The 54,976-nt window shown below is 59.3% G+C and carries 55 protein-coding genes (2 of these 55 cut by a window edge); 33 read left to right on the forward strand and 22 right to left on the reverse strand.

The window, feature by feature from the left end; genetic code table 11:
- Window positions 1-271: the end of a SulP family inorganic anion transporter gene (locus ACR0JF_RS10355; protein WP_170659972.1), read on the forward strand. The gene continues 1,364 nt to the left of window position 1, outside the view; only the last 271 of its 1,635 coding nucleotides appear in the window; its start codon lies beyond the left edge, outside the window; the stop codon is at window positions 269-271.
- Between the two features lie 140 nt (window positions 272-411).
- On the opposite strand, the gene ACR0JF_RS10360 is transcribed toward ACR0JF_RS10355, so the two are convergent.
- Window positions 412-1,017 carry a flavin reductase family protein gene (locus tag ACR0JF_RS10360; protein ID WP_170659973.1) on the reverse strand — a complete coding sequence of 202 codons (606 nt, stop codon included), beginning with the start codon at window positions 1,015-1,017 and terminating at the stop codon, window positions 412-414.
- Window positions 1,018-1,089: 72 nt separating this feature from the next.
- Between ACR0JF_RS10360 and ACR0JF_RS10365 the strand changes: the two genes are divergently transcribed.
- The 5 genes from ACR0JF_RS10365 (at window position 1,090) to ACR0JF_RS10385 (ending at window position 4,134) form a co-directional block, all read left to right on the forward strand.
- The gene (locus ACR0JF_RS10365) at window positions 1,090-1,584 is read left to right on the forward strand and encodes a GNAT family N-acetyltransferase (RefSeq protein WP_170659974.1); all 495 of its coding nucleotides are present in this window, start codon (window positions 1,090-1,092) and stop codon (window positions 1,582-1,584) included.
- Window positions 1,585-1,637: 53 nt separating this feature from the next.
- Complete coding sequence (locus tag ACR0JF_RS10370; protein WP_170659975.1) at window positions 1,638-2,381, forward strand: EcsC family protein; 744 nt, start codon at window positions 1,638-1,640, stop codon at window positions 2,379-2,381.
- A gap of 121 nt (window positions 2,382-2,502) precedes the next feature.
- Complete coding sequence (locus ACR0JF_RS10375; RefSeq protein WP_170659976.1) at window positions 2,503-2,964, forward strand: NUDIX hydrolase; 462 nt, start codon at window positions 2,503-2,505, stop codon at window positions 2,962-2,964.
- A gap of 72 nt (window positions 2,965-3,036) precedes the next feature.
- A complete protein-coding gene (locus ACR0JF_RS10380) occupies window positions 3,037-3,492 on the forward strand; it encodes a DUF1178 family protein (RefSeq protein WP_170639339.1) in 456 nt (151 codons plus the stop codon).
- Window positions 3,493-3,495: 3 nt separating this feature from the next.
- Window positions 3,496-4,134: an SDR family oxidoreductase gene (locus ACR0JF_RS10385; protein ID WP_170659977.1), complete on the forward strand. Its 639-nt coding sequence runs from the start codon at window positions 3,496-3,498 to the stop codon at window positions 4,132-4,134.
- Here ACR0JF_RS10385 and ACR0JF_RS10390 read toward each other — a convergent pair.
- Complete coding sequence (locus tag ACR0JF_RS10390; protein ID WP_170377907.1) at window positions 4,128-4,484, reverse strand: hypothetical protein; 357 nt, start codon at window positions 4,482-4,484, stop codon at window positions 4,128-4,130. The genes ACR0JF_RS10385 and ACR0JF_RS10390 overlap by 7 nt on opposite strands.
- Before the next feature lie 165 nt (window positions 4,485-4,649).
- On the opposite strand from ACR0JF_RS10390, the gene ACR0JF_RS10395 reads away from it, so the two are divergent.
- The 6 genes from ACR0JF_RS10395 to ACR0JF_RS10420 all read left to right on the forward strand — a co-directional run bounded on the left by ACR0JF_RS10395 (window position 4,650) and on the right by ACR0JF_RS10420 (window position 13,471).
- Window positions 4,650-5,888 (forward strand): aspartate kinase, encoded by a 1,239-nt coding sequence (locus ACR0JF_RS10395; RefSeq protein WP_170639341.1) that lies wholly within the window; start codon window positions 4,650-4,652, stop codon window positions 5,886-5,888.
- Between the two features lie 46 nt (window positions 5,889-5,934).
- Window positions 5,935-8,178: a phosphoenolpyruvate--protein phosphotransferase gene (gene ptsP, locus ACR0JF_RS10400; RefSeq protein WP_170377909.1), complete on the forward strand. Its 2,244-nt coding sequence runs from the start codon at window positions 5,935-5,937 to the stop codon at window positions 8,176-8,178.
- Between the two features lie 161 nt (window positions 8,179-8,339).
- Window positions 8,340-9,785, forward strand: a complete 1,446-nt coding sequence (gene zwf / locus ACR0JF_RS10405; RefSeq protein WP_170659978.1) for a glucose-6-phosphate dehydrogenase — start codon at window positions 8,340-8,342, stop codon at window positions 9,783-9,785.
- 2 nt (window positions 9,786-9,787) lie between these two features.
- Window positions 9,788-11,593 carry a phosphogluconate dehydratase gene (gene edd / locus ACR0JF_RS10410; protein WP_170659979.1) on the forward strand — a complete coding sequence of 602 codons (1,806 nt, stop codon included), beginning with the start codon at window positions 9,788-9,790 and terminating at the stop codon, window positions 11,591-11,593.
- A gap of 3 nt (window positions 11,594-11,596) precedes the next feature.
- Complete coding sequence (locus ACR0JF_RS10415; RefSeq protein ID WP_170659980.1) at window positions 11,597-12,229, forward strand: bifunctional 4-hydroxy-2-oxoglutarate aldolase/2-dehydro-3-deoxy-phosphogluconate aldolase; 633 nt, start codon at window positions 11,597-11,599, stop codon at window positions 12,227-12,229.
- A 51-nt stretch (window positions 12,230-12,280) separates the two neighbouring features.
- Window positions 12,281-13,471, forward strand: coding sequence for an aminotransferase class V-fold PLP-dependent enzyme (locus ACR0JF_RS10420; RefSeq protein WP_170377912.1), 1,191 nt, complete (start codon window positions 12,281-12,283; stop codon window positions 13,469-13,471).
- Window positions 13,472-13,551: 80 nt separating this feature from the next.
- Here the strand turns inward: ACR0JF_RS10420 and ACR0JF_RS10425 are convergent, their stop codons facing one another.
- A complete protein-coding gene (locus ACR0JF_RS10425; RefSeq protein WP_170659981.1) occupies window positions 13,552-14,661 on the reverse strand; it encodes a pyridoxal phosphate-dependent aminotransferase in 1,110 nt (369 codons plus the stop codon).
- A gap of 125 nt (window positions 14,662-14,786) precedes the next feature.
- Here ACR0JF_RS10425 and ACR0JF_RS10430 point away from each other — a divergent pair, with 125 nt between their 5' ends.
- The gene (locus ACR0JF_RS10430; RefSeq protein WP_170659982.1) at window positions 14,787-15,569 is read left to right on the forward strand and encodes a crotonase/enoyl-CoA hydratase family protein; all 783 of its coding nucleotides are present in this window, start codon (window positions 14,787-14,789) and stop codon (window positions 15,567-15,569) included.
- On the opposite strand, the gene ACR0JF_RS10435 is transcribed toward ACR0JF_RS10430, so the two are convergent.
- From ACR0JF_RS10435 to ACR0JF_RS10445, 3 genes are all read right to left on the reverse strand, one after another.
- A complete protein-coding gene (locus ACR0JF_RS10435) occupies window positions 15,570-15,902 on the reverse strand; it encodes a DnaJ family domain-containing protein (protein WP_170659983.1) in 333 nt (110 codons plus the stop codon). It abuts the gene before it with no gap.
- Window positions 15,903-15,941: 39 nt separating this feature from the next.
- Window positions 15,942-17,105 carry a benzoate/H(+) symporter BenE family transporter gene (locus ACR0JF_RS10440; protein WP_480669250.1) on the reverse strand — a complete coding sequence of 388 codons (1,164 nt, stop codon included), beginning with the start codon at window positions 17,103-17,105 and terminating at the stop codon, window positions 15,942-15,944.
- A 143-nt stretch (window positions 17,106-17,248) separates the two neighbouring features.
- The gene (locus ACR0JF_RS10445) at window positions 17,249-20,410 is read right to left on the reverse strand and encodes a valine--tRNA ligase (RefSeq protein ID WP_170659984.1); all 3,162 of its coding nucleotides are present in this window, start codon (window positions 20,408-20,410) and stop codon (window positions 17,249-17,251) included.
- 307 nt (window positions 20,411-20,717) lie between these two features.
- Here ACR0JF_RS10445 and ACR0JF_RS10450 point away from each other — a divergent pair, with 307 nt between their 5' ends.
- The 3 genes from ACR0JF_RS10450 to gntH all read left to right on the forward strand — a co-directional run bounded on the left by ACR0JF_RS10450 (window position 20,718) and on the right by gntH (window position 23,546).
- The gene (locus ACR0JF_RS10450; RefSeq protein ID WP_170659985.1) at window positions 20,718-20,996 is read left to right on the forward strand and encodes a hypothetical protein; all 279 of its coding nucleotides are present in this window, start codon (window positions 20,718-20,720) and stop codon (window positions 20,994-20,996) included.
- 3 nt (window positions 20,997-20,999) lie between these two features.
- Window positions 21,000-22,076 carry a T6SS phospholipase effector Tle1-like catalytic domain-containing protein gene (locus tag ACR0JF_RS10455; protein ID WP_170659986.1) on the forward strand — a complete coding sequence of 359 codons (1,077 nt, stop codon included), beginning with the start codon at window positions 21,000-21,002 and terminating at the stop codon, window positions 22,074-22,076.
- A gap of 210 nt (window positions 22,077-22,286) precedes the next feature.
- Window positions 22,287-23,546: a guanitoxin biosynthesis MBL fold metallo-hydrolase GntH gene (gene gntH, locus ACR0JF_RS10460; protein ID WP_170659987.1), complete on the forward strand. Its 1,260-nt coding sequence runs from the start codon at window positions 22,287-22,289 to the stop codon at window positions 23,544-23,546.
- Between the two features lie 227 nt (window positions 23,547-23,773).
- Here the strand turns inward: gntH and ACR0JF_RS10465 are convergent, their stop codons facing one another.
- Complete coding sequence (locus tag ACR0JF_RS10465; protein WP_170659988.1) at window positions 23,774-24,349, reverse strand: GcrA family cell cycle regulator; 576 nt, start codon at window positions 24,347-24,349, stop codon at window positions 23,774-23,776.
- 125 nt (window positions 24,350-24,474) lie between these two features.
- On the opposite strand from ACR0JF_RS10465, the gene ACR0JF_RS10470 reads away from it, so the two are divergent.
- Window positions 24,475-25,278, forward strand: coding sequence for an ABC transporter permease (locus ACR0JF_RS10470; RefSeq protein WP_170554600.1), 804 nt, complete (start codon window positions 24,475-24,477; stop codon window positions 25,276-25,278).
- On the opposite strand, the gene ACR0JF_RS10475 is transcribed toward ACR0JF_RS10470, so the two are convergent.
- Window positions 25,260-26,150 carry a DMT family transporter gene (locus ACR0JF_RS10475; RefSeq protein ID WP_170659989.1) on the reverse strand — a complete coding sequence of 297 codons (891 nt, stop codon included), beginning with the start codon at window positions 26,148-26,150 and terminating at the stop codon, window positions 25,260-25,262. The two genes, ACR0JF_RS10470 and ACR0JF_RS10475, sit on opposite strands and share 19 nt — an antisense overlap.
- A 302-nt stretch (window positions 26,151-26,452) precedes the next feature.
- Between ACR0JF_RS10475 and ACR0JF_RS10480 the strand changes: the two genes are divergently transcribed.
- Both ACR0JF_RS10480 and argF read left to right on the forward strand, forming a co-directional pair.
- The gene (locus tag ACR0JF_RS10480; protein WP_170659990.1) at window positions 26,453-27,640 is read left to right on the forward strand and encodes an aspartate aminotransferase family protein; all 1,188 of its coding nucleotides are present in this window, start codon (window positions 26,453-26,455) and stop codon (window positions 27,638-27,640) included.
- A 68-nt stretch (window positions 27,641-27,708) separates the two neighbouring features.
- Window positions 27,709-28,635 carry an ornithine carbamoyltransferase gene (gene argF, locus ACR0JF_RS10485; RefSeq protein ID WP_170659991.1) on the forward strand — a complete coding sequence of 309 codons (927 nt, stop codon included), beginning with the start codon at window positions 27,709-27,711 and terminating at the stop codon, window positions 28,633-28,635.
- Here the strand turns inward: argF and ACR0JF_RS10490 are convergent.
- Together ACR0JF_RS10490 and ACR0JF_RS10495 are read right to left on the reverse strand one after the other, a co-directional pair.
- Entirely contained in the window at window positions 28,632-29,231 is a 600-nt protein-coding gene (locus ACR0JF_RS10490; RefSeq protein ID WP_480669252.1) for a ferric reductase-like transmembrane domain-containing protein, read from the reverse strand. The two genes, argF and ACR0JF_RS10490, sit on opposite strands and share 4 nt — an antisense overlap.
- A gap of 5 nt (window positions 29,232-29,236) precedes the next feature.
- Window positions 29,237-29,716: a peptidase associated/transthyretin-like domain-containing protein gene (locus ACR0JF_RS10495; RefSeq protein ID WP_170659993.1), complete on the reverse strand. Its 480-nt coding sequence runs from the start codon at window positions 29,714-29,716 to the stop codon at window positions 29,237-29,239.
- A 283-nt stretch (window positions 29,717-29,999) separates the two neighbouring features.
- Here ACR0JF_RS10495 and ACR0JF_RS10500 point away from each other — a divergent pair, with 283 nt between their 5' ends.
- Together ACR0JF_RS10500 and ACR0JF_RS10505 are read left to right on the forward strand one after the other, a co-directional pair.
- Window positions 30,000-30,962: a pirin family protein gene (locus tag ACR0JF_RS10500; RefSeq protein ID WP_170659994.1), complete on the forward strand. Its 963-nt coding sequence runs from the start codon at window positions 30,000-30,002 to the stop codon at window positions 30,960-30,962.
- Between the two features lie 74 nt (window positions 30,963-31,036).
- The gene (locus ACR0JF_RS10505; RefSeq protein ID WP_170659995.1) at window positions 31,037-32,011 is read left to right on the forward strand and encodes a 2-dehydropantoate 2-reductase; all 975 of its coding nucleotides are present in this window, start codon (window positions 31,037-31,039) and stop codon (window positions 32,009-32,011) included.
- Between the two features lie 62 nt (window positions 32,012-32,073).
- Here the strand turns inward: ACR0JF_RS10505 and ACR0JF_RS10510 are convergent, their stop codons facing one another.
- The 3 genes from ACR0JF_RS10510 to hrpB form a co-directional block, all read right to left on the reverse strand.
- Window positions 32,074-33,552 carry an inorganic phosphate transporter gene (locus ACR0JF_RS10510; protein ID WP_170659996.1) on the reverse strand — a complete coding sequence of 493 codons (1,479 nt, stop codon included), beginning with the start codon at window positions 33,550-33,552 and terminating at the stop codon, window positions 32,074-32,076.
- An 81-nt stretch (window positions 33,553-33,633) separates the two neighbouring features.
- Window positions 33,634-34,092, reverse strand: coding sequence for an NUDIX hydrolase (locus tag ACR0JF_RS10515; RefSeq protein ID WP_170471870.1), 459 nt, complete (start codon window positions 34,090-34,092; stop codon window positions 33,634-33,636).
- A gap of 162 nt (window positions 34,093-34,254) precedes the next feature.
- On the reverse strand, window positions 34,255-36,705 hold the full coding sequence (gene hrpB, locus ACR0JF_RS10520; RefSeq protein ID WP_170659997.1) for an ATP-dependent helicase HrpB: 2,451 nt from the start codon (window positions 36,703-36,705) through the stop codon (window positions 34,255-34,257).
- A gap of 120 nt (window positions 36,706-36,825) precedes the next feature.
- On the opposite strand from hrpB, the gene meaB reads away from it, so the two are divergent.
- The 4 genes from meaB (at window position 36,826) to ACR0JF_RS10540 (ending at window position 39,581) form a co-directional block, all read left to right on the forward strand.
- Complete coding sequence (gene meaB, locus ACR0JF_RS10525) at window positions 36,826-37,797, forward strand: methylmalonyl Co-A mutase-associated GTPase MeaB (protein ID WP_170659998.1); 972 nt, start codon at window positions 36,826-36,828, stop codon at window positions 37,795-37,797.
- A 221-nt stretch (window positions 37,798-38,018) separates the two neighbouring features.
- A complete protein-coding gene (rpmB, locus tag ACR0JF_RS10530) occupies window positions 38,019-38,306 on the forward strand; it encodes a 50S ribosomal protein L28 (protein ID WP_085794823.1) in 288 nt (95 codons plus the stop codon).
- A 396-nt stretch (window positions 38,307-38,702) separates the two neighbouring features.
- Entirely contained in the window at window positions 38,703-39,053 is a 351-nt protein-coding gene (locus tag ACR0JF_RS10535) for a glycosyltransferase family protein (protein ID WP_170659999.1), read from the forward strand.
- Between the two features lie 45 nt (window positions 39,054-39,098).
- Window positions 39,099-39,581 carry a copper chaperone PCu(A)C gene (locus ACR0JF_RS10540; RefSeq protein WP_170660000.1) on the forward strand — a complete coding sequence of 161 codons (483 nt, stop codon included), beginning with the start codon at window positions 39,099-39,101 and terminating at the stop codon, window positions 39,579-39,581.
- A gap of 97 nt (window positions 39,582-39,678) precedes the next feature.
- Here the strand turns inward: ACR0JF_RS10540 and ACR0JF_RS10545 are convergent, their stop codons facing one another.
- Together ACR0JF_RS10545 and ACR0JF_RS10550 are read right to left on the reverse strand one after the other, a co-directional pair.
- A complete protein-coding gene (locus ACR0JF_RS10545; RefSeq protein WP_170660001.1) occupies window positions 39,679-40,287 on the reverse strand; it encodes an HdeD family acid-resistance protein in 609 nt (202 codons plus the stop codon).
- 62 nt (window positions 40,288-40,349) lie between these two features.
- Window positions 40,350-41,042, reverse strand: coding sequence for an NAD-dependent deacylase (locus tag ACR0JF_RS10550; RefSeq protein ID WP_170660079.1), 693 nt, complete (start codon window positions 41,040-41,042; stop codon window positions 40,350-40,352).
- Window positions 41,043-41,070: 28 nt separating this feature from the next.
- On the opposite strand from ACR0JF_RS10550, the gene ACR0JF_RS10555 reads away from it, so the two are divergent.
- Window positions 41,071-41,514 (forward strand): low molecular weight protein-tyrosine-phosphatase, encoded by a 444-nt coding sequence (locus ACR0JF_RS10555; protein ID WP_170660002.1) that lies wholly within the window; start codon window positions 41,071-41,073, stop codon window positions 41,512-41,514.
- Here ACR0JF_RS10555 and ACR0JF_RS10560 read toward each other — a convergent pair.
- The 3 genes from ACR0JF_RS10560 to ACR0JF_RS10570 all read right to left on the reverse strand — a co-directional run bounded on the left by ACR0JF_RS10560 (window position 41,511) and on the right by ACR0JF_RS10570 (window position 43,942).
- Window positions 41,511-42,464, reverse strand: a complete 954-nt coding sequence (locus tag ACR0JF_RS10560; protein WP_170660003.1) for a LysR family transcriptional regulator — start codon at window positions 42,462-42,464, stop codon at window positions 41,511-41,513. The genes ACR0JF_RS10555 and ACR0JF_RS10560 overlap by 4 nt on opposite strands.
- 66 nt (window positions 42,465-42,530) lie before the next feature.
- On the reverse strand, window positions 42,531-42,839 hold the full coding sequence (locus tag ACR0JF_RS10565) for a hypothetical protein (protein ID WP_170660004.1): 309 nt from the start codon (window positions 42,837-42,839) through the stop codon (window positions 42,531-42,533).
- A 50-nt stretch (window positions 42,840-42,889) separates the two neighbouring features.
- The gene (locus ACR0JF_RS10570; protein ID WP_170660005.1) at window positions 42,890-43,942 is read right to left on the reverse strand and encodes a Hint domain-containing protein; all 1,053 of its coding nucleotides are present in this window, start codon (window positions 43,940-43,942) and stop codon (window positions 42,890-42,892) included.
- 163 nt (window positions 43,943-44,105) lie between these two features.
- On the opposite strand from ACR0JF_RS10570, the gene lepA reads away from it, so the two are divergent.
- From lepA to ACR0JF_RS10585, 3 genes are all read left to right on the forward strand, one after another.
- Window positions 44,106-45,905, forward strand: a complete 1,800-nt coding sequence (gene lepA, locus ACR0JF_RS10575; protein ID WP_170660006.1) for a translation elongation factor 4 — start codon at window positions 44,106-44,108, stop codon at window positions 45,903-45,905.
- A gap of 69 nt (window positions 45,906-45,974) precedes the next feature.
- Window positions 45,975-47,018 (forward strand): hypothetical protein, encoded by a 1,044-nt coding sequence (locus ACR0JF_RS10580; RefSeq protein WP_170660007.1) that lies wholly within the window; start codon window positions 45,975-45,977, stop codon window positions 47,016-47,018.
- A gap of 431 nt (window positions 47,019-47,449) precedes the next feature.
- A complete protein-coding gene (locus ACR0JF_RS10585; RefSeq protein ID WP_170660008.1) occupies window positions 47,450-47,629 on the forward strand; it encodes a CTP synthetase in 180 nt (59 codons plus the stop codon).
- Window positions 47,630-47,742: 113 nt separating this feature from the next.
- On the opposite strand, the gene ACR0JF_RS10590 is transcribed toward ACR0JF_RS10585, so the two are convergent.
- Both ACR0JF_RS10590 and ACR0JF_RS10595 read right to left on the reverse strand, forming a co-directional pair.
- On the reverse strand, window positions 47,743-48,519 hold the full coding sequence (locus ACR0JF_RS10590; protein WP_170377970.1) for a Bax inhibitor-1/YccA family protein: 777 nt from the start codon (window positions 48,517-48,519) through the stop codon (window positions 47,743-47,745).
- Window positions 48,520-48,698: 179 nt separating this feature from the next.
- On the reverse strand, window positions 48,699-48,914 hold the full coding sequence (locus ACR0JF_RS10595; RefSeq protein WP_170660009.1) for a YjiS-like domain-containing protein: 216 nt from the start codon (window positions 48,912-48,914) through the stop codon (window positions 48,699-48,701).
- A 123-nt stretch (window positions 48,915-49,037) separates the two neighbouring features.
- On the opposite strand from ACR0JF_RS10595, the gene ACR0JF_RS10600 reads away from it, so the two are divergent.
- Window positions 49,038-49,919 carry a LysR family transcriptional regulator gene (locus ACR0JF_RS10600; RefSeq protein WP_170660010.1) on the forward strand — a complete coding sequence of 294 codons (882 nt, stop codon included), beginning with the start codon at window positions 49,038-49,040 and terminating at the stop codon, window positions 49,917-49,919.
- Here the strand turns inward: ACR0JF_RS10600 and ACR0JF_RS10605 are convergent.
- Complete coding sequence (locus ACR0JF_RS10605; protein WP_170660011.1) at window positions 49,916-50,872, reverse strand: NADPH:quinone oxidoreductase family protein; 957 nt, start codon at window positions 50,870-50,872, stop codon at window positions 49,916-49,918. The genes ACR0JF_RS10600 and ACR0JF_RS10605 overlap by 4 nt on opposite strands.
- Window positions 50,873-51,198: 326 nt before the next feature.
- Between ACR0JF_RS10605 and ACR0JF_RS10610 the strand changes: the two genes are divergently transcribed.
- The 3 genes from ACR0JF_RS10610 to ACR0JF_RS10620 all read left to right on the forward strand — a co-directional run bounded on the left by ACR0JF_RS10610 (window position 51,199) and on the right by ACR0JF_RS10620 (window position 53,859).
- Window positions 51,199-51,570 (forward strand): helix-turn-helix domain-containing protein, encoded by a 372-nt coding sequence (locus ACR0JF_RS10610; RefSeq protein WP_170660012.1) that lies wholly within the window; start codon window positions 51,199-51,201, stop codon window positions 51,568-51,570.
- A 45-nt stretch (window positions 51,571-51,615) separates the two neighbouring features.
- Window positions 51,616-52,407: a histidinol-phosphatase gene (hisN, locus tag ACR0JF_RS10615; protein ID WP_170660013.1), complete on the forward strand. Its 792-nt coding sequence runs from the start codon at window positions 51,616-51,618 to the stop codon at window positions 52,405-52,407.
- A gap of 114 nt (window positions 52,408-52,521) precedes the next feature.
- Window positions 52,522-53,859: an 8-oxoguanine deaminase gene (locus ACR0JF_RS10620; RefSeq protein ID WP_170660014.1), complete on the forward strand. Its 1,338-nt coding sequence runs from the start codon at window positions 52,522-52,524 to the stop codon at window positions 53,857-53,859.
- Between the two features lie 61 nt (window positions 53,860-53,920).
- On the opposite strand, the gene guaD is transcribed toward ACR0JF_RS10620, so the two are convergent.
- Window positions 53,921-54,976, reverse strand: partial view of a guanine deaminase gene (guaD, locus tag ACR0JF_RS10625; RefSeq protein WP_170660015.1) — the 3' portion only. Its footprint extends 234 nt past the window's final position; 1,056 of the gene's 1,290 nt are visible here — the last part of the coding sequence; the start codon falls outside the window, past its right edge; it ends in the stop codon at window positions 53,921-53,923.

The following is a 54,976-nucleotide window of genomic DNA, read 5'->3' on the forward strand; positions in this document are numbered from 1 at the left end:
TGAGCTGTTCGACGTTCCGAACGATCCCGACGTGGTCATCGTGGATTTCGCCGAAAGCCGCGTGGTCGATCAATCCGCCCTGCAGGCCATCGAAAACGTCGCTGCAAAATACGAGGCCGCAGGCAAGCGTGTGATGCTGCGTCATCTTAGCCACGACTGCCACAAGCTGCTGACCAAAGCGGGCCACTTGATGGTCGATAGCGACGATGACCCGGACTACGGCTTGGCCGTGGACTACTCGGTCCGTACTGGCATCCTGGGCGGCCACTGAGTCATTTGCGAGGCTCTGCCTTGCGCTCCGAGATATTTGTTGGCCAGATGAATGAAGGATCCCTCTGCTTCACCTGGCTAGAAATATCCCGGGGGAGTCGCCCGCAGGGCGGCGGGGGCAGCGCCCCCTAGGGGCAGGCCTCAATCATCAGGCCTGTTCAGTGAAAACAACTCGGTGACAACGGCATAGTCTCGGTAGCCAAGCCGCGCCAAAGGCTGGAAGGTTGTCACGTCGAATTTGCCATCCTTCAGGCAATCGTCACGCAGATGGACCCCGGTCACTTCGCCAAAGACAACGCGGTTCGCCTCACCGGGTAGGGTCGTGATCTCGGTCAGCTTGCATTCCAGCGCAGCGGGTGCATCTGCAACGCGTGAGCAAGCGATGGTTTCGCACTCGATCGCCGACAGGCCTGCATGGGCAAATTCGTCGGTTTCCTTTGGCAGTCCGGCTGAACTGGCGTTCATCGCATCCCGGTGGGCAAAGGCTACGATGTTCACGCAGAATACGCCCGTTGCCTCAATATTGGCGATGCTGTCCTTGCCGCCGTCCTGATCGTGCTTGGTTCCTGTTGTGGCAAACATCACCTGTGGCGGGGTGTAGGCAACCCCGTTGAAAAAAGAGTAAGGGGCCAGATTGTTAATCCCATTTGCGTCGCGCGACGAAATCCATCCGATGGGGCGCGGGGTGATGATGGCGTTGAACGGATTGTGCGGCAGGCCGTGGCCGTCTTCGGGGCGATAGAACATATGGTCTCCAAGCGTTTGCCCAAGGCGTAACGAAGTGCTAGGGCGATTGCCAGCTAGGAAAAGAGGGCAGGCGTGCAGCACTTCGCGATCAGGCCGGAAGAGCCGCAGGATTGGTGGGAGGTCGAAGCCCTCTATGATCTGTGCTTTGCGCCGGGGCGCGAGGCGCTTTCCTCTTACCGTTTGCGCGATGATGTGCCGCCAGTGGCTGGTTTGTCTTTGGTTGCGCGCGATGGGCAGGGAATACTGGCCGGAGCGATCCGGTTCTGGCCTGTTCATGTCGGTGATCATGACGCCTTGCTGTTGGGACCTGTCGCGGTTCATCCAACGCATCAGGGCGAGGGGCTTGGCGGATACCTTATCCACTCCGGCGTTGAAACGGGGCGGGAAATGGGTTGGGATCGTGTCATGCTGGTCGGCGACGCGCCATATTACGCCCGTTTTGGTTTCACGCCATTGAATGGGGTTGAGATGCCTCCGCCAACCAACCCAGAGCGTGTTTTGGGCATGGCCCTGAACCCCGGAAAATGGGATAATATTACTGGAGCCGTAACCCGCTGGACGCGCTGAGCTATTGAAACACCGCGCTGAAATACCGATCTTTTGAGGAACGGAGGGTTCGGATGCAGGATGTTATACTGATCGACAGTGTTGACGCGGATGCGGAATTGGATCGCTTGGCGAAACACTACCGCTCGGCCGGTGGGGCGGGTGTCAAACTGCTCAATGCTTTGGGCGGGTCGGCGGAATCCCTGCTGGACCAACTGCCCGAATCCCTGCGCGACGGCTTGACCGGAGCGACCGAGCAAGCCCTTTGGATGGCGATGCAGGCGGCACAAGTATCGCGTCAGGTCGTGCCCGATCAGGCGCCTTGGGTGAACACTGCGGTGACAACGGCGATGGGCGCTGCGGGCGGATTAGGTGGCCTGTCTACCGCTTTGGTCGAGTTGCCGGCAACCACGGCGATGCTGTTGCGCTCAATTCAAGGGGCGGCAGCGCGTGAAGGCTTTGATCCGGCTGAAGAAAACGTGAAATTCGACTGTGTTCGGGTGTTGGCGGCAGCGGGTCCCTTGTCACACGATGACGGAGCGGATCTGGGGTTCTTTTCCGTGCGTTTGACGCTGACAGGTCCTGCCATGCACAAACTGATTGCGGCTGTGGCGCCAAAGCTCTCGGTTGTGTTGGGGCAGAAACTGGCCGCGCAATCCGTACCGGTTCTGGGGGCGCTTGCGGGGGGTGGGACGAACTACATCTACACCCGGTATTACCAGCAGATCGCGCATGTTCACTTTGGTTTGCGCCGGTTGGCGATGGACGCTGATATCTCGCACGATGTTCTGGTTCGCAGGCTCAGTGCGCGTATGTAGCGGTTAAATTTGGTCGCTGCCGCATCATGTGGTATACTCAGTTTAACAGGCCGCGATATAAAAGCTTAACAGAAGACGCGGTATACAGGCACTGATCTGATGCGAAAGTGAGTGCGGCGCGATGAAAGTTTCTCGGGCGTCCAGTCTAGACCTCGATGTGGGGCAGGTACCGGTCCTGCCTCAGGCAGCCGCGCTGTGCTATCGGCTGGCGCTGGGTCGTCCTGAGGTTCTGTTGATCACCTCCCGCAAGGCGCAGCGCTGGATCATCCCGAAGGGTTGGTTGATTGATGGGTTAAGCGCCTCGGAAACCGCGGCTCAGGAGGCTTGGGAAGAGGCGGGTGTGATTGGCACATGTGTTCCGTTCAAGCTTGGTCAGTTCTCGATGGCCAAAACCTGCGCCAAGCGTGGACCGGTTCTGTGCGCGGTGGATGTCTACCCGCTGCATGTGGATCAGGTTCAGAATCAGTTTCCCGAGACAGGGCAGCGGAAACGCAAATGGTGTACGCTTCAAAAGGCCGCATCGAAAGTCAACTCGCCCGATCTTGCCACTATTTTGCGCAAGTTTGCGCCCCGGATACACTAAACTTAATACTGAGAGACTTGATATTGGAGTTTCGGTCGGTATCTATTCGCCAACCGACATTTTGGACGGACCATGATTCAATACGCGTTGAAGTGCAGCAAGGGCCATAGTTTCGACAGCTGGTTCCAATCTGCCGAAGCATACGACAAGCTGGCAGCCTCGGGCATGGTGACATGCGCGGTATGTGGATGTGCGCATGTTGAAAAGGCGATCATGACTCCGCGTGTCCGGCCTGCGCGGGATGCGCAGAAGACCGCGCAAATGCCAAAACCGTCATCGGATGATATCAACGTAGCCAGTACCCCCACTGAAGTTGAACGCGTCTTGGCCGAACTACGCCGCAAGGTCGAAGAAAACTCGGACTATGTGGGCCATGACTTCGCCTCGGAGGCGCGCAAGATGCATCTGGGCGAGGCACCCGAGCGCTCGATCTACGGCGAGGTGAAACCGGATGAGGCGAAATCCCTGATCGAAGACGGGGTACCGGTTGCGCCACTTCCCTTTGTTCCCAGCAGAAAGACAAACTGACCCATGCATATCGTGATTACCGGAGCCAATCGGGGAATTGGATGGGCTCTGGCGGAGCGATATCGCGCGCAGGGTCATGGCGTCACGGGAACTGCGCGTGATGGCAGCGCCGAGGTTCAGTTGGACGTAGCCGATCCGGCGCAGCAAGCGGCGATGGCGGACCAGCTAAAAGGGAAGCCGGTCGACCTGTTGATTTGCAATGCGGGCGTTTATCTGGACAAAAGTCAAAGCATTGATGACTACCCCGCCGAGATGTGGGCGCAGAGTTTTGCGGCCAATGTCACTGGCGTTTTCTTGACTGTGCAGTCATTGCTGCCCCATCTGCGCGCGGCTGGCGGACGGATTGCGATCATGTCGTCTCAGATGGCCTCGCACACCCGCGCGCCGGGCGGCAGCTACATCTACCGCGCCTCCAAGGCGGCGGCCTTGAATCTGGGGCGTAATCTGGCGGCCGACTTAAAGGCGGATGGGATTGCAGTGGGCATTTATCACCCCGGTTGGGTGAAGACCGACATGGGTGGCGCAGCGGCGGACATCCATGTGGATCAGGCCGTCGCTGGCCTGATGGAGCGTTTCGATGCGCTGTCGCTGGACAGCACAGGTTGTTTCGAAACCTACGACGGGAAGCCTCACGCCTACTGAGTGTTCAGCGCGGCCTTGGGCAGTTCATACACTTCGCCGGGTTCGATGAAAATCACCATGATGTCGCCCCGAACTTCATGGTTGATCGGTGAGGGCGAGCTGCTGGAATCCGGAATGCCATCGGTGAAGTAAATTCTGCGAACATCACCACCGGGCAACATCACGGCCAATGTTGCGGTGCCATCATCACGGCGGCGCAGCTCGGCGTTGCAGCTTTGCAGCGGATCACCGGCTCTACCGGCGCAGGGAACCGTACCCAGCGCGTTCTGTCCATCGGTGCCAGCCACGCTGGCCTGCTGGGACAGGGCTGGGGATGCGATCACGGCAAGGACGGTTGCGAAACGAAGCATGAATAACCTCTTGGAATTGCTTTAGCGCTAGGCTGACATTGCGTTTTCGGAAAGTAAAGCGGCCCCTTGACGCAATATCTGCTATGCAGCGCCCCTTGCTCTTGGTGTCCCCCTCGCATATGAGGCTCGGGACTTTAAATCCAAGGCGCGGAGACACTTGCCCCCATGCCCGTACTCGTGATGAAATTCGGTGGCACATCGGTTGCCAATCTTGACCGCATCCGCCGCGCGGCGAAACGTATCGGCGTTGAGGTGGCAAAGGGCTATGACGTCATCGTCATCGTTTCGGCCATGTCCGGCAAAACCAACGAATTGGTGGGGTGGGTGAACGAGACCTCGCCACTGTTCGACGCCCGCGAATACGATGCTGTGGTGTCATCGGGCGAAAACGTCACCGCAGGTCTGATGGCGCTGACGTTGCAGGAGATGGAAATTCCGGCGCGCAGCTGGCAGGGCTGGCAAGTGCCTCTACTGACCAATGGTGCACATTCCTCGGCCCGGATCGAGGAAATTCCGACGGACAACCTGAACCAAAAGTTCGGCGAAGGCATGAGAGTGGCCGTGGTTGCCGGTTTCCAGGGCATCAGCCCCGAAGGCCGGATCACGACGCTGGGCCGTGGCGGTTCGGACACGACTGCTGTGGCCTTTGCTGCCGCGTTCGAGGCCGAGCGCTGTGATATCTACACGGATGTCGATGGCGTCTACACGACCGACCCGCGTATCTGCGAAAAGGCACGCAAGCTGGATCGGATTTCGTTCGAGGAAATGCTCGAACTGGCGTCGCTAGGCGCGAAAGTGTTGCAAACCCGCTCGGTCGAGCTGGCGATGCGCTATAAGGTGAAACTGCGCGTTCTTTCAAGTTTCGAAGAACAATCCGACGAGGCCGGTACACTGGTCTGCGACGAGGAGGATATCATGGAATCCAATGTTGTGGCCGGTGTGGCCTATTCCCGCGACGAAGCCAAGATGACCGTCGTTTCCGTGGCCGACCGCCCCGGCATCGCCTCGATCATCTTCACCGCGCTCAGCGATGAGGGCGTGAATGTCGATATGATCGTCCAGAACATCTCGGACGAAGGGCGCACGGATATGACCTTCTCGTGCCCGACCGATCAGGTCGCGCGCGCCGAGAAAGCGTTGCTGGCGATCAAGGATGCGGGCGAGCTGAATTATGCCGAGCTGGTCGCGGATACTGACGTTTGCAAGGTTTCGGTTGTAGGCATCGGCATGCGTTCGCAATCGGGTGTTGCGGCCAAGATGTTCAAGGTTCTCTCGGATGAGGGGATCAACATCAAGGTCATTACAACCTCCGAGATCAAAATTTCCGTCCTTGTCGACAGGAAATACATGGAACTTGCTGTTCAGGCACTGCATGATGCCTTTGAACTGGACAAGGCGGCCTAAGCTGATCAGCCAAAGGTTTCGCCTGACGCACTAATCGGGTTGGGCCATGGCGGACGGTACGGAAACAGAATCCCGCAAGCTGCTGGTTCGGCTGCGCGAGGAAATGGCGAGCGAGGCGGCCGGTCAGGAGCGTCTCGACCGCATCACGCAGCTGATTGCCGATAGCATTCGTTGCGAGGTCTGCTCGATCTACCTGTTCCGTGACGAAGAAACCCTTGAGCTTTGCGCGACCGAGGGCCTCTCGCCCGAGGCCGTCCACCAGACACGGATGCGTCTGGGCGAAGGTCTTGTTGGCCGGGTGGCCAAATCCGGTAAGGTCGTGAACACAGCCGATGCGCCCGCGGCCAAAGGCTTCCGGTTCATGCCGGAAACGGGCGAGGAGCGCTTTTCCTCATTCCTCGGGGTGCCGGTACAGCGGCTCGGTCAGAAACTGGGCGTTCTGGTGGTGCAGTCCCGTGACGCGCGTGAATTCTCCGCTGATGAGATCTATGCGCTGGAAGTCGTCGCGATGGTTCTGGCTGAGATGGCCGAACTGGGCGCGTTCGTTGGCGAAGGCGCGGCCCTTTCTCCCTTGCACCAGCAATCGGTGCAATTGACTGGCGGTCCGGCGCAGGAAGGGTCTGCCGAAGGGCATGTCTGGCTGCATGAGCCGCGCGTCGTCGTGACCAACCCGATTGCCGAAGACCCGCACCGTGAAAGCGAGCGGTTGAATGAGGCGGTCGAGGAGCTGCGCGTCGGCGTCGACAAGATGCTCGAAATCTCGCAGAACGGCGACAAAGAGCAGCTGAAAGTTCTGGAAGCCTACCGCATGTTCGCCAATTCCAAGGGCTGGATGCGGCGGATGGAGGAAGACATCGCCCTCGGCCTCAGCGCGGAGGCCGCGGTCGAGAAAGAGCAATCGCAGGCCCGTGCCCGTATGGGGCAGGTGACCGATCCCTATTTGCGGGAACGGCTGGCGGATCTGGATGACCTCAGCAATCGCTTGCTGCGCATCCTGACGGGGCAGGGCAAGACTGACAGCGCCGATCTGCCGCCCGATCCGATCCTCATCGCCCGCAACATCGGCCCCGGAGACCTGTTGGAATATGGCCGGTCCCTGAAGGGGATCGTGCTCGAGGAAGGCTCGGTCGGTAGCCACGCCACGATTGTTGCCCGCGCATTGGCGATCCCCTTGGTCGTGCATGTCGGGCGGATCACGACCGAAGCTCTGAACGGCGACCACATTCTGGTCGATGGGGACAATGGCGTTGTCCATCTGCGTCCCGAAGACTCGGTGGTCAGCGCGTTTCGCGACAAGATCGCGATGCAGGCCAAGGCGCAGGAACGCTATGCCTCGATCCGGGAGACGCCGACGGTTACGCAGGATGGCGCGCGGATCAACATGGCGATGAACGCAGGCCTGATGGCCGATCTGCCCTCGCTCGGGAACTCGGGCGCGGAAGGGGTTGGCTTGTTCCGGACCGAGCTGCAATTCCTGATCCGCAACCAGATGCCGAAACGGTCTGAGCTGGTGACCCAATACCAGCGGGTTCTGGACGCGGCCGGAGAAAAGCGCGTTGTGTTCCGGACCCTCGATATCGGGTCTGACAAGGTTCTGCCCTACATGAAGCACGTGGCGGAACCGAACCCGGCGCTGGGCTGGCGTGCGATCCGCGTTGGTCTGGATAAGCGCGGCGTGATGCGGATGCAGTTGCAGGCCCTGTTGCGCGCCGCCAATGGCCGCCCACTGACCATCATGTTCCCCTTCGTTGCGCAGGCCGAGGAGTTCCGCGAGGCCCGATGGGAGGTCAACAAAACCATCGAGCGTGAAAAACGTCTTGGCCATATCCTGCCGGAAACGCTTGAGGTTGGGGCGATGCTGGAAACGCCGTCGCTGGCGTTCTCACCGCAAAAGTTCTTTGACGAGGTGGATTTCATCTCGATCGGGGGCAACGACCTGAAACAGTTCTTCTTTGCCGCCGACCGCGAAAACGAGCTGGTGCGCCGCCGATATGACACATTGAATGTCAGCTTCCTCAGCTTCATCGAACGGATCGTGGAACGCTGCAACATCTCGGATACGCCGCTGAGTTTCTGTGGCGAGGACGCCGGTCGCCCGGTTGAGGCGCTGTGTCTGGCTGCAATGGGGATCCGCACCTTGTCTATGCGTCCGGCTTCGATCGGCCCGGTCAAGAGCCTTTTGCTGAGATCGAACCTGCAGGACGTCCGCAAGATCATCGCGGATGCACGTCATCGCGGTGAGCAATCCGTGCGCCCGGCTGTTATGGAGTGGTTGCGGTCGCAATCGTGACGCACCAGTCGACCTATTGGGGATTCCGGGCTTGATTTTTAGTTCAAGGTTCCGTAATCAACCGTGGAAATGTTAGCGATAACATTCAGGGCCGCACCTGCGACCCCCATCGCGATTGAGGTTCTGCTTCTTGGGGCAGGAAGCATAAAAGGAAGCTGATCATGGTTTCACGCGTCATCCCGGTAGACCCGTTCGACCTCGTGCTGTTTGGCGCGACGGGCGATCTGGCACAGCGCAAGATCTTGCCGGGGCTGTATCACCGGTTTGAAATGGGTCAGATGCCGGAAGGCGCGCGGATCATCGGGACCGCCCGGTCCGACATGGAAAGTGACGGGTTTCGTGACCAGTTGCGCGCGTCGATGGACAAGTTCGCGCCGAGCTACGACAAGGACACTCTGGATCGCTTTTTGACCCATGTTGACTATGTGCCAGTGGATGCGCTGGGCGATGCGGGCTGGGCCGATCTGGCCAAAGCCTTGCGCCCGGATGTGGTGCGGGCTTTCTATCTGTCTGTTGGGCCCAGCCTGTTCTCAGGCATTGCGCAGCGTCTGAACGATCACGGGCTTGCCACGCCTGATAGCCGGATCGTGGTGGAAAAGCCCTTCGGTCATGATCTGGCCTCGGCTAAGGCGCTAAACGAGGGGCTGCGCGCCTGTTTCGAAGAGCATCAAATCTACCGGATCGACCACTACCTGGGTAAGGAAACCGTGCAGAACCTGATGGCGCTGCGCTTTGCCAATTCCCTATTCGAGCCGTTGTGGAACGCGACCCATGTCGATCACGTGCAGATCACTGTGGCCGAGACTGTCGGGGTCGAAGGGCGCGGTGCTTACTACGACCAATCCGGCGCGATGCGGGATATGATCCAGAACCATCTGGTGCAGCTTCTCTGTCTGACCGCGATGGAGCCGCCTTCGAAATTCGCGCCAAACGCGGTGCGCGATGAAAAGGTCAAGGTGATCGAAGCGCTCGAACCTGTCGAGCCGAAGGATATCGCGCGTGGTCAGTATCGCACAGATAAGGGCGGCGACGGTTATCTCGATCATGTCGGCGATCCCGCCAGCCGTACCGAAAGCTTCATTGCGCTCAAGGCTCATATAGGCAACTGGCGCTGGGCGGGGGTGCCGTTCTACCTACGCACCGGCAAACGCCTGAGGGCGCGCGAGTCAGAGATCGCCGTGTTTTTCCGCGACCCGCCGCATACGATTTTCCCCAATGTGGGGCCTCTGCACGGCAATGTTCTGGTGATCCGTCTGCAGCCGGACGAGGGCATCACTCTGCGCACCACGATAAAGGAACCGGGGCAGGGCGGGTTCCGTCTGTCCGACGTGGCGCTCGACATGAGCTTTGCCGATGCGCTGGGCGATGGCGCGCAATCGCCTGACGCCTATGAACGCCTGATCATGGACGTGATCCGCGGCGATCAAACCCTGTTCATGCGCGGGGATGAGGCCGAGGCCGCCTGGGCCTGGGTTGATCCCATCATTCGCGGTTGGGAAGAGCGTGGCGACAAGCCCGCAAAATACGATCAGGGCAGTTCAGGGCCCGAAGAAGCATTGATGCTGATGCATCGCGATGGACGCCGCTGGCGTCAGATCGGAGGGTAATCATGGTCAATACAGTTATTTCGGACGTCACCAAACGGATCATGGACCGCAGCGCCGACTTGCGTGGCCCGCATCTTGAGCGGATGGAACAGGCCAAATCCAAAGGCCCCGCCCGTGCGCATCTGTCCTGCAGCGGTCAGGCGCATGCTTATGCCGGCGCGGGTGAGGACCAAAACTCGATGGCAACCGGTACGGCTGGGAACCTTGGCATCGTCACCGCCTATAACGACATGCTCTCGGCCCACCAACCGTTCGAGCGGTATCCCGAGCTGATCCGTCAGGCGATCCGCGCGGCAGGCGGTACAGCGCAGGTCGCAGGCGGGGTTCCCGCCATGTGCGACGGCGTGACCCAAGGCGAGGCGGGGATGGAGCTGTCTCTGTTTTCGCGAGATGTGATCGCGCTGGCGACGGGCGTGGCGCTCAGCCACAACACCTATGACGCGGCGGTGTTTCTTGGGGTCTGCGACAAGATCGTGCCCGGCCTGATCATCGGCGCGCAGGCCTTTGGCCATCTTCCGGCCGTCTTCCTGCCGGCTGGTCCGATGACCAGCGGTCTGCCGAATGACGAAAAAGCCAAGGTGCGCCAGCAATTCGCTGCCGGAGAGGTTGGTCGCGATGCTCTGATGAAGGCTGAAATGGCAGCTTACCATGGCCCCGGCACCTGCACCTTCTACGGTACCGCCAACACCAACCAGATGCTGATGGAGTTCATGGGCCTGCACCTGCCGGGCTCCAGCTTCGTCAACCCCAACACGCCTCTGCGCGATGCGCTGACCGAGGAAGGCGCGCGCCGCGCCCTGTCTCTCAGCGCGTTGGGCAATCACTACACACCGGTTTGTCAGATCCTCGATGAACGCGCCTTCGTCAATGGTATCGTTGGCCTGATGGCAACGGGTGGCTCCACCAACCTGCTGATCCACCTGATCGCCATGGCGCGCGCGGGTGGTATCGTGCTGGATTGGGAGGATTTTTCCGACATCTCCGCCGTGGTCCCTCTGGTCGCGCGGGTCTATCCCAACGGTCTGGCCGACGTGAACCACTTCCACGCCGCTGGGGGCTTGGGCTTTACCATAAGCACGCTGTTGGACGATGGGCTGCTGCACCCCGACACACTGACCGTCGCGGGGCAGGGGCTTCACAACTACACCAAGGAACCCAAGCTGAAAGACGGCGAGTTGGTCTGGGAAGACGGTGCGGGTCACAGCCTGAATGAAAAGATCGTGCGCCCGGCCAAGGACCCGTTTCAGCCCACCGGTGGCCTGTCGCGCCTGACCGGAAATCTGGGCACGGGCGTCATGAAGGTCTCGGCCGTGGCGCCCGAACACCAAGTGGTCGAAGCGCCCGTCCGTGTGTTCCATGACCAGAATGACGTCAAAGCCGCCTTCAAGGCCGGAGAGTTCACCGGTGACGTCATCGTCGTCGTTCGGTTCCAGGGCCCGAAGGCCAACGGTATGCCCGAGCTGCATTCGCTGACGCCAATACTATCGATCCTTCAGGGTAGGGGCCAAAAGGTCGCTCTGGTCACCGATGGCCGCATGTCTGGTGCATCGGGCAAGGTTCCCGCCGCTATCCATGTCTGCCCCGAGGCGCTGGATGGTGGCGCTATCGGCTATCTGCAAGACGGTGATCTGCTGCGCGTTGATGCGGTCAAGGGAGAGCTGGAAATCCTCACCCCTGGCGTCCTCGACCGCAGCCCAGCGACTGCTGATCTGTCTGCCAACCAGCACGGCGTCGGCCGCGACCTCTTCGGCGCGTTCCGCCAGAATGTCGGGTCCGCCGACACAGGTGCCAGTATTTTCGGAGTTTAACCCATGTCAAAAACCCAACGCACCCGCGAGATCTGCGCGCTGGCCCCAATCGTTCCTGTGCTGGTCGTGGATGACGCCGCCCACGCAAGGCCTTTGGCCGAGGCGCTGGTCGCAGGCGGTCTTCCTGCGCTCGAAGTTACCCTGCGCACCCCTGCCGCGCTGAACGTGATCCGCGCCATGGCCGCTGTGCCCGGAGGCGTCGTGGGCGCAGGCACGCTGGTAACTCCCGAAGACGTCCGCGCCGCCAAAGAGGCTGGCGCGCAGTTCGGCGTCTCGCCCGGCGCGACCGATGCCCTGATCGCCGCCTGCGAAGCCGAAGGCCTGCCCCTTCTACCCGGCGCGGCCACTGCGAGTGAAGCGATGGCCCTGCTGGAAAAGGGCTATGACATGCTGAAATTTTTCCCCGCCGAGGCCTCGGGCGGCGCACCGGCCCTGAAAGCCATAGGGGCGCCCCTGCCTCAGATCACTTTCTGTCCCACGGGAGGCGTATCGCCCTCGAATGCCCACGACTACCTTTCGTTGTCCAACGTGGTCTGCGCCGGTGGCAGCTGGGTCGCGCCAAAGCAGATGGTTCAAGAGGGCGACTGGTCCGGGATCGAAGCGCTTGCGCGTGAGGCGACCCACCTGACGGATTGACGCCGCAAGTCGAAACGCTAGGGTAAGCCACAAGTTAAGCAGGTTACCCTCATGAACAACCAAACCTCCCTCGTGCATGGGCGCGAGTATCTGGCCATTCCCGGCCCTTCGGTTATGCCCGACGCGGTGTTGCAAGCCATGCACCGCCCGTCGCCCAATATCTACGATGGCGCGTTGATCGAGATGATGCCCGCGCTGACGCAGGACCTAAAGCGCGTGGCCGGAACCCAGCACGACGTCGCCATTTATATCGCCAACGGCCACGGCACGTGGGAGGCCGCGTTATCGAATGTGATCGCCCCCGGAGAAACCGTTCTAGCCCCGGCCTCGGGTCGTTTCACCCATGGCTGGGCCGAGATGGCCGAGGGGATCGGCGCAAAGATCGACCTGATAGACTTCGGCTTGTCTTCACCCTGGGATCTCGACTACATCGCCGAGGCGCTGAACGCCGACAAGGAGCACAAAATCAAAGCTGTGCTTGCCGTCCATGTGGATACGTCCACCTCGATCCGGAATGATATCCCTGCCTTGCGCGCCCTGCTGGATGACTTGAACCACCCAGCGTTGCTAATGGCCGACTGTATCGCTTCGATGGGTTGCGACCGGTTCGAGATGGACGCTTGGGGAGTAGATGTCACCGTGACAGCCTGCCAGAAGGGCCTCATGACCCCGGCGGGCACCGGCTTTGTCTTCTTCAACGACAAAGCGAAGGCGAAACGTGCTGCAATGCCCCGCGTTTCGCAATATTGGGATTGGCAACCGCGCGCCAACCCCGAGCTGTTCTATCAGTATTTCAACGGCACCGCGCCCACTCATCACCTCTACGGCCTGCGTGCCGCGCTGGACCTGATTCACCGTGAGGGTCTCGAAAACGTCTGGTCCCGTCATGAGCGCCTTGCCAAGGCTATCTGGGCTGCCTGCGATGTCTGGGCGCAAGGCGGAGCGCTTCATTTCAACGTCACCGACCCGACCCATCGCAGCCACGCCGTCACCGCCCTACGCCTGACCGAGGGGCGCGGTACACCGCTGCGCAACTACACCGAAAATCAGCTTGGCCTGACACTGGGTATTGGCTTGGGGATGGAGGACTGGGACGGTTGCTTCCGCCTGGGCCATATGGGGCACGTCAACGCGCAGATGATCATGGCGATGCTGGGTGGCATGGAAACCGCCATGGCGGCACTTGATATCCCCCGCGGCCAAGGCGCGCTGGAAGCCGCCGCCGCGACACTGGCCACATAGCGCAGGTCTGCCTCTTCATCTGGCTCAAAATATCCTCGGTGGGAATCGCGCCTTGGCGCGATGGGGGGCAGACAGCCCCCCTAGACCGCGCGAGCTTGCGCCAAGGCCAAAGGCAAAGCCGCTTCAAAAGCCGCTATCTCTGCCTCTCCACCACAACTCACCCGGATACAGCGGTTCTGCGGGGCCGCAAATGGCATTCGCACAAACACACCCTGTTCGACGAGAGAGTCCAGAACGGCCTTCGCAAACACCGCGTCACGCCCGCAATCAATCGCAACGAAATTCGTGGCCGAAGGCAACGGGGTCAAACCATTGGCCTGCGCAATACGCTCGATACAATCCCGAGCCTCAGTGATCCGAGTCTGTACTTCTGACAGCCAGTCGCCATCGTCAAGCGCGGCTAGTGCTCCGGCTTGTGCAGCCCGGTTCATCCCGAAATGGTTGCGTACTTTGTTAAAGGCGGCAATCAATTCGGGGGCACCGATGGCATAACCAACCCGCGCCCCAGCCATCCCGTACACCTTTGAAAACGTCCGCATCCGGATCACGCGCGGATCATCGGCGGCAACAGGCGCAGCGGTGCCGTCCGGCGCGCATTCGACATAGGCCTCGTCCAGTACCAGCAGACATCCTGCGGGCAGAGTCTCCATCGCGGCCACGATATCGGCGCCCGAATGCCAGCTTCCCATCGGGTTGTCGGGGTTTGCCAGATAGACCAGCTTGGCATCAACCTCTGCGGCCTTGGCAAACAAAGCGGCAGGGTCTTCGTGATCGTCGCGATAGGGAACCCTGTGCAAAACCCCTCCAAAGCCCGCCACATGGTAGTTGAATGTGGGATAGGCCCCGTCTGAAGTCACCACCGCGTCGCCCGGCCCGATCAATAGTCGCACCAAGTAGCCCAACAGCCCGTCAATGCCTTCGCCCACCACAATATTCTCGGGGGTAACCCCGTGATGTGCCGCCAACGCATGGCGCAGATCGTGATTCTCGGGGTCACCATACATCCAGATCTCACCAGAGGCCCGTTGCATCGCTTCGATGGCGCGAGGCGAGGGGCCAAACACGCTTTCATTCGCGCCAAGCCGCGCCTTGAAGGGGGCACCGCGTTGGCGCTCCTGTGTTTCCGGCCCCACAAACGGGACGGTTGCGGGCAGGGATTGGGCGAGCGATGTGTAGCGAGGTCTGATCATAGCCGCAGATAAGCCCACTGCACGGGTTGCTGCAAGCCCGCGCCTCAACATGCCTCAACGTCGCAGTGGAACTGCACTCGCATTCGGGGCAGTCTTATCAAGACTGCAAAACAAGGAGGTCCGGAATGGCGCGCGTATCTGTCGAGTACAAGGATCACATCGCTCATGTCAAGCTGACGCGCGGCGACAAGATGAATGCTCTGGACGAGGCGATGATCAAGGCGCTGTTGGCCGCTGGGCAAGAGGTTGCGGCCTCGGACGCCCGAGCCGTGGTCCTGTCGGGTGAGGGCAAAAGCTTCTGCGCCGGTCTCGACATGGCGAGTTTCGCGAAAATGGCCCACATGGACCCGACCGAATGGCTCATGACACGCAGCCATGAAGACGCCAATGAGATGCAAGAACTGGCCCTGATCTGGCGGCGCATCCCTGTTCCTGTCATCTGCGCTATCCAAGGCGCGGCCTATGGGGGCGGCCTGCAGATCGCTCTGGGCGCGGATATCCGCATCGCCCACCCCGAGGCGAAGCTGGCGGTGATGGAGATGAAATGGGGCATCATCCCCGATATGGGCGGCATGGTTCTGCTTCCGAAGCTGGTTCGCTCGGACGTTTTGCGCCTGCTGACCTATACCGCGCGTCCCATTGGGGCTGCACAGGCGGCCGAGTGGGGCTTGGTCACCAAGCTGTCCGATGATCCACAGACCGAAGCACTTGCATTTGCTGAAAACATCGCCTCGCAAAGCCCCTCGGCCATCCGCGCTGCCAAGCGCCTCATAGACTTCGCCGAAACCAATGCGCGTGGCGATGTGTTGCTGGCCGAGTCCTCGGAGCAGGTGGATCTTATTGGAAAACCTGACCAGATGGAGGTCGTGATGGCACAGATGCAGGGCCGAAAGCCCGAATTCAAGTGATCACCGCATAAAGGCGCGCCGCGCGTCTCGGGCCATGTTGTAACGCATTTCGAGATCGGCGATCTTTGACATCGTGGCTTTGCGGGTCTCGGGATCGGTCAGCCCGGCATATTCCTTGCGGGCCTCGTCCAACTGTTTTTTGATGTCGAACTCCTCGGGCAGTACCCCGGCCTGCGCCATGATCCTATGACCGGCTGCAATGGCGGGATCGCTTTGCGCTTCGCCTGAGCGATCGGGCAGAGGCGCACCTTCGCCCTCAAGACCCTGTAATTGACCCTCTGCTTGAGCTTTCTTGATCTGGCGTTCCACCAGTTTTCCATGCGATCCGAACATGGGCTCAGGATAGCTTTTTCAGGCTCGGGGAGAAAGGGATCATCGCAGCTTGGTGGTGAAGATGTAGGCGACGCCCCCAGCCATCAAGCCCCAGACCGCAGCGCCCAGACCAAACACCGTGATCCCTGAGGCGGTGATGGCGAAGGTCAGGATCGCGGCTTCTCGCTCGGCGGGTATTTCGAGTGCTGCGAAGGTGGCGTTGGCCATAACGCCAATCAGGGCCACGCCAGTCAGCGTACCCATCAGCAGCGGGTCGGCATGGGCGGCAAATCCGGTGATTGCCACGGCGAAGATACCGAAGACGCAGTAGAACACGCCTGCCATGATCGCCGACCAGTAGCGCAAACTACGGTCTGGGTGGCTGTCTTCATTCGAGCACATCGCGGCGGTGATGGCCGCCAGACAGGTGGCGGGGGCTCCAAATGGGGCCGACAACATGCTTGCCCCGCCGACGGAGGAGAACAGCGTGTCGGGCGCGGGCGTGTAGCCAAAGCTGCGCATCACGGCGATGCCGGGGATGTTTTGGGTTGCCATTGTGACGACGAATAGCGGCAGGCCGATGCCGATCGCTGACGCAAACGAGAATGAGGGCATCGTCCAGACAGGCGCGGCCAGATAAGCCTCGGGCCGGACGGATGCACCTTCGGCGCTGAACACTACCACGAGAGCTGCGGCTACGACGGCTGCGGGAACGGCAAACAGTCGGTTGAGGCGTCCGGCGATGAACCATGTCAGGATCACGGGCAGTGCCTGCCAAGGTAGCTCAACAGCTGCTTTGAACGGGACAATGCAAAGGGGTAAAAGAACACCGCCGAGCATCGCCTGTGCCAGAGTGGTCGGGATTGCAGCGGCCAGACGCCCCAAGGGTTTCCAAAGCCCGGCCAGAATCGTCAAGGCTCCGGCGCAGAGGAACGCTCCGATTGCGCCTGAGAAGCCTGCGGCAGGGGTGGCCGAAACCGCCAGCAATGCCGCTCCGGGGGTAGACCAGGCCACGCTGATTGGTTGCTGGTAACGCAGGCTGAGAACAATCGCGGCCAGCCCCATGGCAATTGCAGCACTCATCAGGCCCGAGGCTGCTTGGGCAGCTGTTGCGCCCATTGCAGCCAGCCCTTGCAGCACGATGGGAAACGAACTGAAGAACCCGACAATGGCGACTACCAGTCCGGTTGAGACGGTCTGCATCGGAGGGAAAGGTCGTGCCATAGGGGCCTCGGAGGGTTGTTGCTCCGAAGTGCTAACAAGCGCGGGCTGGCGCGAACAAGGGGAAAGCTCTGAGGGCAAAGAAAAACCTCACCACCGGTTCGGGTGGTGAGGTCGGGATTTCCGTATTTGGAACGAGAAGAAGATCAGGCGAGTTCGGCCAGACGAGCGAGGGCTTCGTTCAGCTTGGCCTCTTCTTCTTCGCGCGCAGCGAGGTTTGCTTTGGCTTCCTCAACCACCTCCTCCGGGGCCGAGGCCACGAATTTGGGGTTGTTCAGACGCCCACGAAGACCGCCGAGTTCTTTGGCTAGTTTGCCCTTGGCTTTTTCCAACCGTTCCTTTTCGGCGCCGATGTCGATGATGTCCGCTAAAGGCACGCCGAAGCTCGCGCCCGGGGCGGCAATCGAAATCGTGCCTTTTGGCAGCTCATCAGCCTTAGTCAAGCTATCGATCCGCGCCAGGCGCTTTATCAATGCTTCATTGCGGTCCCATGCGGCTTGGCCGTGATCGTCAATCTCGGTCACTAGCATCGGCACGTAGAGGCCGGCCGGAACCCGCATCTGCGCACGGGCCGAGCGAGTATTTTCGATCACCGAGATCACCCAGTTCATCTCACGATCCGCGTCGGCGTCGATCAAGTCGGCAGCGGCGTAGGTCGGCCAGTCGGCGTGGACAACCATCTTTGGCCGCGTGCCAGTCAGCGCCCAAAGCTCTTCGGTGATGAAGGGCATGATTGGGTGCAGCAGGACCATGCACTGATCCAAAACCCAGCGCATGGTGGCGCGGGTCTCGGCCTGTGCCTCGGTGTCGTCGCCTTGCAGCAATGGTTTTGACAGCTCCACATACCAATCGCAGACTTTGCCCCAGACAAAGGCATAAAGCCCATTCGCGGCATCGTTAAAACGATAGCTTTCCAGCGCAGCATCGACTTCTTCCCGCACGCGAGCAGTTTCACCGATGATCCAGCGGTTCACGGCCGCCTTGGGCTTCAGGTCGGCCACGTCCAGTTGCGGGACGGCGTCGGTGAAGACCTCGTTCATCTCAGCAAAGCGGACGGCATTCCAAAGCTTGGTGCCGAAGTTTCGGTAACCTGTGATGCGCTCGCGGCTGAGTTTCAGCACGCCGCCAATTGCCGCCATCGATGCGTTGGTAAAGCGCAGCGCATCCGCACCGAATTCGTCCACGATCTCCAGTGGGTCGATCACGTTGCCGGTGGTCTTGGACATCTTCTTGCCCTTCTCGTCACGGACGAGCTGGTGCAGGTAGACGGTGTGGAACGGGATTTGATCGACCACGGCCAGTTGCATCATCATCATCCGGGCGACCCAGAAGAACAGGATGTCGAAACCGGTAACCAGAACGTCCGTCGGGAAGTAGCGCTCCAGTTCTTCGGTCTGTTCAGGCCAGCCCAGCGTGCCGATGGGCCAAAGGCCGGAGGAGAACCAGGTGTCGAGTACGTCCGGATCGCGCCAAACTGGGTAGACCAGCTTGGTCGGGTCTTGTTCGACCGCGTATTGTGCAAGGCTTTCAGCGAACTGATGGATCGCTTCTTGCTTGTCGGCGACTTCGACAACCGTCGCATGGCTCAGCGGGCTGGGGATGTTTGCGTTGTCGTCGAGGAATTTCTCGGTGACAGCTTCAAGGCTCGCAGCACATTCCATGACATTGCCACGGTGCAACATGCCGCCTTCGTTCAGCAAACGGCCCAATTCGACCAGATCAAGGTCGCCGTCGTTTTCGTCGTCCTTGAAGTTCTCAGCCGAGAGATCGAGGCCATACCAAACCGGAATCTGATGCCCCCACCACAGCTGGCGCGAAATACACCAGGGCTCGATGTTTTCCAGCCAGTGGTAGTAGGTTTTCTCACCCGACTCGGGGATGATCTTGACTGTACCGTCCTTGACCGCATCCAGCGCGGGGCCGACGACTTTGGCAGCGTCGACGAACCACTGATCGGTGAACATCGGCTCGATGACGACTTTGGAGCGGTCACCAAACGGCTGCATGATTGGTTTGCTCTCGACCAGCGGGACCAGATTGTCCGCGCTCTCATGATCGGATTTCAGAGCGGTTGAACCCAGACGCGGATCGTCCGCGCGGGTCATCACGGCTAGACCGTCGGCGGTGATCTCCTCAACGACCTTCGCGCGCGCCTCGAATCGATCTAGGCTGCGCAGATGGTCAGGGATCAGGTTGATCGCGTCGATCTCGTTCTCGGTGAATTCCTTGCCACGCGCGTATTCCTGCGCCTTGTCCGCTTCTTCCGCGTAGGGCGCACCATCTGCCCGCATCGCGCCCTTGGTGTCCATCAGGCGGTACATCGGGATGCCACCGCGCTTGGCGACCATGTTGTCGTTAAAGTCATGCGCGCCGGTGATTTTCACCGCGCCTGAGCCGAAATCGGGGTCCGGATACTCATCGGTGATGATCGGGATCTGACGGCGATGCTCTTTCGGACCAACAGGGATTTCGCAGAGTTTGCCAACGATTGGCGCATAGCGCTCATCCGAGGGGTGAACCGCGACCGCGCCGTCGCCCAACATGGTTTCGGGGCGGGTCGTGGCGATCGAGATATAGTCGCGCTCTTCCTCAAGCACGATATTCCCGTCCTCGTCCTTCTCGACATAGGTGTAGGTTTCGCCGCCAGCCAGCGGGTATTTGAAGTGCCACATGTGGCCCGCGACTTCGATATTCTCGACTTCGAGGTCCGAGATTGCAGTTTCGAAATGCGGGTCCCAGTTGACCAGACGCTTGCCGCGATAGATCAGGCCCTTTTCGTACATGTCGACGAAAACCTTGATCACCGCGTCGTGGAAATTGGCCGAGTTCTCATGCCCTGTGCGCGGATCGCCCGCCGCACCGGCCATGGTGAAGGCGTTGCGCGACCAGTCGCAGGAGGAGCCGAGACGTTTCAGCTGCTCGATAATCGTGCCGCCGTATTCGCCTTTCCATTCCCAGACTTTCTCAAGGAATTTCTCGCGACCCAACTCGCGCCGACCCGGCTGCTGTGTGGCGGCCAGCATCTTTTCCACCTGCATCTGTGTGGCGATGCCTGCGTGGTCCTGGCCGGGCTGCCAGAGCGTGTCGAAGCCACGCATCCGGTGCCAACGGATCAGGATGTCCTGCAGCGTGTTGTTGAACGCATGGCCCACGTGCAAAGCACCTGTCACGTTGGGCGGCGGGATCATGATGGTAAAGCTCTCGTCACGCGATTTGTTCGCGCCTGCCCTGAAGGCTCCGGCCTGTTCCCAGGCCTCGTAGATGCGGGCCTCAGCCTCGGCCGCGTTGAATGTCTTTTCCATCGCCATGGGGTGCGTCCTGCGTCATCAATCTTGGGTTAATGCGTGCAATAGCGAAAGGATGGCAAAAGGGGAAGGCTTTGCACTCAAATCCACAAGGCATTCAGTCCGCCTTAACCGTGAAGCAGGCCACAGACAGCCACTGGGTTGTTCAGCTACACTTGTAACGTGCAGTCACGAGACGGTGCGATCCGATAAGATGCGGCTTCACTGCTCATTTCGTGATCTGTCGTCAGACGGTTTCGGAAATTTTGCAATGCGTTTGAGCTTTCGTAATATATTCAGACATATGGTGGCTGCAACGATGAGGTCACGCATGCCGCACACCTTAGTCATGATGATGCCCAAATGCCCGCTTAGGCTTGCAGCTATGCTTCAACGTCTCACGGTTTCGTTGGATCTCTTGTCCGGCATGCTGATGATACCCATCCTTGAGTATACCTCGCCTCTACCGGCGCGCGGGCAAGTGATGGGCCGGCGGTCGAACGGAGGCGGGATATGGGCGCATGGGCCTCAGTTGCCGATGCACCGTGAAGGCCAGGGCGGCGCAATGCTGAGACGCGCGCGCACCCTCGAAGAGTACAGGAGTGGCTGAGATATGATTCTGTCACGGTTAAGCAGAAAGGTACTTGGATGGCTCGGGCGGCCCTTACGCTCTGAGCATTCCGCCGAAGCGCTGCACCGTGAGCCGATCAGCCATGTTGTCATTCTGGACGGAACAATGTCGACGCTGGAACCCGGCCTCGAAACCCATGCCGGGCAGACGTTTCGCCTGTGTCAGGAAATGGGGCCTCAGGTTTCAGTGTTTTATGAGGCCGGCGTCCAGTGGGAAAGCTGGAAGTCTTCACTGGACGTGATGATGGGGCGGGGGATCAATCGGCAGATCCGTCGGGCCTATGGCTATCTGGCCTCGCGTTACAAACCCGGAGACCGGATTTACTTCATAGGGTATTCGCGTGGGGCCTACGGTGTTCGCAGCCTTGCGGGCGTGATCGACATGATCGGCCTGCTGAAGGCGGAACACGCGACCGAGCGGAACATCAAGCAGGCCTACCGCCACTATGAATGCAACCCGAGTGGCACGGCGGCCCGCGATTTCCGCCGCAAATTTTGCCATGAGGATGTGGCAATTGAGATGGTCGGGGTGTGGGACACGGTCAAAGCGCTTGGTCTGCGCCTACCGCTGCTGTGGCGTTGGGCCGAGGAAAAGCACGCCTTCCACAATCATCAGCTGGGCCGCGCGATCCGCTACGGATATCACGCGATGGCCTTGAATGAGACCCGCGAGGTCTATGAACCTGTCCTGTGGAAATGCACACCAGAGTTCAAAGGCCATGTTGAACAGGTCTGGTTCCGGGGCACCCATGGCGATGTGGGTGGTCAGTTGAACGGCTATGAAGAAGCACGCGCCCTCAGCAACATCTCTCTCATCTGGATGCTGGACAAGGCCGAGCGGCATGGGCTGCCGCTGCCGGAGGGATGGCGCGCTCGTTTTCCGACCAATGCTCAGGGGGCGTCGGTTGGAACGTGGCGCGGGTGGGGCAAGATTTTTCTTCTGCGCAAAAGACGGATAGTGGGCAAGGACCAGTCCGAACACCTCCACGCCTCGGTCGCGCCGGAGGATGTGCCTGGGTGGCAACCTGAACCAGACCTACCATCCCATCCGGCGCAGTAAAATGCCGATCATGTGCCCGCGGCTCCAAGATCACCGCCACCTCAATGTCAGGTTCGAGCCCAATGCAGCAACCGAAATTTAATGAAAGCCCTACCCTAAATCCGCCGATTTCTTGAAGCCTTGCCAGACGCATTCAAAATCTGCAATCTAATTATGAGTCGGCTTCAAACTATTGAAAATTCCCGGTGGTCCTAATCGGAGGCAATTGCAATGGCTTTTTCCGCCCAAAACAGAAACTGTATTTTGGCGTTAATATCTACGTTTTTTTTGGCCGCGGCGAATACTTTAGGCGCGCAAAGTAATGATCCAACCGAGTGGTCTAGGACGGAGCCGTTTCCTAACCAAACTGTTTATTATCCAGGAACCGAGGCTCTGGGTCCTGACGAAATGCGAGTTGTCGCCTGTGGCACCGGTATGCCTCAGCCGCGTCTGAAACAAGCTGCGGCATGTTTCTTAGTTGAATTGGGAAATGGCGAAAAGTTTATCTTCGATATGGGAGAGGGATCCTATGAAAGGATCATGGCGCTTGGGATTCCACTGGATCAGCTGGATAAAGTCTTCTTGGGTCACCTGCACCTAGATCATGCTGGCGATTTTCCAGCCTTTTACTTCACCGGTCCCGTAAACAACCGTCTAACGCCTGTTCGTCTTTGGGGGCCCGAAGGCATCAAGCCTGAGTGGGGAACAAAGTCTTGGGCAGATCACATGAAGAAAATGTGGGCATGGGAAGAAGCGACTCGTGGGGCGGCGGTCGACCCCAGAGGGCTGCAACTTGAGGTTAACGAATTCGATTGGAAAATCGTAAATAACGTCATTTTTGACGAAAACGGCGTTCAGGTCAGAACCCTGCCAGCCATACATGGTGAACAATCAGTTAGTTTTCTACTTGAATGGAACGGTCTGAAGTTTGCTTTTTCATCCGACACGCTACCTACGCGATGGTGGAGAGAGCATGCGGTAGGTGCGGACCTTGCAATTCATGAATGTTTCACCCCTCCAGATTTCATGATCGAGAAATATGGGTTTGCCCCTTCCGAAGCAATTTTTGTTGGTTCTCAAGGGCACACTTCCGCGCAAGCATTCGGCAAGATTATGTCCGAAACGGAACCAAGATTGGCGGTTTGCTACCACTTCCAAAATGATCATGACATTGCGCTGGCCGTCTATTCAGCAATCCGAGAAACATATGATGGGCCATTGGACTTGGCGGCTGATTTCATGACCTGGAATGTAACCAAAGATAGTATTCGTACTCGTCAAGGAGTGCCCAATGAAGAGTCTTTCCCGGCACCCGTGCAAATGCCCAAGCAACCGCCTGACTCAGCTGCAGAGTTCCCGTTCTCCGAATTTGATCTCGAGAGCATGGATATCGGAGCAGCTGAAGCTACAAACGAAATGATCAGGGCATTCAACGAACGCACAGGAAATGACGAAGTCGGAGCTTATACAAGCATTCCCTTCCAAGAGTGAATAAGGCGTCGGAGCACCCCAAAGAATTGGAAGTTCTGAGGTCGGCTTTGTCCGCACATCCGACGCCCCAATCTAAAACACCCTTGCAGAAAGCTGCGAGGGTGTTTTTGAAAGCGCCCGTTACGCCTAGCGTTGTTCTGACTTCGCAACTCTTCTGATAAGAGGCTCGGAGAAACCTCGTACCCTTCCCACATTCCAGAATAGAAATATGGTTCTGGCGTTCCAAATCACCGCCGACGGTCGCGGCGCGAGCTCATGGGTTGGAAGGCCACGCCGACATGCGCCTCGCAATACGGTTTGCCCGCTTCAACCGGCAGGCCGCAGAACCAGAAATCCTCAGTCGCGGGGTCGCCGACGGGCCATTTGCAGGTCTTTTCGGTCAGCTCCATCAGCGTCAGCTTCTTGGCTTTCTTCTCAACCTCGTTGACCTTGGCCAGTGCCTCGGGGCTGATCTCATTCGCCGAAGGCTGCGGGGGCAGAGGTTGACCGGCCGGAATGATCTGACGGCGGGCGGGTACGGCAGGTTTCGCCTCGGCTGCCGGTGCAGGGGCGGGACGCGCGGGTTCGGTCTTGGGCGTAGGCTTTGGTTTCGCCTCGGCCTTGGGCGCGGGTGCCGGTTTTTCCTTGGGCTCAGCCTTGGCGGGCGTTGCACCGGTTGCGCGGTTGGACAGGCCCAGACGGTGGACCTTGCCGATCACCGCGTTGCGGGTCACGCCGCCCAGTTCCTTGGCGATCTGGCTGGCCGACTGGCCCTCGCCCCACATTTTCTTCAGCAGTTCTACGCGCTCGTCAGTCCAGGACATCGGTTGCCTTTCAAAAGCGGAAAGCGGCCCCGGATTCGGACCGCCTTGGGAATTCGTCTCAGCGCCCTATTCTAGTCACTGCGAGCCGAGTTACAAGCGGTCTTCGAATCAGTTAAGAGGCACTCATGCAGAATCTTATGGATCAGGACGCGCGCCGGTTTGGCGCGGTCAATTGGATGGGCCTCTACACCCTGGCCAAACGCGAAACCCTGCGCTTTATGGCGGTGTGGACCCAGACCTTACTGGCCCCGCTGGTGACGGCCGGATTGTTCCTGTTGATCTTCACCATTGCCATCGGCCCGAGCCGGCCTGACGTGATGGGTGTTCCGTTCCTGATCTTTCTCGCGCCCGGTATCATGATGATGACGGTGATCCAGAATGCTTTCGCCAATACCTCGTCCTCAATGGTGATCTCGAAAGTTCAGGGGAACATCGTGGATACCCTGATGCCGCCGCTGTCCCCGCTAGAGATCCTACTTGGCTATTTGGCAGGCGGCATTGCGCGTGGCGTTCTGATCGCTTGTGTCGTGGCCCTCGCGTTTCTGGTGTTTCTGTCGATTGCGCCGCAGAACCTGTTCATCACCCTGATCTTCGTCATTCTGGGCGGCGCTTTCATGGGCGCGCTGGGCCTGTTTGCCGGGATTTTTGCCAATAAATTCGACCAGATGGCGGCGATCACCAACTTCATCGTCACGCCTTTGGCCTTCCTGTCGGGGACATTCTATTCGGTCGAGGCGTTGCCGCCTGTGCTGAACAAACTCAGCCACTTGAACCCGGTTTTCTATCTGATCGACGGTCTGCGCTATGGGATGATCGGTGTCTCCGATAGCTCGCCTTGGTTGGGCATGGCAGTTTGCACCGGGGCGACGCTGTTCGTTGGTGCGGTGACCTGGCAGATGTTGCGGACGGGCTACCGGCTCAAGGCCTGACGGTGAAGGGTTTCGCGCCAGACCAGAATCAACGCGCCTGTCAGGATTATGGATGAGCCGATGATGCTGATCCGATCCGGGATCACGCTAAAGATCGCAAAGTCGTAGAATGCCGCGAAGATCAATGTTGCATAGCTGATGGGCGCAACGAACGAGGCATCGGCGCGGGCCATTCCGTTGACGAAACAGGCCTGTGCGCAGGCCATCAGCCCCCCGATTCCGGCCAAAGCTGCCCATTGTGCAGGGGTCGGCGCCTGCCATACTGCAATCACCGCGACCGAGGCGATGGTTAGACCCAATCCGTTATTCACCAACAAAATCTGGATCGGAATCTCGCGGCCTGAGAGTTTTTTGATGAACATCAGCTCCATCCCGATCACCGCGGCCGCCGTCAGCGCCAACAGGGCGGCCGGTTGAAAACTGGCCGGCGTCGGGCGCAAGAGAATCAGTGCCCCGGTCAAAGCCACCGCTGCGGCCAGCCAACGCCAAGGGCCGACACCTTCTTTTAGCAGCGGGATGGCCAGAACCATCGCAAAAACCGGGTTCAGGAAGGAAATTGCCGTGGCGTCCGCGATCGGGATGTAAGCAACGGATGCAAACATCAGCGTGATCCCCAGCCATCCGAAACTGGTGCGGCCGATATGCAGCCCCCAATGAGGGCGCCTCAGCGCCGGGCGTAGAACAGCCGTGGCGGTCACGATGACCACAAAAGCAAACAGAAACCGCCCGTGGCTGATCTGCATCGGATGCAACGCAGGACCAAGCGTGTCAGTCCCCAACGCTTTGGCCAGCATTGTTGTCCCTGCCAGCAGGGCGCTGGCGGCAAAAATCAACAGGGCCGCAAGCGGCGGGTTCTGAGGCGTAGGTGTCATGGCCAAGCGGTGCGCCACAGGAATTGAAATAGCAAGCGTGAAATAGCGGCTTCTCATCTCATTGTGAAATTTCAGGGCTTTCCAATTATTGGTCTTCCCAGACAGATCGAACCTCGCTATACGAGCCGCCATGATCAAAACCGCACATATCCTGCGCCTCCGACGCCGACGCCTGACCGCGTAACCGGCCCGTTTGATCTATTTGCGCTGTCCAAATCCGCGCATTCTCCACCAAATCAGTTGACGACCATGGCCCCGGTGTATCACTCACAGGGCTTAAGCTATCTTAAAAGGATGATCCGATGATCCCGTCCGTTCTGCCGACCTATAACCGTGCGCCTCTGACTTTCGTGAAGGGCGAAGGCGCCTGGCTGACCGAGGCGGATGGCCGACGTTTTCTGGACCTCGGAGCGGGCATCGCGGTGAACGCGCTGGGCCACGCGCATCCGGCGCTTGTGAACGCGCTGACCGAGCAGGCGCATGCGCTGTGGCATGTCTCGAACCTCTACCACATTCCGCAGCAGCAGGCGCTGGCCGACAAGCTGGTGGAACATACTTTTGCCGACACGGTGTTCTTTACCAACTCGGGCACCGAGTCATGCGAACTGGCCGTGAAAATGGCCCGCAAGTATTTCTATGACAAAGGCCAGCCCGAGAAGGTCGAGATCATCACCTTCGATGGCTCGTTCCACGGCCGGTCTTCGGCTGGTATCGCCGCCGCCGGGTCCGAGAAGATGACCAAAGGCTTCGGCCCCTTGCTGCCGGGCTTCGTGCATCTGACGTTCGGAGATCTCGATGGCGTCACAAACGCGATTTCCGAAAAAACAGCGGCAATCATGATCGAGCCGGTTCAAGGCGAAGGCGGCATCCGCCCCGTTCCCGACGCCGAACTCAAAGCACTGCGTCAGATCTGTGACGAAAACGGCCTTCTGCTGATCCTCGATGAAGTCCAGTGTGGCGTGGGCCGGACCGGTAAACTTTTTGCCCACGAATGGGCGGGTATCACGCCCGATATCATGATGGTCGCCAAAGGCATCGGCGGAGGCTTCCCTCTGGGCGCGGTGCTGGCCACGGAAGAGGCCGCCAGCGGCATGACCGCAGGCACCCATGGCTCGACCTACGGGGGGAACCCGCTGGGTTGCGCCGTTGGCTGCGCCGTGATCGACCAAGTTGCCACACCCGCCTTCCTCGAAGGTGTCAACCGTAAGGCTGGCTTACTGCGCCAGAAACTCGAAGGCCTAGTCGCCGATCACCCCGAGGTTTTCGAAGAGGTGCGCGGCGCCGGCCTAATGCTGGGCCTGAAGTGCAAAGCGACCAATATCGACGTCGTCAACGCGGGCTACGATAACGAGGTCATCACGGTTCCCGCTGCCGACAACGTCATTCGCCTGCTGCCGCCACTGACCCTGACCGAAGACGATATCGCCCAGGCGATGATCCGCCTCGACAAGGCCGCGACGCAAATCGAAGCCAACCTCGACACCGTCTGATCCTTCTTCTGTTCACAAATACCTCGGGGGCAGCGCCCCCGACCGTTGATAGCCAAAAGCGAAACGATATGAACCATTTCCTTGATATCCACAAAACCGGCGCAGCCGACCTGCGCAACATGATTGATCAAGCGGGCGCGATGAAACAGGCCCGCCTTGGACGGCCAAAAGCCGCGCTGGATGATGAACAGCCGCTCAAAGACCACATGGTCGCGTTGATCTTCGAAAAACCCTCAACCCGGACGCGCGTGTCCTTTGACGTCGGTGTGCGCCAGATGGGCGGTCAGACCATGGTTCTGTCCGGCAAGGACATGCAGTTGGGGCATGGCGAAACCATCGCCGACACGGCCCGTGTTCTGTCACGCTATGTGGACATGATCATGATCCGCACCTTTGACGAGACCGTTTTGACCGAGATGGCCGAATACTCGGACGTACCTGTGATCAACGGCCTGACCGACCGCACGCATCCCTGCCAGATCATGGCCGATATCCTGACCTACGAAGAACACCGCGGCCCGATTGCGGGTAAAAAGGTGGTCTGGACCGGTGACGGCAACAACGTTTGCGCCTCGTTCCTTCACGCGGCAGGGCAGTTCGGGTTTGACCTGACCTTCACCGGCCCGGCGCAGTTCGACCCTGAGGAAGAATTTATGGGCTTTGCCCGTCAGAAGGGCTCGCAAATCGTCGTTGAGCGTGATCCCTACAAGGCCGTTGAGGGCGCAGATCTGGTGGTTGCCGACACCTGGGTCTCGATGCATGACAGCCAATCCGCGAAAGAGCGTCGCCACAACATGCTGCGCCCCTATCAGGTCAATAATGAGCTGATGTCGCATGCCAAGCCGGATGCATTGTTCATGCACTGCCTGCCCGCCCACCGCGAGGAAGAGGCGACCTCCGAGGTGATGGACGGCCCGAACTCCGTGATCTTTGATGAGGCCGAGAACCGCCTTCATGCGCAAAAGGCAGTGATGCGATGGTGTCTGGGCGTTTAAGCCCGTCTCCTCACGTCCCAAACACGCAGTTTGGCGAGCGCCCGCCCGCTCGCCAATAGCACCAAAACGCAGAGGGCGGTCTTGGTCATGATCTCCATCGTGCCCTCGATCAGCATAGCGTGCACAACGCTTCCGACGATCGTCACAGAAGCCAGCGTCGTATGCGTTAGCCGCCAGACGCGAAACCGCAAGGCCAAGCGCTGTCGGTAGATACCCAGAAACGCCGCGAAAAAAGCCGCCCACATGGCGATCACTCCCCAAGCGGAAAGCGGGGTCGCTGAGACGAAGAGCAACGCATCCACCACATCCGGAGGGCTGGTAATCCAAAGGCCGCCAACATGGATAAAGATCGCCACGATCAACGCAATACCAACCCATCTATGCGCGCGACGGCTGGTCATTGGGGCAAGTCCCGGCAAGTTTCTGGCCGCCAATAAAGGTTGCAGCAATAGCAACCCAAGGCTCAAAACCCCGGCGAACCCTGCTAGGATGTAGATGGGGTCACGCCACGCCAGATAAGGGCTGGTTGCGGCCGTGATCAATGGAACAAGCAGCGCCGCCCCAATCCCCAGCCAAATCAGAGCGTTGCGGATCACCTGGCTCAGGCAGGTTGCAGCACGAAATGTGCGGCCAGCGTTTTATCTTTCGCGCTGGACATCACGGGCCGCAGGAACACCGTCTGGAACTCACCGCTGTCATATGCCAGATGCCCATGCGGTTGCCCGAAGGCAGGCACGATCTGCGGCATCTCCAGCCGAAACTCGCCATTGGCGTCGGTCAAGGTCGCTCCGTGACTGTGAGGATCGCGCTCGTGCCCTTCGGTCGTGTGCGCCCAGATCTGGATGCGTTGACCGGGCAGGGGCGCTCCGTCCCCGGCGCGCCGCACGGTGCCTGTCATCCAGAACCCTCCGCCACCGATCCGGTCGACGATCGGCGCGCCGGGGAGATAATTGTTGGACCCACCGCGCATCGAAGGGGTCGCAGCGAGCCCGCTGGCATGCGCTCCCCCCGATAAACCCGTCGCGAGGGTGCCAATGCCGGCAACTAGAAGAGACCGGCGGGTTATATGAAGGCGCGTCATGGAAACTCTCCTGTCATGTGGCCCACATTCTACCCCGACCTGACAGGCCGGGTTCGCCTATTCCAAAATATAGCACGCTTGTTTGGAAAACCGAGCGCGCGCGGTCCAAGCGTGGACGATTTAATGTTCACGGCTATGTGAGGGTGCATGGCCCACCAAGCTTCAACGAACCAGACGCCGCACCAAGTATGTGCATGGTTGCGCGATACATGTCGTGAACTCTGCGCTACAGTGCATTCAGGAACGTTAGAAAGTTAGCCCGTCCGACCAAAGGAGATCAGGCATGAGCTGGAACCCGACTCACACCCCCGACTGCGTCACGGAAAACCCGGCGCTTGAGACGTTGATCATCCCGCGTGCCCGCGATCTGGGCGGGTTCGAAGTGCGCAGGGCGCTGCCATCGGTCGAACGCCAACTGGTCGGGCCGTTCATCTTCTTCGATCAGATGGGTCCAGCCGAGTTCATCACCGAAGGCGGCATCGACGTCCGCCCACATCCTCATATCGGGCTGGGGACGGTGACCTATCTGTATCAGGGCGAATTCGAACATCGGGACAGTCTGGGCACCCACCAAATGATCTACCCCGGTGAGGTCAACTGGATGGTCGCCGGTCGCGGCGTGACCCACTCTGAACGCACAAGTGCTGAGACGCGCGCCCGCGAAAACAAGCTATTCGGGATCCAGACCTGGATCGCCTTGCCCGAAGCGCATGAGGATATGGCACCGGATTTTGAGCATCACAAACAAGGCGCGCTGCCCCATATTCAGGACAAAGGCGTCAGCGCCCGCCTGATCCTCGGCTCGGCCTATGGTGAGACAAGCCCGGTCACCATGCTGTCCGAGACCTTCTATCTGGATGTCCAACTGGACCCTGGTGCCTCGTTCCCGCTGCCGGACGATCATGAGGATCGGGGCGTCTATGTCACCGAAGGCTCGGTCGAGATTGCGGGCGACAAATTCGAGGCAGGGCGCATGATGGTTTTCCGTCCGGGCGACAAGCTCTCGGTCACGGCCGGGCCGATGGGCGCGCGGCTTATGTTGCTCGGCGGCGCGACCCTCAACGAAGAGCGCTATATCTGGTGGAATTTCGTATCCTCGTCGAAGGAAAAGATCGAACACGCAACACGCGAATGGAAGAACGCGGACTGGGCGAACGGAGCTTTCCACCTACCCCCCGGCGATGATAAGGAGTTCATTCCAATCTCGCCGGAACTGGAGCGCACCAAACCCAGACTGGCCCGCTGAACGCCACGTTACCCCGCTCTGGGCTTGCCCCAACACGCCAACCCGGTGATCCTTCCGGCAACGGAGGGATCGCCATGAAGATCGTCATTGCAGGTGCGGGCAGTATCGGTTGCTATTGTGGCGCGTTGCTGGCTGATGCCGGGCACACGGTCACTATGTTCGGCCGCTCCCGCGTCTTGGACCCGATCCGAGAGAAGGGGCTGACGGTCACCGATTTCTCGGGACTCAACCGCACGGTTCCGGCCGCATCTCTGATACTCAGCACAGATCCTGACTGTCTGGCCGAAGCCGATCTGATCATCGTCACTGTGAAATCTGGCGCGACCGAAGACATGGCGGCGCTGATCGCTTCGCACGCTTCGCAGTCGGCTCTGGTCTTTTCGTGGCAAAACGGGATGGAGAACGCCCGAACTCTGCGCTCCAACTTGCCCGACCACGATGTCCGCGCGGGGATGGTGCCTTTCAACGTGGTTCCAACCGGCCCGGCTACCTATCATCGCGCCACGTCCGGAGATATCGTGATCCAGGCGGGCGCTGGATCCTTGGCCGAACAGCTGACCAGCGCTCAGTTTCCAATCACCGAGAGCGACCAGATCGAGGCCGTTCAATGGGGCAAGCTCGTCATCAACCTCAACAACGCGCTGAATGCACTATCGGGCCTCACTCTGGTTGAACAATTGACGGATCGCAGTTGGCGTCGCCTGATGGCCGATCAGATGGCCGAGGCGCTTTCGGTTTTGAAAGCCGCCGGTCACCCGGTCGCCTCTACTACACCGCTGCCCGCTTGGATGACGCCGCATATCCTGCGCCTACCGACACCTTTGTTCAAGCGCATCGCCGCTAAAATGCTGACCATCGACCCCAGCGCGCGAACCTCGATGGCCTATGACCTCAGCGCTGGTCGCCCTACGGAAATCGACAGTCTGCAAGGCGAAATCATCCGTCTTGGCCAGTCTCTAAACAGACCAACCCCGATCAACAGTCGGGTCGCCGAATTGATCCGCGCAACCCCCACAGAACCCATGCGGCCTGCCCAGATCAGACCCTGATCCGTTCTTCATCTGGCTAAATATACCTCGGAGCGCGAGGCAGAGCCTCGCAAATCCCCAGCTTACCCAAATGCAGTCAGCATCCAGAAAATCACTGCGGACAACGCGGCCGCTGCCGGAACGGTCACCACCCAAGCGGCCACGATCGTCATGAAATGCGAGCGGCGAACCAGTTTGCGCCGCTGATGCTCTTCGCGTGCCAGTCGCTGCTCGGGCGGGCGTTGGCGGTTCGAGTGTGCCCAGCGTCGGTCAGAATGCCATTCTCTGTAGAAGCCCACGCCAAAAACGGCGCCCACCGTGATATGGGTCGAACTGACCGGCAGCCCCAACCAACTTGCCAGGATTACGGTGATGGCCGCAGACAGAGCGACGCAGAAGGCGCGCATCGGGTTCAGCTTGGTGATCTGACTGCCCACCATTCGGATCAGTTTAGGCCCGAAAAGGAACAGACCGAAAGAAATCCCAAAGGCTCCGATCACCATGACCCATGTGGGAATGGTGACTTTGGCGGCGAAATCTCCGAACTCGGCCGCGTGCACGATAGCGGCGAGCGGTCCGACCGCATTCGCCACATCATTGGCCCCATGCGCAAAGCTGAGGAAGGTCGCAGAAATCACCAAAGGCAACCCGAACAGGGTTTTCAGCGACCGCGTGCGGTTCTCTAGCCCTTGCGAGCGGCGGCGCACCCAAGGCACAGTTACGGCCCATGCCAGCAGACCAGCACCGAGACCGATCAGAACAGCTGTGTTCAGATCAATCGCAACAATTTTCTTCAGTCCCTTCACTGCCAGATAGGTGGCGAACGCGCCGGCCATCAGCCCAACAAGGATCGGGACCCAGCGCTGCGCGGCTGCAATCTTGTCGTCCTGATATTGGATTTTGGCTTTGATCAGCGCCAGAAACACAGCCGCAATCACGCCGCCCAGAACCGGAGAGATCACCCAGCTGGCCGCGATGGCTCCCATTGTGCCCCAACTGACAGCGCTCAACCCTGCCGCGGCGACGCCGGCGCCCATAACCCCGCCCACAACTGAATGAGTGGTCGAAACAGGCGCGCCCAGCCAAGTCGCAAGATTGACCCACATGGCCGAGGAGATCAGCGCCGCCATCATCGCCCAGATGAATACATTGCTGTTCTGGACTGAGGCCGGATCAATGATCCCCTTGGAGATGGTTGAGACCACATCACCGCCCGCCAGCAAAGCGCCTGCGCTTTCGGCAATAGCTGCAATGGCAATCGCGCCTCCCATGGTCAGGGCATTTGCACCGACGGCTGGACCCATGTTGTTGGCCACGTCATTGGCGCCGATATTGATTGCCATATAGGCCCCGAACGCCGCCGCTGCGACGACGATCACGCCACCATCCGCCTGCCCAAACAGAACCGCCGCCGTCAACCCGGCCAATGCCATGAAGGCCAGAGCGATGCCTGGTGCAAGCAAGGGGCGGGCGACATGCGCATTTGCCGTCTCGACCCGCGAAATCCGATGCAGGTCGCTGTCCAGCGCCTTCCAGCGCGGTTTGGAGTTCGTGTTTGACATGGGTGTGATAAGGTCCAAAAAGATTGACGCCGGTCACTACAGGTTTCACGACCTGAGGGCAACCATGACGCCACTTGACCTTTAAAGATGCCTTAGCAGCGCCTTGAGTTCAGGCTCATCCACACGTTCAGCTGCTATCTTCGGCGTCACCCAGCTCCGCTGCCGCTGATCAACTTCGGGAAAGTCATCCAGCAGTTTCGTCACGCGCAGATGATACACGCTGGTCAACACCGCCTCGACCGAGCCGTCTTTGAGGACTTTGTCATAGGTGAAATGACCCACCGGCTCTTTTTTGGCTTTGGCCTCGCGAACGCCAGCCTCTTCCCAGGCCTCTTGCAGGGCAGTTCCGGCACCGTCCAACCCGTCGATCGGCCAGCCTTTGGGAATGATCCAGCGCCCGGTGTCGCGGCTGGTCACCAAAAGAACCTCGTGGCCCGATTTGGTCTGACGCGTACAGAGGGCGGCCACCTGTACGCGCTTGGGTCGCTGTATCATGGGTCGTCCGACCTCATCCCAGATTCTCTGCAACTGCGCTTTCATTGTTCTGCCGCTCGGAAAACATCTTACCTCAATGCATGTTCAGATAGTCGTCGGAATAGATGAATGCAACGAAACCCCGAAAAAACGTCTTTTCTAAGGGATTTGGCGGCAATTTTGTCGCAATTTGGGGTAATTCGGCAAAATTCGGTGCTTGGTGATGCCTCAGCCGGGCCTTCGTTTGGCCCGCAACGTAGGATCGGCCAGTGTTGGATCTTCGGGCCAGGGATGTTTGGGGTATTGCGCGCGCATGTCCTTGCGTACATCCGTGTAAGAGCCAGCCCAGAACCCTGGCAGGTCGCGGGTGATCTGGATCGGGCGTTGCGCGGGTGACAGCAGGGTGATCTTCAGCGGTGTGCCTCCGACCATCGGATGACGCGTGACACCGAATAGCTCTTGCAGACGCACCGAGATTTCAGGGGCATCGCCGCCGTAGTCGATGGGAACCTTGCGGCCCAGCGGGGTGACGAAGGATCCCGGCGCGCGGCGGTCCAGCTCTTGCGTCTGCGCCCAGTCCAGACGGGCCCGCAGCGCGGGCAGCAGGTCAAAGCGCTTCCAGTCCTCTGCGCTGCGCACGCCCGCGAGCATGGGAAGCAGCCAACCTTCCAGCGTGTCGATCAGCCCTTGGTCCGAGAAGTCGGGCAGGTTGACCCCATCGGCGCGCACAAGCTCAACACGCGCGGCCAGCCGGGCGGCTGCGCCCTCCAACCGCAGCCCCAGATCGCGCACGCCGTCCAACATGGCACGGGTGATCGCGTCCTCGGGAACGTCTTTCCAGATCCGGTCCTCTAGCGTGATTGCGCCGAGGCGTTCTTGCCGCCGTGCAATGACCCGTCGGTCGCGTTTTGACCAGACGCAGCTGGTCTCCCATCCGATCTGATTTGCAAACAGGGCGCGAATTTCACTTTCGCTGATCTGCACGGCCATGCGCGCTTTCGCCTCGCGCGGGTTGCCGTCGGTATCTATGACCACCAAATAGGGCGCGCCTGCCAGCGTATCGCCATTGTCCAGCACAACGCCCTTACCGCCGGACAGCACATAGCGCGGTGCCTCGCCCTTGCGCCTCTGGCCAATGCGGTCGGGATATGCCAGCGCGGCCATTGACGCACGGCTTAGGTCTTCAGCCTCAGATACGGCCTTCGCCCGCAACCGTTTGGCCTCGGCCTTCACCCGGTCCAACACGCCCATATTGACTTGCCACACTCGGCTGCGCTGAAACGCACGGGCGTCGCGCAGCGCCTCAAGCCGTAAGGACAAGTCGACCGGAGCGCCCTTTAGCGGGTCATGTTCCGCCATCAGTGCGGCCAGAGGGGCTGCCTGAGCCCCCGCCGTCACCAGCATATGACCCAAGCGGGGATGCAAGGGCAGGGCAGCCAGTGCACGCCCATGATCCGTGATCCGCCCCTTGCCATCCAGAGCGCCCATTAGGGTCAGCAGCGCCTGCGCCTCGGCCAGAGCGCCCTCGGGCGGAGCCGTCAGAAATGCCAGATCGCTGGCCTCAGCGCCCCATAGTGCCAGTTCCAGCGCCAGCCCGGTCAGGTCGGCGGCTTCGATCTCGGCAGGCGGGTATGCGGCCAAGGCGCCCTCTTCGCCCTTCGACCACAACCGATAGCACAGCCCGTCTGAAACCCGGCCCGCCCGGCCTGCGCGCTGGGTTGCTTCGGCGCGCGTGACTCGTTCCGTCACCAGCCGCGACATGCCCGAGCCGGGATCGAACCGCGCCCGCCGTGCCTGTCCCATATCAACAACGACGCGGGTATCGGGGATCGTCAGCGAGGTTTCGGCAATCGAAGTTGCCAGCACCACCTTCCGCCCGCTCTCAACCGGTGCAATCGCTGCGCGCTGGGCGGCAAAGGGCATGGCCCCAAAGAGAGGGCGCACAACACAATCCTGTGGCAATCGCCCGGACAGGGCGCTTTCTGCGCGCCGAATCTCACCCTCGCCCGGAAGGAACACGAGGATACCGCCGCCGATGGCGCGGCTGTCCCGTTCGGCCTTAACGACCAGATCAATCAACGCATCCAACCGCCGAGCCTGCGTACCCAATGGTTTCTCCAACCACCGCGTTTCAACCGGATAGCTGCGACCTTCCGAGGTCACCAGCGGGGCCTCCATCAACCTCCCCACAGGGTCTGCATCCAGCGTTGCCGACATGGCCAGAAGGATCAGGTCATCCCGTAGGGCTCCGGTTACCTCAAGACACAGCGCCAGTCCCAGATCGGCGTTCAGCGAGCGTTCGTGGAACTCATCGAAAATCACTGCACCGACGCCGGGCAGGTCCGGCTCAGATTGCAACATGCGGGTCAGGATGCCTTCGGTGACCACCTCGATCCGGGTGGCTTTCGACACTTTCGCATTGCCCCGGACGCGGTATCCGACCGTTTGCCCGGCGCGTTCGCCCAGCGTCTCGGCCATCCGTTCGGCTGCAGCGCGGGCGGCCAGCCGCCGGGGTTCGAGCATCAAGATCCGACCGGCGCATAACCCGGCCTCTAGCATCGCCAGAGGCACCCGCGTCGTCTTGCCCGCACCCGGTGGGGCCTGCAGCACGGCACGGCCATGGGTTCTCAGGGCCTCCAAGAGTTCCGGAAGGGCGTCATCTATCGGCAAACGGCTCATGCGGCCTTATCGCCAAAGCGGGACCCGACGTCCAGAAGCAGCGCGGTTAATCCCGCAGGGCCTCTGGACAAACCCCGCGTCGCACATTCATCTAGGGCGGATTCTAAAGGGACCGGACGGATGGACATAGCTGACTTGGGCGACAGGATATTGCAGGGTGAGCGTCGGGCTTTGGCACGTGCGATTACCTTGGTCGAAAGCCGGCGCGAAGATCACCGGGCGCAAGCGACCGAATTGCTGGCCCATCTGGCGCAGTCCGGGCGGCAATCCCTGCGGATCGGCCTGTCCGGCACGCCGGGTGTCGGTAAGTCCACCTTCATCGAAAGCTTTGGTATGATGCTGATCGGGCAGGGGCTGCGCGTTGCAGTTCTGGCTGTTGATCCAAGCTCGGCCCGCTCGGGCGGGTCCATTCTGGGCGACAAAACCCGGATGGAGCGTCTGAGCCGCGAGAAAAACGCCTTTATCCGCCCCTCTCCCAGCCAGAGCCACCTTGGCGGGGTCGCCCGCCGCACCCGCGAGGCCATCGCCCTGTGCGAGGCAGCGGGCTACGATGTCGTCTTGATCGAAACCGTGGGCGTCGGGCAGTCCGAAACCGTGGTGTCGGAGCTGTCGGACCTGTTCCTGCTGCTGCTGGCCCCGGCAGGTGGGGATGAGTTGCAAGGCGTGAAGCGCGGTATAATGGAGATGGCCGACATCATCCTGATCAACAAGGCCGACGGAGACCTGAAAGCGACCGCAACCCGCACTTGCGCCGACTACGCCGGTGCCCTGCGCCTGTTGCGCAAGCGGCCTCAGGACCCCGAAGGTTTCCCGAAGGCCATGGCTGTCTCAGCGGTTGAGGAACATGGGCTGGACAAAGCATGGGCTGAAATTCAGAGCCTGACCGATTGGCGGCGCGAAGCAGGGCACTGGCAATCCAACCGTGCCGCACAAGCCCGCTATTGGTTCGATCAGGAGGTGCGGCATTCGCTGCTTGCGCGCCTCGAAACAGCCCAAGCGAAGGCGCAGATGGCGCAGCTTGATGCGGAAGTGTCTCAAGGTCGCCTCAGCCCCGCCGCTGCGGCCGAGAAAATGCTGGCGAGCCTGGTCTAATGGTGCTTTCATCATTTCCAAAATACGCGCGCCACAGGTGCGGCTCGGCGGGCCGTTCCGTTGCAAGAGGTTTCGGAAAAGAATCCGTCCGCCGTGTCTTGACCCTTCCAGCGATTCCCACTACACGCATCCAACCAGTTTTCGGGCGCGACTTCGGGTTGTGCCCCTTGTGATTTGGCCTCAGGCGTTCTGCCGGGCCTCCAGAAACAAAGGAAGAAACCATGTCGCGCCGTTGCGAACTGACCGGAAAAGGCCCGATGACTGGCAACAATGTCAGCCACGCCAAAAACAGAACTCGTCGTCGTTTTCTGCCGAACCTGAACGACGTTACCCTGCAGTCCGAGACCCTGGGTCGCGGCGTTAAGCTGCGCATCTCGGCGGCTGCCCTGCGCTCGGTCGACCACCGTGGTGGTCTGGACGCGTTCCTGGCGAAAGCCAAGGACGAAGAGCTGTCGGCAAACGCTCTGAAAGTGAAAAAGGAAATCGCCAAGGCACAAGCCGCGGCATAACTCCTTACACTTACTAAAGTTTTTAGCCTCGAACCTAAGTGGTTCGGGGCTTTTTTGTTTGGAAACGATTAGCGGGGACTGTGAAGATTTAGGAAACAAAATCCTCTTGAGTGATCTTGTTCACAGACCGGCCCGCCCTATTTTTGACACTATTGGTTTACCAACAACGAGTGTTGTCCAATGTCATTTAAGAGTTTTTATTTCTTTCTTTTGCTGAGTAAGCTGGCAAGTAAGACAATTTCCGCATGTTCCCGGATGCAACGCCGGGTGAACCGGTCCCATACCAGCCTCACAAAGGGAACCGTAAAGCGGCGCGGCCTGGAATACTGAAGCTATTTCGGGCGCGACGGTTTGGCGCTTGAAGCCTGTTTGCGCAGCGGACTATATCGAGGCCGAATGAAACGTTTCGTGCCTCGAATCCTGCCTGTTGTGATGTGCCTGTTGGTTGTTCTGACAGGGCAGGGGTTGGCCGTTTCGCGCGGAGTTGACCGCGCCGTCGGGCAGATGGTGCTGTGTACGGGCACAGAACCCGTTGTCGTCTATATGGATGCGGATGGGCAGCCGACAGCGCCTCCGCACTATTGTCCTGACTATGCTTTGGCTCTGCTGGGGGCGGTTCATCCGTATCCTCCGGTCGTGCCGGATGCTCCGCTGATGGGTGGTGTTCAGCCGCTCAGCCGCGATGAAAGCCTGATCGCGCTGCCGTTGCCACGGAAACCGGCGCGGGCCCCTCCGGTGAAGGTCTGATTCCCTTTCGATACAAATCAGACCAAAAGAATTAGGAGAGGTGCGATGTCCCTCAAATCCACTCTGTTCGCAACACTGGCCGCTTGTGTGTTGGCCGTTCCAGCCTTTGCCGCCGATATCATCGTTGTAGACGACGCATACGCTCGGTCGTCTGGTAAGGCAGCCAAGGCGGGTGCGGCCTTTATGGTGATACAGAACACCAGTGATACCGATGATCGCCTGATCAGTGCGACTTCGGACGTATCGGCTCGGGTCGAGCTGCACACCCATATGATCGACGATGCGGGCGTGGCCAAGATGGTGCATGTCGAGGAGGGCTTTGTGATTCCAGCGGGTGAGAGCTTAGCGCTCAAGCGCGGGGGCGCCCATGTGATGTTCATGGGTCTGAAGGACCCGTTTGAGCAAGGCGAGACGGTGCCGGTTACGCTGGTTTTTGAAAACGCAGGTGAGGTCGTGGTCGAGATTCCGGTTGATCTGGAGCGCCAGGACAAGCATGGCCATGATAACCACGGGTCGCATTCGAACTAGGTGAACGCCTGTCTTCGGGCCGCATTGCGGCCGTCATCCATGCGTAAGGCCGGGCACGTAGCCCGGCCTTTTGCGTCCCTAGGTTGATGTTGGCGTTCTAACGATTGATGGTTTTCATGCCGACCCTGTCGCTGGCGCTGTGCAGGCGGGTAGCGAGCCAGAACATTACGGCTGCAATCGCAAGGGCTGAAAAGGCTATGGCCCATCCCAGTGCGATCAATGCAACCGCTGGCCATATCATCAGGACGAGGCCGATGATCAAAGCTGCGATCCCTGACACACGCATCGAGCCGCGTTGAGGGTCGCGTTCATTCATTTGTTGTGAAGCGGCCAGTGAACCGATGCCAATGATCAATGCCCAAGCGCCCAGCAGGAAGAAGGCCAGCTTGACGGTGCCTTCCGGCCAAATAAGCAGGACCAGGCCGATAAGAACAGCGCCGATGGCCGCCCCGCCCAACAGCCCGCGACGCCCAACCCCAAGCAGGGTCAAGCCACCGTCGATGATCAACAGTGCCCCAACCAGCCGCAGCAACAGCGCGATGCTGCCGGACGGCCAGAACAGCGCAGCGATACCAACCGCACCCGCCAGCACTCCACGTATCAGGAACGTCCACCACAGGCTTGAGAGTTGCGCGCTCAGCCTGTCTCGCTCGGTCATGCTGTCATCGTCCAGGATTTCGCCGGTTTGGGGGTTTTGATCGGTCATTTCGCGGCCTCTTGAAAAACCTTGTTGAAATTGAGCGGGATAGTCCCGCTATGTCGTTCGCACTAGGTTTGGATCTGTAGTAAGCGATCAACCCATTTTGGCACAGTTTCGGACGCTTTGCCCAAAAGATGGTCGTCGAAGCCACCGCCTGTCGGCTCCAGATTGATTTCAACTGTCCGCGCCCCAACCGCTTGAGCTTCGTGGACAAAAGCCGCCGCCGGATAGACTTGGCCTGATGTGCCTATCGCAGCGAAGATCGTGGCAGAGGCAAGGTGATCGAAAATCTCCTCCATATGATAAGGCATTTCTCCAAACCAGACCACGTCAGGACGTGCGGTGGGGGCGTTGCAGGCCGGGCAGGGCTCGCCCACCTCCATCTCAGGCGGTGCTGTCCAGCGGTGGCCACAGGATGCGCAGAGCGCGCCGGATAGTTTCCCGTGCATGTGGATCACATCCTGCGCGCCGCCGGCCTCGTGCAGCCCGTCGACATTCTGTGTGACGATCACAACCTCGCCCGGAAAGTCCCGTTGCAGCCGGGCAAGCGCCTTATGCGCTGCGTTGGGTTCCACCTTGGCGGCCTGCACGCGGCGGGCGTTGTAAAACCCCTGAACCAAGGCAGGATCGCGGGCGAAACCTTCGGGCGTTGCCACATCCTCGATCCGGTGTTGCGCCCATAGGCCGCCCTCTTCGCGAAAGGTGCTGAGGCCGCTTTCGGCGGAAATCCCGGCTCCGGTCAGAATGACGATCTTTTCCATATGCCCCTCACGCGTTACAGATTGGCCCATGACACATCGTATCCTCTTTGTTTGCCTGGGCAATATCTGTCGGTCTCCTGCGGCCGAGGGCACTTTTCGCACTCGCGCGCCCCACCATGAAATCGACAGCGCCGGGACGGCAGGCTGGCATATCGGCAAGCCGCCTTATGGCCCGATGCAATCCGCAGCGATAGCCCGGGATATCAAGCTGGACGATCTGCGGGCCCGGCAATTCGTGGTTGAGGATTTCGAGCGGTTCGATCTGATTGTTGGGATGGACGCAGAAAACATCGCGAATATCGAGGCCTTGCGCCCATTGGGCAATCAGACCCCGGTGCGTCTATTGACCGATTTCGCGCCACAGACCGGCGCGGATCACGTGCCCGACCCGTACTACACGCGGGATTTTGACGGTGCGCTGGATCTGATCGAGACCGCCGTCGAAGGGCTTGCCGCGCATCTTGAGGGCTAGCTGTCAATCACCTTCAACTGTCCGCTGAGCCAAGGCAGCTTGGCAATGGCCGGGTCGATCATCTGGCTTTGCATCAGCCGTCGCATCATGCCAGAGACTTCTTGCGGGACCTGATCGGACCAGTCGGTGCGGGTGAACAACGAAATCGTGCGTGAAAACGCCCCGAGGGGGCAAGGATGGGCCTGCAGGTCTTCATGGAACCGGGCCGCGCGCATGTATCCCAGCGGTGTGGTGATCGCCCAGCCCAAGCCCCGCGCCACCATCGCCATCAGGGCCAGGTGTGAGCCGATCTCGAACCGCTCTTCGAACTCGATCTGTTGTCGGGCGATATGACCCTCGATCTGGCGGCTGATCAGCTGCTCGCGCGCATATCTCAGGAAAGGGAGTTTCTCGACAGCCTCGGTTCCATTGCTGACGCTGCTCGGCGCGACCAGAATGAAGGGGTCCTGCACCAGAGGGTACTCTACGACCCCCTCCAACACCTCGCCGCTATGGGCTGAGACGGCCATATGCAGGCGCTGTGCTTCAAGCTCGGAAAACAAGTCAAGGCTGGGCAGGGTGATCAGCTTGAATTTCGAGCGCGTCAGGCTGTCGGCCAAAAGGGTCGCAAGCCGCGGTGTCAGGTCGTTGTCGAAATCGTCGATCAATCCGATCGAGAGCGTCGTGAGATGGCCAAGATCCATCACGGTCAGCTCGCTTTGGGCCATCTGCAGCTCGGACAGAACCGCCTGCGCGCGTGTCAGAAAACTGCGCCCGGCCTGCGTCAGTCGCATCGGCCTTCGCCCGTGGTCCACCAGGTCGGTGCCGATGGCCTTTTCCAGATTGCGCAATTGCTGAGAAACCGAGGGCTGGCTGAGCCCCGTGATCTCGGCCGCTTGTGCCACCGATCCTGTCCGGGCCAGCGCCTCAAACACCTCAAGGCCCCGGAGGGTCAGCCCTTTCATCACCATAAGATACACCTTTCGCTGCGCCTTTTCTGGGGCGCAGCGGGCATCAGGTCAAGGTTTCAGAACGGCCTAGCTGCAGATCGCCTGCGCCATTTGGCCAAAGTTCTGATAGCGATCCCACAGCGCGTCATCGCGTGCCGTCTGAGACATCTTTAATTGCTGCGCCTGATGGGGGTCTGTGAACCATTTCGAGACGGTCTTCTGATCACTGCGCGTCAACGCCTGATCTGCCACGCGCTGGATACAAGAACACCGTGCCCGCGTCGCCGCCTGACGATCCGACGCCAAACACGCCCGCTTGATCTGCGATGCGTCCGCAACTGGAGCCACTGTCGTCAGCGACGCCGCACAAAACGCGATTAGGAGGAACTGTTTCATGCTCATGCCTCGTTTTTGCCTGCTTGGAGGGATCTTGCGCCCCTCTCAATCTACGCGGGAGTATGAATCAAACGGGGCTTGGGATCAATACGTAGGACTTCACAAAGCAAGACCGTGGCTTCACGACGTCTTAGTGGCATTCGCGCGATCTGCATCGGCCTGGTCGTTAAGGGGGTGATATTCTGAAAAAACAAAGCGTCTGGCTCTGTGTCCCGAGGTGCTTTCGCAACAAACATGCTTTCTGACTCAATCCCGTTAGCCTTTAGAATGCTATGTCGATCAAGCAAGATGTGATGATAGCAAACGGCGCGTGCATCGGAGAAGCGGGCAAGGCCAACATCAACAAGGCTGATTGCAGGAACAAATACGTCTGACGCCCCAAACATAAGCTCAGCCGCAGGGTGCGTGATCAGCAGCCGATGTTGCTGTGAAACGCTGAGCGCAATTGGATTTTGCAATGGGCCGGAAGGGATTTCGACAGCTCTAAAACTCCCGCTCGCGATCACATCTTGCGATCCGACCCAAGTGATTGGCAGGGGCCCGTCATCTTTCGTCCAGACCAAGTCGCCCACCTGAAGCTTCTCAATCGGGGTATCACCCTCTGGGGTCTCTATGAGTGTTCCACGGCAATAGCAGATTGGGCTCACATAGTCTGAGGATTCAAAGCTCGGACCCTCTTGCGTGCTGACGACGGTCAGTGGGACACCTGACGGAGGAAACTCGCCCGGGCCGCCGATGAAAGCTATCCCTTCAACTGTACCAAAGGCGGGGGAGGAGTTATTCACATTGAAGGCAACAGCCTGGTAGGTATTGGTTCCATCCGTCAGGGTAATGCCATATTCGGCCTCGACCCGCGTACCACTGGAAAACAGGGTTCCATCAATTGTTTGGTCACCATCCAGGCGCTGATTGCCATCATTGTCTGCAAAGCTCGTGTCTGAACCTGCGTCCGTGATGAAGACTTCTGTAACAGCTAGAGTGTCGAACGTAATTGTTTCACCAATCAGATGGATTCCGGTGCCCTGAGTAAGGCCGTCCAGCCCCTGCGCGACCGAAATCGTTAACTGGCTTTCGCCCAAAACGAAGATAGAATAATCGGCCACCTGACAGCTGCTTTCTGGTTCTTATTCGGCTCAGTCGCTTTAAGCATTCTACCCATTGGCTAGAATCCGGTAAATGCTACTGCTCAGAAAGCTGCGAGAATGGCCTTTTTTGCAACGCTTCAGCGCTTGACGAGACCACAAACTCCGGACATATCCCCAACCCATGACAGACCTCGCTCATATCCGCAATTTCTCCATCGTCGCGCATATCGACCATGGCAAATCCACCCTTGCTGACCGGCTCATCCAAGAGACCGGAACGGTCAAGGATCGCGACATGAAGGAACAGCTGCTCGACAGCATGGATATCGAGCGCGAGCGGGGCATCACCATCAAGGCCAACACGGTTCGCATCGACTATACCGCCGACAATGGCGAGGCATACGTGCTGAACCTGATCGACACCCCCGGCCATGTGGACTTTGCCTATGAGGTCAGCCGCTCTATGCGTGCTGTCGAGGGCTCTCTGCTGGTCGTGGACTCGACCCAAGGGGTCGAGGCGCAGACGCTTGCTAACGTGTATCAGGCCATCGACGCCGATCATGAGATCGTGCCGGTGCTGAACAAGATCGACCTGCCAGCCTCCGATTGTGACCGCGTGGCCGAACAGATCGAGGATGTGATCGGCATCGACGCGACGGACGCGATTCAGGTCTCGGCTAAGACGGGGCAGGGCATCCATGAGACGCTCGAAGCCATCGTGAAACAACTGCCCGCACCGCAGGGCAATCTGGACGCGCCGCTCAAGGCGATGCTGGTGGATTCTTGGTACGACGCCTATCTCGGCGTCATCGTTCTGGTCCGCATCATGGACGGCACGCTGAAAAAGGGCATGCGGGTCAAATTCATGTCGAACGGCACTCTGCATCATGTCGACCGTGTTGGCGTCTTCCGGCCCGAGATGGAGATGGTCGACAGCCTCGGCCCCGGTGAGATCGGCTTTCTGACCGCCTCGATCAAACAGGTCCGCGACACCCGCGTCGGGGATACCATCACCAATGACCGCAACGGAACTGAGGACGCGCTCGACGGCTTCAAACCCGCGCAGCCGGTGGTGTTCTGCGGCCTCTTCCCCGTTGACAGCTCTGAATTCGAAGACCTGCGCGATGCGATCGACAAACTGGCCCTCAACGACGCCTCGTTTAGCTTTGAAATGGAAACCTCCGCCGCGCTGGGCTTTGGTTTCCGCTGTGGCTTCCTCGGGCTGTTGCACCTAGAAGTCATCCGCGACCGCATCGAACGCGAATACGATATCGAGCTCATCACAACCGCGCCGTCGGTGATCTATCACGTCTACATGAAAGACGGCGAGATGATCGAGCTGCACAACCCCGCCGACATGCCCGACCCCTCCAAGGTCGACCATATCGAGGAACCGCGCATCAAGGCGACCATTCTGGTTCCCGACGAATACCTCGGCGATGTGCTGAAACTCTGCCAGGATCGCCGCGGCATCCAGCTGGACCTGACCTATGCGGGCACCCGCGCCATGGTCGTCTATGACCTGCCGCTGAACGAGGTCGTCTTTGACTTCTACGACCGCCTGAAATCGGTGACCAAGGGCTATGCCTCGTTCGACTACCAGATGACCGGCTATACCGAGGATAATCTGGTCAAGATGTCGGTGCTGGTGAATGACGAACCGGTCGATGCGCTGTCGACCATGGTTCACCGCGACCGGGCCGAGATGCGGGGCCGGGCGATGTGCGAAAAGCTCAAGGACCTGATCCCGCGCCACATGTTCAAAATCCCGATCCAGGCCGCCATCGGAGGCAAGGTCATCGCCCGCGAGACCCTCTCGGCCCTGCGCAAGGACGTGACCGCCAAATGCTACGGAGGCGACGCCACGCGGAAACGCAAACTGCTGGACAAACAGAAGGCGGGTAAGAAGAAGATGCGCCAGTTCGGGAAGGTTGATATTCCGCAGGAGGCATTCATCTCTGCGTTGAAGATGGACTCATAGCCTAGTACTGTCCAGAAACTGTTCCGAAGCTCGGTTGCTTCAAAGACTGGAATTCTTGGATGTACCCTGATGAAGCGGACTAAGACGTTTATTGTTGGTGCGGGCGCGAGCGCAGAGTTTGGCCTGCCAACAGGAAGCGAGCTTGTCAAAAAGATTGAGCAGGTCTGTAGAGTAGAAGTTGATAGCTTCGATGAGTTGAGATCGGGTGACAAGGCATTTTGTCATGGTTTCAGTTACTTGCCGAGGACAAGAGAACAACGTTGGAACAGACAGTTTTTTGCATCTATTGCGAAGAATCTTCGTCAAAACATGGGGCTCGCACCATCGATCGATAATTTCCTTGATACTCATCAGGCGAAAGACGGATGGGTGGAGGTTGGAAAACTGGCCATCGCCAGAACTGTTCTGGAAGCAGAAGCGCGTTTCAAGCTTTGGTTCGATATCGGGAATACATACAATCAACCTTCATTTGCACAACTACCAAACAATTGGCTTTCGGAGTTGTTCAGAATACTGGTCACTCAAAAAGGAGAAAGCGAGTTTTGCGCGGCACTTTCGTCATGTCGGTTTATTACCTTCAATTATGATCGTGTTATCGAACAGTTTTTTCACCAAGCAATTAAGTCTTACTTTGATGTGAGCAACGAAACTGCGAATACCATTTGTGCCAATTCACTTAATATCGTGCATGTCTACGGTAGTTTAGGAAAGGTCAATTGTTCCTTTCCCAATTCATTCGGCAACTGGAAAGACCCTAGATATCTCGCCGAAGCTGCGATGGGTTTGAGGACTTTTACGGAAGGCGCGTCTGAACTAAGTGAAATTAAGCGCGCTAGAAACTGGTTGGACTCTTCAGATCTAGTCTGTTTTTTGGGTTTTGGGTTTCTTCCGCTCAATCTCCGAGCTTTGGCAACACGAGAGCATGGTCGATATCTGCACAGTGTGCGTTTAGGAACGGTCAAGGGTATCGCACCGTCAAATTTGGAAATAGCCTTAAACGTACTGAGAAATCAATGGTATGATAAGCGCGACTACGCAATGCCGTTCGAAGACGTTAGTGCCAACGAACTGATATGGAGGAATTCACTTCTGCTCTCAGAGGAAGACTTGTAAATCGGATTGTTCAAAATCTCTTTTGCCTGTGGCTAAGTAGTATTGTGTGTTGCCCTCGTCTACCCACCCGCCCGGCGGCACCGCCGGGCCGCGCCAAACCGCCCCCATGGGGCGGCGCGTTTGCGCCTCCCCTCGGGTCGGCGCTGCCCTCAGTTCTACTTATTAACGGTTGAAAATGCTTTTGCGCCCCGGGGTTCCGCTCTTTCGCGGATGAGTTCGTATGCTGGCTGAATTCTGGGACGCCACTCATCCACTCGGGTCGCTCGCGGTTCTTCCCCTCTCCATTCCGCCGCTCCGAACGGCTCCTCGAACTAATACACGTGGGCCGTTGTAAGTGATCTGTGCCCCCCAAACCTCTGACCCAGATCAAGGGCCGAATTCGATCAACGCGCTAGTGATTGCGCACAGTTGAATACTTGAATGAGGTCGCAATGCTCCCCCTGATGTTGATCGTTCATATCTTCCTCGGCTCTACCCTCGCAGGCACAGTCGTGATTGCTGTTCTGGTTATGGGATACACCGCAGTCCTTCCAATCGTGCTAGCGGCGATGGTGGGGTTTGTGGCGGCCTTTCCGGCCTCGTATCTCGTGGCGCGCAAGCTGGAGGGGTGACGCTCGGCCATCACCTGTGAGCTACAGGTTCCGTCACGTATAGTCCGGAAACAAAAAACCTGCCAAGAACGGGTCTTGGCAGGTTTGAATGGTTTCTAAAGTCGGGGAGAGGTTTACTCTCGGTTCCCCAGCAGTTGCAGCAGGAACATGAACATGTTGATGAAGTCCAGGTACAGGCTCAGCGCACCCATGATGGCCGCTTTGCCCAGCCACTCCTGATCACCGGCATGGGCCATCTGCAGGTAGGTGTTCTTGATCTGCTGCGTGTCATAGGCGGTCAGGCCCGCGAAGATCAGAACGCCGATGACCGAGATCGCGAAGGCCATGGCCGACGAGGCCAGGAAGATGTTGACCACCATCGCGACGATCAGGCCGATAACGCCCATGATCAGGAAGGTGCCCATGCCCGACAGGTCTTTCTTGGTAGTGTAGCCGTAGAGCGACAGACCCGCGAAGGCGATCGAGGTGATCAGGAAGACCTGAATGATCGACTGACCGGTGAAGGCGATGAAGATCCAGCTGATCGACAGGCCCATCACGGCGGCGAACGAGTAGAACACCAGCTGTGCGGCCGCGGCCGACATGCGGTTGATCATGGCGCTGAAGCCGAACACAAAGGCCAGCGGTGCGAACATGATTACCCATTTCAGCGGCGAGACATAGATCGAATGACCCAGCGCGGTCAGGTAGGTGTTCGCGTTCAGTTGCGCCACGGCTGCCGACGGATCAGTGGTGATCGACAGACCCGAGATCGCCCAGGCTGCGAGGAAGGTGATGAACATGCCCACGGACATCGTGCCGTAGACTTTGTTCATATGGGCGCGAAGGCCCTCATCAATCTCGGCGGCGCGTGCGCCTGCGGCCGTCCGAATCGTATCGAATTGTGCCATTTACAAAGGTCTCCCTAAACGTATCTGCGTGCGGCCCGAAAGTATTGGCCACTTTCCTGCTGAATATCGGCAACTGCAGGCTGTGTTTCAAGAGTTTCTACGGTATTTCCGCCTAAAACACGCAACAAAAACGGCGACCTGCTGCCGCAGATCGCCCATTGCTGAAAAAAACATGAGTTTTAAACGCAGCTTTTCCAGAACTGCGGGGCATCCCAGATGGGGCGGCGGGCCTCGGCGTCGGCCTCGGCACGAGTGATGCCGATGTCGCTCAGGGCGCGGGCATCTAGCCGAGCCAGTTGTTGACGTTGACGTCGTACGGACAGGACGGACCGTATACGCGCAAACAGGGATTGTTTGTGTTGGGGGCAGGGTCGGTTCAGGGCGATCGAGTTCATGGTCTATCCTTTCGCTTTCCAGATGGTTTGAATTGATCTCATCAACTTCCTTGATTTATATGGCGGGATAGGGCACATTTTAAAAACGAATATTTTTGATTGGATGCATAAGGATTCGTGAACATGCGAAATCTGGATATCACCACATTGCGATCCTTTGTGGCTGTGGCCGATCATGGCGGCGTCACGCGGGCGGCGGGGTTTCTGCATCTGACGCAATCTGCCGTCTCCATGCAGCTGAAACGCCTGGAAGAGCTTTTGGATCTGGAGCTTCTGGACAGAAGTGGTCGGACCATCGCGCTGACCGCCTCGGGCGAGCAGTTGCTGGCCTATGCACGCCGGATGATTGCTTTGAATGATGAGGTGATCTCAAAACTGACGGATCAGGCCTTTGAGGGCGAGGTGGTTCTGGGTGTCCCTCATGACATTGTCTACCCGGCGATCCCGCGTGTTCTTCAGCGGTTCAACGCCGATTTCCCACGTGTGCGTGTGCAGTTGATCTCGTCCTATTCGCTGCAGCTTAAGGATATGTTCAAGCGCGGGGAATGTGACCTGATCCTGACGACCGAGCCGTCCTCATCCGACGGCTCTGAGACCATTGCTGAGCTGCCACTGCGCTGGATCGGGGCGCCGGGTGGGTCGGCCTGGCGCAAGAACCCGGTGCCGATTGCGCTGGGGCGGCGCTGCATGTTCCGCCCGCAGGTCATCGCGGCGCTGGATGCGGCAGGTATCCCATGGGAGCTTTCGGTCGAAACCGAGAATGACCGCACTATCGAAGCCACCGTCAGCGCCGATCTGGCAATTCACGCGATGCTGGATGGCACCGAGGCCGCGCATCTTGAAAAGATCGACTCGGGCGGGGCTTTGCCCGATCTGCCCGCGCATATGATCAACCTCTACGGAGGAGAGCCGGGCCGCGATGCAATCATCGAAGCGTTGGCGCAACTGGTGCGACAGAATTTCCGCATGCTGGGCGGCACACCCCTTCGGGCAGTGGTGGGCTAGGGCGTAACCACGATCTTGCCGGTGGATTTGCGCTCTTTCAACAGGCGCAGGCCGTGTTTGACCTCGTTCAAAGGCAGGATATGGCTGATATGAGGGATGATCTTCCCTTCGGCATGCCACTGGAACAACGTCTGAAAACTGTTGCGCACGATGTCAGGGCGGAACCTCAGATAGCCGCCGATGTAGAAGCCGATCACCGTCAGGTTCTTGACCAACAGGTGGTTGGCCGGGATTTGTGGAATATCGCCACCAGCAAAGCCGATGGGCAGCAGACGACCTTCGGGGTTGGTGGCGCGGAAGGCGGCTTTGAATACGTCGCCGCCAATCGCATCATAGACGACATCGGCGCCTCCCAATTCTTTGACGCGGGCGCGCAGGTCTTCAGAGGCGTCGATCAAGTGATCTGCCCCGGCGGCTTGGGCAACCGCCAGCTTTTCCGCACTGCGCGCCTGCGCGATCACTGTCGCGCCCATCAGTTTGCCGATCTCCACCGCAGTCAGTCCGACGCCACCGGCTGCTCCGGTCACGAGCAGGGTTTCACCCGGCTGCAACCGGGCGCGATGGTCCAGTGCTAAATGGCTGGTGCCATAGGCGATCTGAATGGCGGCGGCCTCTTCAAAACTGGTCTCTTCCGGGATGGGGATGGCCCGATCCGCGTCAAACACGCCGTACTCGGCCAATCCGTCTTGGCCTGAGTACACGGCGACACGGTCTCCAACCTTCAAACCAGAGACTTCTGGTCCCAGTTCGTCGACAACACCGGCGATTTCCATGCCTAAAGTAAACGGAGGGTTTGGCGTATCCTGATACGTGCCCTTCTGCATCAGCAAATCGGCGAAGTTCAGGCCGCATGCTTTGATGGCGATTCTGACCTGTCCCTCGGCAGGTGTCGGCGTGGGCAATTCGACAATTCGCGCGTCGGCGCCTTTGGATTCAATGCGATATGCAAGCATGATGGTCCATCTCGGTTTTCAGGGAATAGGTCGCAGTAAGAGCGAAATTGTCAATGCGTTCAGCTGATTGAGCGCGCTAACGAAGGCAGTTTGGTCAGGCCGCGCCGCCAAAATCCCAGAGATACACAACCATAAACCAATGTACAGAGTTTCCAATTCAACCAACTTGAAAAAAAAGTCAAAAGCGGCAATATTGGACGGCAGTGCTGTATCGGGGGATCGCACATGTCTGGTTGGGGGATGCTTATGGGGACTTCTCTAACTTCTGTTTATGTGAACGGCGCGAAGTCCCGCAACAGATGTGTGTGTAGTAGAGGAGAATACCAATGACTCATCACGTCGATGTCCATGTGGGCAAGCGTGTCCGACATCGCCGCTGGCTGATTGGCATGACCCAACAGCAGTTGGCGCAGCAAGTTGGTATCAAGTTTCAGCAAATCCAGAAATATGAAACCGGGGCGAACCGAATCAGTGCCTCCCGCCTGTGGGACATTGCCGATGCGCTGGACGTACCGGTCAGCTTTTTCTTTGAAGGTCTTGAAGAAGGCCAAAAAGAGAAATCCGACAAGAGCGCGCTTCCTGCTGACCTGATGTGTGACAAGGAAGCCTTGGATCTGGTGCGCTCTTACTACGCGATTCCGGAAAACCAGCGTCGCCGTCTGTTTGAACTGGCACGCGTCCTTAGCGACGTTGCCTGAACACCACGGCTTGACACTGGCCTGTGTTCGCAGCACCTGTGCTGCATGAGCCAGACCGACCTGACCGACCTGGAAGTTGCCGAAGAAATGGCTGACGCCGCGCGCGCAGCCATTCTTCCGTATTTCAGACAGACCAATCTGGAAACCGATAACAAGCTGGCTGGCGGGTATGACCCCGTCACTGTGGCTGATCGCGCGGCCGAACAAGCCATGCGGGCGGTTCTGGCACTGCGTCGGCCAGATGACGGTATTCTAGGTGAAGAATTTGGTCAGGTTGAGGGTTCCTCGGGCCGAATCTGGGTGCTTGATCCGATCGACGGCACCCGAGGGTTCGTCAGCGGTACACCGACCTGGGGCGTTCTCATCGCTCTGTCAACGCAGGGCGGCCCAATTATGGGCGTGGTGGATCAGCCCTATATCGGTGAGCGTTTTGTTGGCGGATCAGGCATCGCTCAACTGACTGGGCCTTTGGGCACAACTCCGTTGAAAACGCGCGGCACACAGGTGTTAGAGCAGGCAACCCTGTTCACGACCTTCCCTGAGGTTGGCACGTCAGAGGATCGTGCAGGTTTTCAGGCCGTCGCTGAGTTGGTTCAACTGACCCGCTATGGCATGGATTGCTATGCCTACGCCCTGCTTTCTGCCGGTCAGGCAGATCTGGTGATCGAGGCCGGGTTGAACGCCTATGACATTCAGGCGCCGATTGCAGTGATTGAAGCCGCAGGCGGTATCGTCACCGATTGGCAGGGTGGCCCGGCCCACAATGGCGGAAGGGCATTGGCAGCCGCCAACGCTGAAATTCACGCCGCGGCGCTGGAAATCCTGCGTAACTATTGAATGTCATTGCCGCCATGGTCGCGCGTGAGTAAACTGGACTGAGCCGGTTCTTGCGCCCGTTTTCCGCTGGCTAATGCACTCCTTGCTTGAGACGGGCAGAAGCAGGAGCGTGAAATGCCCGAAACATTGATCGAAAACGCCGACACCATCCTGACAATGGATGATAATCGCCAAGAGTTGCACCGCGCGGATATCCTGATCCGGGGCGGCCAGATCGCCGAAATTGGCCAGGGTCTGACAACAACCGGAGAGATTCACGATGCCTCGGGCTGCGTCATCACACCCGGGTTGGTGAATTCACATCACCACCTCTACCAAACGCTGACACGGGCGGTTCCGGGCGGGCAGGGCGCCTTGCTGTTCGGTTGGTTGCAGACGCTCTACCCGATCTGGGCGCGGTTCGGACCGGATGAGATGTTCACTTCGGCGCAGATCGGCCTGGCCGAACTGGCTCTGTCGGGCTGCACGCTCAGTTCCGATCATCTGTACCTCTACCCGAACGGAGCACGGCTCGAGGACACGATTGCCGCCGCCTCGGAATTGGGGATTCGCTTTCATCCCACGCGCGGTGCGATGAGTATCGGTGAAAGTGACGGAGGCCTGCCGCCCGACAGTCTGGTCGAGCGTGAGCAGGACATTCTCAACGACATGATTCGCGTTGTGGACGCGTTTCACGATCCTTCTGAGGGGTCGATGTGCCGGGTGGGTCTTGCGCCGTGTTCGCCCTTTTCCGTCAGTCGCGACCTGATGCGAGACGCAGCACTGCTGGCTCGCGACAAGGGGGTGATGCTACATACGCATCTTGCTGAGAATGATGAAGATATCGCCTATTCCGAAGCTCAATTCGGCTGTCGTCCAGGCCAATATGCCGAGGAGCTGGGCTGGACCGGAGCAGATGTCTGGCATGCCCATTGCGTCAAGCTGGATGGGGCCGAGATCGACCTGTTCGCAAGAACGGGAACAGGCGTGGCCCATTGCCCCTGCTCGAACTGTCGCCTCGGGTCCGGCATTGCGCCAGTAAGGACCATGCGGGATCACGGCGTGAAGGTCGGGCTGGGCGCGGACGGGTCGGCCAGCAATGACAACGGCAACCTGATGCTTGAGGCGCGGCAAGCTATGTTGCTGCAACGCGTGGTGAATGGCGCAGACGCAATGTCCGCCCGCGAAGCGCTTGAGATCGCGACACGGGGTGGAGCCGACGTGCTAGGAAGGACCGATTGCGGGCGGCTGATGCCGGGCAAACGGGCCGATATTGCCGTCTGGGATACCCGCACAAGCCTCGAAAGCGCGGGCAGCTGGGACCCAGCGGCTTTGCTTCTGGCGGGTCCAATGCAGGTCAAACATCTGTTTGTCGAAGGCCGTCAGATCGTGCGGGACAGTCAGATCACGACGATTGACTTACCGCGCGCCATCAAGACCCAAAACCGCCTGGCCCGCGCGCTTGCCCAATAGTGGGATCCGCCCTTCATCTGGCTAAAAGTATCCCCGCCGGAGGCATGTGCCGAAGGCGCATTCAAGGGGCGATCTGCGCTCCTCCGATCCAGACATCGGCAATAGCGCGGTCGTCTCCCATCATTATGGTGGGGAACACGGCCTCCCACAGATCATCCGCGTGGGCCTCGCGCTGGGCGATAGCCGGGGTCGAGGCGAGGTCGACCACCACCAAATCGGCCTCCATCCCCGGGGCAACATTCCCGATGCAGTCGTCCATCCGCAGCGTTCGTGCCGACCCGACTGTACCCAGCCACAGCAATTGCGCCGGATGCAGGGGGCGGCCACGCAGCTGGCCGATTTCATAAGCAGCGGCCATGGTGCGCAGCATCGAAAAACTGGACCCGCCGCCTGTATCGGTGGCCAGACCAACGCGGTGGCCATCTCGGATCAGCCCATTCATGTCGAACAGGCCTGATCCGATGAAGGTGTTCGAGGTCGGGCAATGCACCAAGCCGGCGTCCACCTCGCGAAGCCGATCCCGCTCACGATCTTCCAGATGGATGACGTGACCATAGAGGCCATTCTGTCCCAGCAGGCCGAACTTCTCATAGGTATCCAGATAGTCGCGCGCATCCGGGAACAGGGACTGGACCCACTCAATCTCATCAGTTTGCTCGCTCAGATGGGTTTGCATCAGACAGTGCGGATGCTCCGCCCAAAGTGCGCCCAAAGCCTCAAGCTGTTCGGGTGTCGAGGTGGGCGAGAACCGTGGGGTGATCGCGTAAGACAAACGATCCACGCGGTGCCATTTCTCCAGCAGGACCAGGGACTGATCATAGGCCGTTTGCGCCGTATCCTGCAGCCCTTCTGGCGCGTTGCGGTCCATGCAGGTCTTGCCTGCGACAACCCGCTGACCGCGCTGTTGGGCGACCGAGAAAAAGGCATCGACGCTTTCGGGATGGATCGTGCAGAAACTGCACATGGTCGTCGTTCCATGTGCGGTGGTTAGGTCGAGGTAACGGTTGGCGATCTCGGTGGCGTAGTCGATATCGCCGAACTTCATCTCTTCGGGGAAGGTATAGGTGTTCAGCCAGTCGATCAGCCGCTTGCCCCAGCTAGCGATCATGGCGGTCTG

This window comes from Ruegeria sp. BG11, from assembly GCF_056538565.1.

What these genes read in the sequence shown, in the direction of transcription:
- ACR0JF_RS10360 (WP_170659973.1), bottom strand. Translation starts at nt 1,017, where the DNA reads ATGTTCTATCGCCCCGAAGACGGCCACGGCCTGCCGCACAATCCGTTC.
- ACR0JF_RS10370 (WP_170659975.1), top strand. Translation starts at nt 1,638, where the DNA reads ATGCAGGATGTTATACTGATCGACAGTGTTGACGCGGATGCGGAATTG.
- ACR0JF_RS10375 (WP_170659976.1), top strand. Translation starts at nt 2,503, where the DNA reads ATGAAAGTTTCTCGGGCGTCCAGTCTAGACCTCGATGTGGGGCAGGTA.
- ACR0JF_RS10380 (WP_170639339.1), top strand. Translation starts at nt 3,037, where the DNA reads ATGATTCAATACGCGTTGAAGTGCAGCAAGGGCCATAGTTTCGACAGC.
- ACR0JF_RS10385 (WP_170659977.1), top strand. Translation starts at nt 3,496, where the DNA reads ATGCATATCGTGATTACCGGAGCCAATCGGGGAATTGGATGGGCTCTG.
- ACR0JF_RS10390 (WP_170377907.1), bottom strand. Translation starts at nt 4,484, where the DNA reads ATGCTTCGTTTCGCAACCGTCCTTGCCGTGATCGCATCCCCAGCCCTG.
- ACR0JF_RS10395 (WP_170639341.1), top strand. Translation starts at nt 4,650, where the DNA reads ATGCCCGTACTCGTGATGAAATTCGGTGGCACATCGGTTGCCAATCTT.
- ptsP (WP_170377909.1), top strand. Translation starts at nt 5,935, where the DNA reads ATGGCGGACGGTACGGAAACAGAATCCCGCAAGCTGCTGGTTCGGCTG.
- zwf (WP_170659978.1), top strand. Translation starts at nt 8,340, where the DNA reads ATGGTTTCACGCGTCATCCCGGTAGACCCGTTCGACCTCGTGCTGTTT.
- edd (WP_170659979.1), top strand. Translation starts at nt 9,788, where the DNA reads ATGGTCAATACAGTTATTTCGGACGTCACCAAACGGATCATGGACCGC.
- ACR0JF_RS10415 (WP_170659980.1), top strand. Translation starts at nt 11,597, where the DNA reads ATGTCAAAAACCCAACGCACCCGCGAGATCTGCGCGCTGGCCCCAATC.
- ACR0JF_RS10420 (WP_170377912.1), top strand. Translation starts at nt 12,281, where the DNA reads ATGAACAACCAAACCTCCCTCGTGCATGGGCGCGAGTATCTGGCCATT.
- ACR0JF_RS10425 (WP_170659981.1), bottom strand. Translation starts at nt 14,661, where the DNA reads ATGATCAGACCTCGCTACACATCGCTCGCCCAATCCCTGCCCGCAACC.
- ACR0JF_RS10430 (WP_170659982.1), top strand. Translation starts at nt 14,787, where the DNA reads ATGGCGCGCGTATCTGTCGAGTACAAGGATCACATCGCTCATGTCAAG.
- ACR0JF_RS10435 (WP_170659983.1), bottom strand. Translation starts at nt 15,902, where the DNA reads ATGTTCGGATCGCATGGAAAACTGGTGGAACGCCAGATCAAGAAAGCT.
- ACR0JF_RS10440 (WP_480669250.1), bottom strand. Translation starts at nt 17,105, where the DNA reads ATGGCACGACCTTTCCCTCCGATGCAGACCGTCTCAACCGGACTGGTA.
- ACR0JF_RS10445 (WP_170659984.1), bottom strand. Translation starts at nt 20,410, where the DNA reads ATGGCGATGGAAAAGACATTCAACGCGGCCGAGGCTGAGGCCCGCATC.
- ACR0JF_RS10450 (WP_170659985.1), top strand. Translation starts at nt 20,718, where the DNA reads ATGCCGCACACCTTAGTCATGATGATGCCCAAATGCCCGCTTAGGCTT.
- ACR0JF_RS10455 (WP_170659986.1), top strand. Translation starts at nt 21,000, where the DNA reads ATGATTCTGTCACGGTTAAGCAGAAAGGTACTTGGATGGCTCGGGCGG.
- gntH (WP_170659987.1), top strand. Translation starts at nt 22,287, where the DNA reads ATGGCTTTTTCCGCCCAAAACAGAAACTGTATTTTGGCGTTAATATCT.
- ACR0JF_RS10465 (WP_170659988.1), bottom strand. Translation starts at nt 24,349, where the DNA reads ATGTCCTGGACTGACGAGCGCGTAGAACTGCTGAAGAAAATGTGGGGC.
- ACR0JF_RS10470 (WP_170554600.1), top strand. Translation starts at nt 24,475, where the DNA reads ATGCAGAATCTTATGGATCAGGACGCGCGCCGGTTTGGCGCGGTCAAT.
- ACR0JF_RS10475 (WP_170659989.1), bottom strand. Translation starts at nt 26,150, where the DNA reads ATGACACCTACGCCTCAGAACCCGCCGCTTGCGGCCCTGTTGATTTTT.
- ACR0JF_RS10480 (WP_170659990.1), top strand. Translation starts at nt 26,453, where the DNA reads ATGATCCCGTCCGTTCTGCCGACCTATAACCGTGCGCCTCTGACTTTC.
- argF (WP_170659991.1), top strand. Translation starts at nt 27,709, where the DNA reads ATGAACCATTTCCTTGATATCCACAAAACCGGCGCAGCCGACCTGCGC.
- ACR0JF_RS10495 (WP_170659993.1), bottom strand. Translation starts at nt 29,716, where the DNA reads ATGACGCGCCTTCATATAACCCGCCGGTCTCTTCTAGTTGCCGGCATT.
- ACR0JF_RS10500 (WP_170659994.1), top strand. Translation starts at nt 30,000, where the DNA reads ATGAGCTGGAACCCGACTCACACCCCCGACTGCGTCACGGAAAACCCG.
- ACR0JF_RS10505 (WP_170659995.1), top strand. Translation starts at nt 31,037, where the DNA reads ATGAAGATCGTCATTGCAGGTGCGGGCAGTATCGGTTGCTATTGTGGC.
- ACR0JF_RS10510 (WP_170659996.1), bottom strand. Translation starts at nt 33,552, where the DNA reads ATGTCAAACACGAACTCCAAACCGCGCTGGAAGGCGCTGGACAGCGAC.
- ACR0JF_RS10515 (WP_170471870.1), bottom strand. Translation starts at nt 34,092, where the DNA reads ATGAAAGCGCAGTTGCAGAGAATCTGGGATGAGGTCGGACGACCCATG.
- hrpB (WP_170659997.1), bottom strand. Translation starts at nt 36,705, where the DNA reads ATGAGCCGTTTGCCGATAGATGACGCCCTTCCGGAACTCTTGGAGGCC.
- meaB (WP_170659998.1), top strand. Translation starts at nt 36,826, where the DNA reads ATGGACATAGCTGACTTGGGCGACAGGATATTGCAGGGTGAGCGTCGG.
- rpmB (WP_085794823.1), top strand. Translation starts at nt 38,019, where the DNA reads ATGTCGCGCCGTTGCGAACTGACCGGAAAAGGCCCGATGACTGGCAAC.
- ACR0JF_RS10535 (WP_170659999.1), top strand. Translation starts at nt 38,703, where the DNA reads ATGAAACGTTTCGTGCCTCGAATCCTGCCTGTTGTGATGTGCCTGTTG.
- ACR0JF_RS10540 (WP_170660000.1), top strand. Translation starts at nt 39,099, where the DNA reads ATGTCCCTCAAATCCACTCTGTTCGCAACACTGGCCGCTTGTGTGTTG.
- ACR0JF_RS10545 (WP_170660001.1), bottom strand. Translation starts at nt 40,287, where the DNA reads ATGACCGATCAAAACCCCCAAACCGGCGAAATCCTGGACGATGACAGC.
- ACR0JF_RS10550 (WP_170660079.1), bottom strand. Translation starts at nt 41,042, where the DNA reads ATGGAAAAGATCGTCATTCTGACCGGAGCCGGGATTTCCGCCGAAAGC.
- ACR0JF_RS10555 (WP_170660002.1), top strand. Translation starts at nt 41,071, where the DNA reads ATGACACATCGTATCCTCTTTGTTTGCCTGGGCAATATCTGTCGGTCT.
- ACR0JF_RS10560 (WP_170660003.1), bottom strand. Translation starts at nt 42,464, where the DNA reads ATGGTGATGAAAGGGCTGACCCTCCGGGGCCTTGAGGTGTTTGAGGCG.
- ACR0JF_RS10565 (WP_170660004.1), bottom strand. Translation starts at nt 42,839, where the DNA reads ATGAAACAGTTCCTCCTAATCGCGTTTTGTGCGGCGTCGCTGACGACA.
- lepA (WP_170660006.1), top strand. Translation starts at nt 44,106, where the DNA reads ATGACAGACCTCGCTCATATCCGCAATTTCTCCATCGTCGCGCATATC.
- ACR0JF_RS10580 (WP_170660007.1), top strand. Translation starts at nt 45,975, where the DNA reads ATGAAGCGGACTAAGACGTTTATTGTTGGTGCGGGCGCGAGCGCAGAG.
- ACR0JF_RS10585 (WP_170660008.1), top strand. Translation starts at nt 47,450, where the DNA reads ATGCTCCCCCTGATGTTGATCGTTCATATCTTCCTCGGCTCTACCCTC.
- ACR0JF_RS10590 (WP_170377970.1), bottom strand. Translation starts at nt 48,519, where the DNA reads ATGGCACAATTCGATACGATTCGGACGGCCGCAGGCGCACGCGCCGCC.
- ACR0JF_RS10595 (WP_170660009.1), bottom strand. Translation starts at nt 48,914, where the DNA reads ATGAACTCGATCGCCCTGAACCGACCCTGCCCCCAACACAAACAATCC.
- ACR0JF_RS10600 (WP_170660010.1), top strand. Translation starts at nt 49,038, where the DNA reads ATGCGAAATCTGGATATCACCACATTGCGATCCTTTGTGGCTGTGGCC.
- ACR0JF_RS10605 (WP_170660011.1), bottom strand. Translation starts at nt 50,872, where the DNA reads ATGCTTGCATATCGCATTGAATCCAAAGGCGCCGACGCGCGAATTGTC.
- ACR0JF_RS10610 (WP_170660012.1), top strand. Translation starts at nt 51,199, where the DNA reads ATGACTCATCACGTCGATGTCCATGTGGGCAAGCGTGTCCGACATCGC.
- hisN (WP_170660013.1), top strand. Translation starts at nt 51,616, where the DNA reads ATGAGCCAGACCGACCTGACCGACCTGGAAGTTGCCGAAGAAATGGCT.
- ACR0JF_RS10620 (WP_170660014.1), top strand. Translation starts at nt 52,522, where the DNA reads ATGCCCGAAACATTGATCGAAAACGCCGACACCATCCTGACAATGGAT.